The organism is Deinococcus budaensis (genome assembly GCF_014201885.1).
GTDB lineage: Bacteria > Deinococcota > Deinococci > Deinococcales > Deinococcaceae > Deinococcus > Deinococcus budaensis.
The window spans coordinates 1-55,273 of the sequence record NZ_JACHFN010000019.1; the positions used below are offsets into that span (position 1 = coordinate 1).

Consider the following 55,273-nt stretch of genomic DNA (forward strand, 5'->3'; position numbering starts at 1 on the left):
CGTGCGGGAGTAGCTCAGCTGGTAGAGCACTACCTTGCCAAGGTAGATGTCGCGAGTTCGAATCTCGTCTCCCGCTCCATCCCCCCGCCCCCACCCCCCGGTGGGGGCTTTTTTTCATGCCCCGCGCCGTTGAAGTGTTGCCTATGCGGCGGCTGCGGAGATTGGTCCCGGCGCATGTATCTGCCGTCTTTCAAGGGCCTGAAGCGCATCGGGCAAAATACAGAGATGTTTGAATTTGAAATTCAGCGGCGTGACGGCCGTGCGCGAACCGCCACCTTTCTGACGCCGCGTGGTGAGGTGAAGACCCCCATGTTCATGCCAGTCGGAACCCAGGGGTCGGTTAAAGGCATCAGTCCGCAGGAGCTGAGCGACATCGGCTCCCAGATGATTCTGGGCAACACCTACCACCTGATGCTGAGGCCTGGTGAAGCCCTGGTCGCGGCCCACGGTGGACTGCCCGGGTTCACCGCCTACCCAGGTCCCTTTTTGACGGACTCCGGCGGCTTCCAGGTGATGAGCCTGGGTCATATGCGGAAGATCACCGAGGAGGGGGTGACATTCAAAAGCCATCTGGACGGCAGCTTGGTGACATTGACGCCGGAGCGCAGCATTGAGGTTCAAGAGGCGCTGGGCGCGGACGTGATCATGGCCTTCGACGAGTGCCCGCCTTATCCGGCCGAGCGCGACTACATCGGGCGCAGCCTGGAAAGGACCATCCGCTGGCTGGAGCGGTGCCAGACGGTCAAGACCCGCCCAGATCAGGCTCTCTTTGCCATCGTGCAGGGCGGGGTTCATCAGGATCTGCGGCAGCGCAGCTTGGACCTGACCTTGCCTGTCGGCACGCCGGGCTTTGCCATCGGTGGTCTGGCGGTCGGGGAGCCGAAAGACCAGATGTTTCCGGCGGTAGCCTTTACGGCGGAGCGGCTTCCGGAGCACAAACCGCGTTACCTGATGGGCGTGGGCCATCCAGAGGATCTGGTGGCGGGCATTGCCCTGGGCATCGACATGTTCGATTGCGTGTACCCCACCCGGACAGGCCGCTTCGGCTACGCGCTCACGGATGACGGGCGGCTGAACATGAATTCCAGCGCTCCGCGTCGCCAGTTGCAGCCCCTTGACGCCGACTGCGACTGCTACGCCTGCCGCCACTACACCCGGGCCTACCTGGCGCATCTGGTGCGGGCCGAGGAGATGCTGGCGCCGCGAATGCTCTCGCTGCACAACCTGCGCTACCTGCACCGCTTGGTCGAGCGCGCCCGGGCCGCCATAGCGGAGGGGACCTTCCAGAGTTGGGCCGCAACCTGGTCCCAACGCTACTTCAAGGCGGGAACGCCACTCTGGTTTGAGCAGGCCCTGTCTCTTGGTGCCCAGGTGCAACGGACAACTGATTAATCTCAGGTGATGAAGTTCGGCCCGCCATGCACTATCAAAAGGGCGCGCTGTCTTCATTCTGCGTTCCTGACGTAAGTTCATTGCCCTCGCTTCTTGAAAGTCGGAGAGGTGGCCTGCTATGGCTCTCTCCTTCACAGATTGATCAGAAAGCAGGCGATCTGGCCTAATCGGGCCGTTTATGCCTGTCTCAGGGTTGACCCATACTTCTTCACGCTTGTATCATCTGCCTGATCTGACTGTTCCAAAGCCACAGGCGGCGGGGGGTCAGGTTGCGCGGAAGAACGCGGAAGGTGAACTGCTCCGGGAGAGGAAACTCGGCAACTCGCCCCACCGTCTACTCCAGTACCGGAAGTGCTTCGGACGCGCGACGCTTTGGGGGTTTTATGAAGAAGAGCATGTTCGTTCTGACGGCCGCACTGTCGTTCGGCGTCGCCATGGCCCAGACGGCGCCTGTCGCCCCGGCCACGCCCACGACGGCTCCGGCAGCGGCGCCCCAGGTGCCCGCGCTGACCGACGTTCCCGCCGGTCACTGGGCCAAGGACGCCATCGACCGCCTGGTGAGCCAGGGCATCATCCTGGGCTACCCGGACGGCACCTACCGCGGCACGCAGAACCTCACCCGCTACGAGGCCGCCGTGATCATCGCGCGCCTCCTCGACCAGGTCCGCCAGGGCCAGGTCAACCCCGGCGCCATCGACGCCGAGACCCTGACGGCGCTTCAGAACGCCATTCAGGAACTCGCCGCCGACCTGACCGCCCTGGGCGTCCGTGTCAGCGACCTGGAGGAGAACGCCGTCAACCGTGACGACTTCACCCGCCTGGAAGCCCGCGTGGAGGAACTGGCCGCCGCCAGCGGTGACGCCGCCGCCATCGCCGCCATCCAGACCCAGATCGCCGAGCTGACCGCCCGCGCCGACGAGTACGACACCCTGCGTGCCGACATTGACGACAACGCCAGCTCCATCGCGGCCCTGAACGACCTCACCGTGCTGCTGAACCAGGACATCCTGAACCTGCAAGACCGCGTGAGCGCCGTCGAGAGCGCCCAGGCCGACTTCGTGCAGCGCAGCGACTTCGACAACCTCGCGGGCCGCGTGAACACCATCGACACTCGCGTGACCACCCTGGAGAACGCGCCCAAGTTCAGCGTCGGCGGGACCATCGGCGCCAACTACGGCCGTCTGGCCCTGACCAGCCCAACAACTGGTGGCCAGAACTTCGACGTGGACCGCCTGACCGACGGCACCTTCGCAGCGGGCGTCTTCAGCAACCCCGACTACGGCGCGGATGTCTCTGTTGAGGACACGAACAGCAACTTCACCACCGGCAGCCTGACCTTCGGCGTGCGCGCCAGCAACCTGCGCACCACCAACGGCCAGATCGTGGTCAACAACGCCGCGCTCAACTTCGGCGTGGGCAGCGCGACGGGCGGCAACAACTTCCGTAACGTCAACGGCGGCCCCGGCTTGGTCAACCTGCGTAACGCGACCGCCGACGGGACCATCAACGGCCAGAAGTTCGATGTGACCTACCAGTCCTACGACAGCCTGTTCAAGTTCAGCGACTACCTGTTTAACAACAGCGCTGCCACCAGCAACAAGCGCCGCGGCGTGGTCATCAACCTGGAAGCGACCCAGCTCCCTCTCCAGCCCAAGCTTACCGTGGTCACCGGCAACGCCAACGGCGCTGGCGTCACGGGCATTGCTGGCAACGCAGGCGGCACCACGGCGACGGGCGCGACGGCCAACTACTTCGGCATTCGTGCAGCCGTCAAGCCTGCGGGCCTGGGTGATGTGGGCGTGTCCTTTGCCCAGGTCAACGGCAACCGTTCGGCCTTCGGCGTGGACTACAACGTCAATGTCGGCATCGTGAACGTCAAGGGTGAGGGCGTGGCGAGCATCCCGAGCACGGCGGGCAACTTCCTGACGGGCGGGGGCAACTTCCAGAACGTCTACCAGACGGCCGACGGCGCGTTCTACACCAACGTCACGGGTGACCTGGGCGTCGTCAAGTTCGGGGCGAACTTCCGCTCGATCAACCCCCTGTTCGACGTGCTCGACGGTGACGACAACATCATCCCCAACGCGGGGATGTCCACCGTCAGCAGCCTGCCTTACGAGGCTGGCTACACGGGCTTCGGCGCCGCGTTCGGCACGAACCTCGGCCCCATCGCCCTGGGCGTCTACGGCGACACCTACGTTCCGTTTGCCACGACCACCCCCCGCACCACCGCTTTCGGTGCCAAGGCGGGCGGCAAGCTCGGCGCGCTGGAGCTGGTGGGCTTTGCCAACCGCACCACGGTGAACAACAACCCTGTGCGCAGCGCGGATGACCGCGGCAACGCCGGAATGGGCATCGCCAACGTTCCCTACGACTACACCAGCACGGTCGGCGCTCAGCTGAAGCACGACGGCGCGGCGACGAACGCTCTGGTGAAAAACCTCAACTTCACCATCTCCAACGCCTACTACTACGTCGAGCCGCTGAACGAGTTCACCGCGTACGCTGACTACTCGGCGACCGTGGCGGGTGTCACGCTCCAGCCGCTGGTGCGCTACAACCTGCGCAGTGACCGCGACACCGCTGACCGCGCGGGCACCGACGAGACCACCAACACCTTCAAGTACGGGATCAAGGCCAGCACCGCGACCCTGACGGGCGTGCCGCTCCAGCCCAACCTGTACTTCAACTTCGCCAACCGCATCACCAACCCCGGCACCGCCCTGACGGTCGGCAACGGCACCACCACCGAGCTGCTCGGTCAGGTCGGCGTGGGCTTCAACCAGTTCCTGGTGCCCACCGGCACGGCCAAGATCGGGTACTCCTACTACCAGGGCTTTGGTGTGGAGCAGGTCGGGGCTTCGGTGGGTGCAGAGAACCAGGCGTTCAACGCTGCCGACAACCGCATCTACAGCGGGGTGGGCAACCAGAGCGGCAAGGTGGACGGCGTGTACGCCCAGGTGGGCTTCAGCGGCCTGAGCGCCAACTACGGCATCTTCCGCTACAACAACCTGACCCCCGGTGCCAACGCCGCCACCAACGTGGCGCAGGGCTTCCGCGTCAACTACACCTTCAACTTCTAAACCTTCCCTCTCAGGAGGCCCTTCGGGGCCTCTTTTTCGTTGTGCTGTGCGGGGCGGTACAGATGCCGGGCGCTACAATCGCGTCATGCTGGCTGTTTTTGGACACACCAACCCCGACACCGACGCGATCACCTCGGCCCTGGTTTACGCCCACCTGCTCGCCCGGCAGGGGGTAGAGGCGCGGGCCTACCGTCTGGGGGAGCTGAACTTCGAGACGCCCTTCGTGCTGCGGGAGGCCGGGCTGGAGGCGCCCGAGCTGCTGCCTGAGCTTCCGGCGGGAACGGCGGTCGCGTTGGTGGACCACAACGAGAGCGCCCAGTCGGTGTCCAACCTGAACGAGCTGACGGTCGTGCGGGTGGTGGACCACCACAAGCTGGGGGACCTGACCACCGCGCAACCGGCCTTTCTGCGCTTCGAGCCGGTAGGCTGCACGGCCACCATCCTGCTGAAGCTGCACCGCGAGGCGGGGCTGGCGGTCGAAAGGCCAGACGCCCGGCTGATGCTGAGCGCCATCCTGAGCGATACCCTGCACTTCCGCAGCCCCACGACCACGCCCGAAGACCGCGAGGCGGTGGCCTTTCTGGCGCCAATCGCGGAGGTGGAGGACGTGGAAGCCTACGCCCTGGCCATGTTCGCCGCCAAGAGCGACCTGGGGAACACGCCCGCCGAGACCCTGCTGAGGATGGACTACAAGGTTTTTCCCTTCGGGGATCCGGCGCAGCCCCAGACCGTGCAGAACTGGGGCCTGGGCGTGATCGAGACGACCAATCCGGGGTACGTGCTGGGCCGCCAGGCGGAGCTGCTGACCGCGATGGATCACGCCCGGGCAGAGGACGGCCTGAACGGGGTGCTGCTGTCGGTGGTGGACATCCTCAACGAGACGAACGTGACGCTGGTGCTGTCGGCCACCGAGGAGAAGGTGCTGCGCGAGGCCTTTGGCGTGGCGGTGGAGGACCGGCGCGCACACCTGGGCGGGCGCATCAGCCGCAAGAAGCAGATTGTGCCCGCGCTGGAGGCGTACTTCGCGCCGGAGAGCTGAGGGCGTGGCTGTGGAAGCACCTCTTGGTTTGACCTGCTCGGCGGTCGGGAGCTGCGCGCCTCCGCTGCGGCCATGACTGATCTGGACTGGCTGTTTGCGCGGCAACGCTTTGGCGTGCATCCTGGCCTGACGCGGGTCGCGGCGCTGCTGGGGCGCCTGGGCGAACCGCAGACGGCCTTCCGAACGGTTCTGGTGGGCGGCACCAACGGCAAGGGCAGCACGGCCGCCACGCTGGCGGGCATCCTGACGGCGGGCGGAGAGCGCAGCGGCCTCTTTACCAGTCCGCACCTGACGCGCTTTGCCGAGCGCTTCGTGGTGGCGGGCCAGGAGGTGCCGGAGGAAACGGTGCTGGAGGCCCTGGGACGGCTCCGGCCCCATGCCGAGGCGGTCGAGGCCTCCTTTTTCGAGATCGTGACGGCGCTGGGGTGCCTGCTGTTTGCGGGATCGGGCGTGACCACCGCCGTGATGGAGGTGGGGCTGGGCGGGCGGCTGGACGCCACCAACGTGCTTGACCCCGCTTTGAGCGTGATTACCGGCGTCGCCCTCGACCACACCGAGGTGCTGGGCGGGACGCTGGAGGCCATCGCCGGGGAGAAGGCGGGCATCCTGCGGGCTGGACGCCCGGCGGTGACTGGGGTGAGCGCCTCTGTACTGCCCAGGCTGGACGCGCAGGGCGCCGACCTGTGGGCGCTGGGGCGCGAGCTGACCCTGGAGGCCCAGTCCCTGGGCTGGGAGGGCTGGGAGGTGCAGCTGGCGCTGCCGCACACGCGCCTGCACTTCTGCACGCCGCTGCTGGGCGAGCACGGGGCGCGAAACGCGGCGCTGGCGGCGGCGGCGGCCTGGCGCCTGGGCGTGGGCGAACAGGCCATCCAGGCAGGCGCGGCGGGGGTGCGCTGGCCGGGGCGGCTGGAGGTGCTGCCCTGGCGCGGCGGGCGGGTCCTGCTCGACGGGGCGCACAATCCCGACGGGGCGCGGGCACTCGCCGCCGCGCTGCGCGGTCTGGGGGTGGAGCGCCTCCCCGTGGTCTTCGGCGCGGCGGGCGACAAGGACGTGGCGGGTGTGGCGGCGGCGCTACGGGAGGTGGCCTCCGAGGTGATCCTGACGCGGGCGGTCCTCAGCCCCCGTGCGGCTGACCCGGCCGATCTGGCGGCCCATTTCCAGGGACTGCCGCTGCGCCTGAGCGCGTCGCCCGCCGAGGCCCTGGCCCTGCTGCCGCCTGGGCTGGCGGCCGTGTGCGGAAGCCTCTACCTGATCGGAGAGGTCCGCCCACGGCTGCTGGGCGAGGGGGGAGAGGCGCGGGAGCGCTGGCAGTAACGGGCGGGCGGCGGCGGGGGCGCTACCCTAGACCCCATGAGCATGGACGAACTGAAACGCCGTCTGGCGCAGGTGAGCGACCTGCGCGCCGCCGCCGGACTGCTGTCCTGGGATCAGGAAACCCAGATGCCCCCGGAAGCCGCCCGGGTGCGGGGTTTGCAGCTGGCCACACTGGAGGGCCTGGCACACGAGCTGTTCACGGGGGCGCGAACCGGAGAGCTGCTGGTAGCCGCAGAGGGAATGGAGGCCGACGAGACGGAGGCCGCCCTGCTGCGCGTGACGCGGCGCGACCACGCGCGGGCCACCCGGCTGCCGACCGAGTTCGTCGAGGAAAGCGCCCGCGCCCGCAACGAGGCCCACCACGCCTGGATGGACGCCCGGCAGCACAGCCGCTTTGCCACCTTCGCGCCGCACCTGGAGCGGATGATCGAGCTGGCGCGGCGGCAGGCCGACTTGCTGGGCTACGACGAGCACCCTTACGACGCCCTGCTCGACGAGTACGAGCCGGGCATGCGGGCGTCTCAGGTGCAGCCGGTGTTCGCGGACCTGCGGGGCCGGACACTGCCGCTGCTGCGCCGCATCGTGGCGGCGGGGGACGCGGTCGACTACGGCGTGCTGACCCGGCCCTTTGCCCCGGAAGCGCAGAAGGCCTTCGCGTGGCGGGTGGCGGGGGAAGCCTTTGGCCTGCACGCCGGATTCGCGCGGCAGGACGAGAGCGCCCACCCCTTCCAGACCAACTTCAGCCGCTCGGACCTGCGCATCACCACCCGGGTCGAGGCGTACTGGCCCGCCTGCCTCTTCGGGACCTGGCACGAGACCGGGCACGCCATGTACGAGCGCGGCGTCTCGGAGCGCTGGGAGCGCACGCCGGTGTCACGCGGCGCCAGCCTGGGCGTCCACGAGAGCCAGTCGCGGATGTTCGAGAACCTGCTGGGCCGCTCGCTGCCCTTCTGGGAGCGCTACTTTCCGCTGCTCGCGGGGGCCGCGCCCGAGGTCACGGCAGGACTGGACGCGGCGGCCCTCTACCGCGCCGTGAACCGGGTGCGCCCCAGCCTGATCCGAGTCGAGGCCGACGAGGTCACCTACAACTTCCACGTGATGCTGCGCTTCGAACTTGAACTCGCCCTGCTGGAGGGCAGCCTGAGCGTGCGCGACCTGCCGGAAGCCTGGAACGCCCGGATGCAGGAGTACCTCGGCCTCACGCCGCCCGACGACGCGCAGGGCGTGTTGCAGGACATCCACTGGTCGGCCGGGCTGATCGGCTACTTTCCCACCTACACACTGGGCAACCTGCTGAGCGTGCAGCTGCTGGAGGCGGCCCGGCAGGACCCCGCCGTTGCCGCGGGTCTTCAACAGGCCGAGTATGGTCCGCTGCTCGGCTGGCTGGTCGAGCACGTCCACCAGCATGGCCGCAGCCGGACGCCCGGCGAGATCATCGAGAGCGCGACCGGCCAGGGCCTCAGCGCCGACCCCTACGTGGCCTACCTGCACGCCAAATACGGAGATATCTACAGCCTGAAGTGACCCCGGGGAGGCAGGCCGCGTCAGCGCGACGGACGCGGCCTGCTGGGACAAAGGCGGTGAAGGAGCAGCCTGCTCAGACGGCGTGCTTGCGCTCGGCCTGTGTGATCAGGTAGGCGCGGGCGGCGCCCAGCCAGGTCTGGGCCAGCGGGGAGTGGGGGTGCTGGCGGTCTTGCAGCGCCCGCAGGCCGATGCTGAGGTGGCGTTCGATGCGGCGCACGGCGCCCAGCCCGCCCTCGTTCTCGGCCTCGATCAGGGTGTTGAGGACGGTGGTGGAATGCACCTGACCGCTGCGGATACTTTCGGCGATGATGTCCAGTGCGCGCATGGAAATTCTCCTGGGACAGGGGGAGCCGCACTCGGCGGCCAGAAAGGAAAAAAGCGTCTGACGTTGACCCTGATGCTAGCAGGCGCTCTCGGCGTGAGCAAGAAGAGACTCCCTTTATTCTGTATTGACCGTACCGGAGGCCGGTGTTACACTCCGACTAGGAGTGCTCTTTTCTGCCCACAGGCAAACTCCACCGGACGTGGAGACGCACCGGGCAGGAGCGGGCAGCTCCAGGCGGCACGTACCCCCCGTCCTTCGCGCCTTTGCCGGGCGCCGGGCGGGTCTGGCGGGGCGCTGACGCCGCAGCCGAGGAGGTGAATATGAAACTGCACGAAAGACTCCGCGAACTGCGCAGCGAACGCGGGCTGCGGCTCAAGGACGTGGCCGAGACCGCCGGAATCAGCGTTCCTTATCTCAGCGATCTCGAACGCGGGCGCACCAATCCCAGCCTGGAGACCCTCCAGACGCTGGCGGGGTCGTACGCCATCACCGTTCACGATCTGCTGGAGGGCGTCGAGTTCTACGGCGACTCCACCGAGGGCGCGCTGCCCAAGGGCCTGGCGGACCTGGTGGCCGACCCGGCGCTGGGGGGCCAACTCACGCCCGACTGGGTCCGCACCCTGTCGCGCATCGAGCTGCGCGGCAAGCGCCCGCGCGACAAGGGCGACTGGTACGAGATCTACCTGCACCTCAAGCGCATCCTGGGCTGAGCGCCCTGCCACAATCCACAGCTGCCTGCATGGCGGGGCCGGAGCCGAGGGGTGTCCGGCCCCCGCTGTTTTTCTTTTCCGTGGCAGGCGGGCCGGAGTCAGGCGGCCCGTTGCCCGCTGCGGGTGAGCAGCAGGGTCCCCGCGCCCCAGGCTCCGCCCACCAGGGCAAACGTCAGCGCCAGCGGCGGCACGCTGAGGCTGGCGGCCACGACGCTCAGGCCGATCAAGGCGCCGACCGCGTCGGGGAGGGGCAGATGCAGGCGGCAGGCCAGGGTGCGGCCCGCGTCGTAAGCGCTGACGCTCAGGCCGGTCGCGACCAGCAGCAGCGCGAACGCGGTGGCAAACAGGGCGGGCACCAGCAGCCCGGTGAGCGCCAGCCCCAGCGCCGGGCCGACCAGGAGGGCCAGGGCCAGCACCCCCAGCGCCAGCGTCCGCACCGGCGCGTGCCGCTGGCGCCGCGCCAGCAGCGGCGCCGCGCCGGTCACGAACAGCAGGCCCAGCATGCCGCCGGTGAGCAGCACAAAAATCCGGCTCCAGGCGGCTCCGCCCAGCCAGCCCAGCAGCGGCCGGAACGCCGAGGCGGTGGCCAGGCCCAGCCCCGGCAGGCCGGAGGGGGGCGCGGTCTGGAGGGCGCCTGCGTCTCCGGGCGCGCGGCCCAGCAGGGCGTTGACCCGGCCCTCCACCTGCGCGGCGGGGTCGCGCTGCACGTCGCCGAACAGGGTGATCACCTCGCCCCCCACCCGAGCGCCCGGCTCCAGCCGCACGTCCCCGCCGATGGCGATCACGTTGCCCGCCACCGGACCGCGCACGCTCACGTCCTGCCCCACCGTCACCCCGCTGCGCCCAAAGGCCCCGTACAGCGGCGGCAAGGTCAGCACGGCGGCCAGCACGAAGGCCCCGGCCCCCAGCCGCTGCACGGCGGGGGTGGGCCGCCACGCGACCAGAGCGCTGACCAGCAGCAGCAGCACCAGCCCCACTCCGGCCAGCGGCGAAACCTGCGCCACCAGCGTTTGCAGCACGGTCGCGCCCGCCGCCAGGTTGGGCCAGGCCTGGGTGACCCCCAGCAGCGTCAGCCCGGCCAGCAGCCCGCCCACCAGCAGCAGCGGCGCGGGATTGTGAACAGGCCGGGGCGGGACCACGGCGGCGTCCGGGGGCGCGGCCTCGGCCTGACCCTCCCGGGCGATGCGCGAGGCGACGGCCCCCGCGACGGAGCGGGGCAACGCGGGCGCGGGCGCCTGCAACCGGGCCGCCCATCCGATCTCGGCGGGCAGGGCCGCCGTGAGGCTGTGGGGCAGGGCTGGGGCGGGCGCCTGCCCCAGAACCGCTGCCACCTGCACCCGTGCCGCCACCGCCGCCGCGACGCTGCGCGGCAGCGTGGGCGCCGGGAGCCGCGCGAGTTCACGGTCCAGCCTGACCTCGGCCACCACCCACGCGGCCACTCCGGCGCCGGGCCGTGGGGGGCCGGCAGGCGGCGCGGCCTGCATGCGGGCGCTCCAGGCGATCTCCGAGGCGACCTCGGCAGCCTGGCTCTGCGGCAGTGGAGGACGCGGCAGGGCCGTGAGGGCCGCCGTGGCCCGCGCCAGCTCCCGGCGCACCTGGGTCAGGGCCGCGTCGCTGTCCAGGGCCAGGAGCTGCGCCCGCTCGGCCGGGGTCACCTCTCCCTCGGCCTCGCGGTGCAGCAGGTCCAGCCAGACGGCACGCTCCACACCCATACGGTTTCTCTACGCTCGGCAGGCCCGCGAAGTTCCCGCCGCCTGCCTAGCCGGCCTGCCCGGGCGCGGCGTAGGTCCCGCTCTTGCCCCCGCTTTTGGCGAGCAGCCGCACGCCCGTGATCTCGATGGCCTTGCTGGCCGCCTTGAGCATGTCGTAGACGTTCAGCGCCGCGACCGTCACGGCGGTCAGCGCCTCCATCTCGACCCCCGTGGGGGCGGTCGTCCGCACGGTCGCCTCGATCCGCACGCCCGCCGCCTCGAGGGTGACGTAGACCTCCGCGCCGGTGACCGGAACCGGGTGGCACAGCGTGACGAGGTCGGCGGTGCGTTTGCTGCCCGCCAGCCCGGCCAGCCGCGCGACCGTCAGCGGATCGCCCTTGGGGTTGGTGCCCGCTTCCAGCGCGGCGCGGGCCTCGGGCGGCAGCCGCACCCAGGCCTCGGCAGTCGCCGTGCGCGCGGTGGCCGCCTTGCCGGTCACGTCCACCATGCGCGGCAGCCCGTCCCGGAAGTGGGTAAGTTCGGGCGTCTGCGCCGTCCCCACGGCCGTCTCCACGCCGTCCGCGCTCACCCTCAATCCTCGGGCAGCTTCAGGTCGCGCAGGGCGGCGAACGGCGTCTGCCGGGCATGGACCGTCCCCTCCGGGGTGCCCAGCAGGTCGTCAATCTCCTCGACCGGCACCTGAGCCATATGCTCGCAGGGTCCCTCGTTGAGGTCGTGACCGCACACCTGGCACAGGCCCAGGCAGTCCGGCGCGTGCAGCACGCTCAGCGGCGCGGCCAGCAGGGTCGTTTCGGCCAGGTAGGCGCTGAGGTCGAGGTCGGGGTCGCCGAAGACCAGGATCTCCTCGCCGGTGTCGGCCTCCTCCAAGTACGGCGCCTCGGCGGCAGGGTCGTAGCGCAGCAGGGTGCCCAGCTTGATCTCCAGCGGCACCTCCACCTCCCGCAGGCAGCGGGCGCACTCCATCACCAGGGTCGGCTCGAAGTGGCCCTGAAGGTACATCTCCTCGCCCCCCAGCGAGTTGACATCGGCCTCGAAAGGAGCGAGGCGCGCAAAGCGCAGCGTCTGTTCGGCGCCGCCCTGCTCGTAGCTGAGGTGGTCGAGGTTGCCTTCCGCGTGCGCGTCCGAGGACGTCCGCAGCAGCGAACCCAGGTGAATGCGGGGCGTGTCGCTCATCCGGCCATGATAGGACGCCCGGCGCACAGCGACCGGGGAAAGGACACGGTCGGCCGGGCAACCACAGAACCGCAACGTTCGCCCAGCCCCGTCCGGCGCCTCTCCTTCTGGGTTTCGCAAGTCTCCTTGAAGGGGGGCGAAAGAATCAGGCATCCAGAAGGCCAATTCCGCACCTCACCCGTAGAGCTGCTCGCAAAGGGGGTAAGGGGGACCAGCCCTTCTAAAACCGGACTTTGCGGTAGCTCTGACGCGGTCGGCTTGTCACGGTCAGCCCGGCGCGCAGGCGGGGGAGAAGGGTCAGGCCGGGTGCGCCACCAGCCACGCCAGCACGTCCGCCGCGTTGCGGTCCGGTGGAAAGACCGGGAAGAAGACGTGCTCGACCGCCCCGTCCCGCAACACCAGCGTCACCCGCCGCAGCAACGTCTGCCCGTCCACCTCGAAGGTGGGGAGACGCAGCGCCGCCGTGAAGCGCCCCTGGGCGTCGGACAACAACGGGAAGGGGAGATGCAGCCGCCGGGCGGCCTCCTGCTGAAAGGCTGTGGCCTGCGTGCTCAGCCCGAAGACCCGCGCGCCCGCCCCCCGCAGTTCGGCGTGATGGTCCCGGAAAGCACACGACTGCGGCGTGCAGCCCCGTGCCCCCGGGATCAGGTCCCAGTCGGTCGGGAGGGCTTCATCCGGCCTTCCGGTTCGCGGGTAGATATAAAGGGCCGTCCGTCCAGGCAGGCTTGCCAGATCGACCTGGGAACCGTCGGTCGCGGGCAGCGGCAGGGGCGGCACCTCCAGCCCGGGCAGATGGGCACAGCTGCCGTCGTCCAGCGGGGCGGGAAGGCTGCCGGGCAGCCTCGTGAGGTCACTCACGCCAGTTCGACCACGCTCGCGTCCGAGAGGGTGAGCTTGTGGGTGCGCGGCACCCGGCGCCCGCCCCGGACCTGCGCGCGCACGCCGATCAGGCAGTCTTGCAGGCGGGTGCTGAGGCCCTCGATATGCGCCTCGGCGTCCACCACGCTGTGTTCGACCTCGGCCTGCCGCACCACGCTGCCCGGCCCGATGCTGGTGAAGGGGCCGATATAGGCGTCCTCGATCACCACGCCCTCGCCCAGCAGCACCGGCCCGACGATCTTGCTGCGGACGACCCGCGCCGAGGCGGGCACGACCACCCGGCCGGTCAGGCGCGACTCCAGAATCTCGCCCTGCACGTCTTCCGTGACCTGTTCCAGCAGCAGCCGGTTGGCGTCGAGCAGGTCGGTGGGGCGCCCGGTGTCTTTCCACCAGCCCTCGACCCGCTGCCCCAGCACCGTGCGGCCGCGCTCGATCAGGCCCTGAATCGCGTCGGTGATCTCGTACTCGCCGCGCGCCGAGGGCGGCATCCCGTCGAGCACGCCGAACACTTCGGGGGTAAAGCAGTACAGCCCCGCCACCGCCATGTTGCTGGGCGGCACCTTGGGTTTCTCCACCAGCCGGGTGATGCGGTCGCCGTCAAGCTGCGCCACCCCGAAGGCGGTGGGGTCGGCGACCTCGATCAACGCGATCACGGCCGCCGGGCGGGCCTCCTCGAAGCGGGTGATGAAGGGCACGACCCCGTGTTCGAAGAGGTTGTCGCCCAGATAGACGCAAAAGTCGTCCTGCCCCACCCAGGCGCGGGCGGTGAGGACCGCGTGGCCCAGGCCAAGCTGCTCGTGCTGGTCGATCAGGGTGACCGCGACCTCGGGCACCTGCTCCAGCGTCTGCGCGATCTCGGTGCGGGTGGCGTCCGACACGATGATGGCCACCTCACGGATGCCCGCCGCCACCAGCGTCCGCAGCGCGTGCACGATGATGGGGGCGCCCGCCACCGGGAGGACCGGCTTGGGACGGGTGTAGGTCAGGGGACGCAATCGGGTGCCCAGGCCAGCCGCAGGAATGATCGCTTTCATTGCAGGGCATCATTCCACGTGGGCGCCCGGCTACACGCTGGTTTCCCCTGGCCATTTCTTTGTCTGCCGCCGTGGGCGGCTTCCCAAAGGGGCCACCCCTCCGGCCCCGGGAGGGAGCAACAAAAAACCTCCGCCGAGGCGGAGGCTCCAGGTGGTGACCCCAACGGGATTCGAACCCGTATCGCTACCTTGAAAGGGTAGTGTCCTAACCGTTAGACGATGGGGCCACACCACTTCAGTTGGGCGGTTGCCTAGGCTTCCGCTGACTGCCTTTCAAGGGGCGCCGTTTCCGGCACGCACGGAAGAATAGCGCGGGGCCTGGGGAGCGTCAAGAGCGCGCAGGCCCCGCGCTCCCGCGCTCACATATGCAGGGCGCGTTTGTCGGTCGCCAGCGCCGCTTCCTTCACCACTTCCGAGAGGGTGGGGTGGGCGTGCACGGTGCGGGCGAGGTCCTCGGCGCTGCCGCCGAACTCCATGATGGCGACCGTCTCGCCGATCAGTTCGGAGACGTTGGGGCCGACCATATGCACGCCCAGAATCTTGTCGGTGTTGGCGTCGGCCACGACCTTCACGAAGCCGCGCGTGTCGTTGTGGCCCAGGGCGCGGCCGTTGGCGCTGAAGGGAAACTGGCCAGTCTTGACGTTGAGGCCCTGCTCCTTGGCGCCTTTCTCGGTCAGGCCCGCCCAGGCGATCTCGGGGCTGGTGTAGATCACCCAGGGCACCACGTCGTAGTTGACGTGCCCGGCCTGCCCGGCGAGGGTCTCGGCCAGCGCCACGCCCTCCTCCTCGGCCTTGTGGGCCAGCATGGCGCCGCCGATCACGTCCCCGATGGCGTAGACGCCCGGCAGGTTGGTGCGGTAGTGCCCGTCCACCTTGACGAAGCCGCGCTCGTCGAGTTCCAGGCCGACCGCCTCGGCGCCCAGGCCCGCCGTGTGGGGCACGCGCCCGATGGAGACGATCAGCTTGTCGAAGCGGGCGCTCACCTCCTGCTCCTTTTCGGTGTAGGTGACGCTCACGCCCGACTCGTCCTGGGTGACGGCGCTGATCTGGACGCCGAAGTGGAAGTCCAGGCCCTGCTTCTGGAACTGCTTGAGGGCTTCTTTGCTCACGGCGTCGTCGGCGGCCATCAGGAAGCTGGGGAGGGCCTCCAGGATGGTGACCTGCGCGCCCAGACGGCGCCACACGCTGCCGAGTTCCACGCCGATCACGCCCGCGCCGATCACGCCGAGCTTCTGCGGCACCTGCGTGAAGGCCAGCGCGCCGCTGTTCTCCACGATGTGCCCGCCGAAAGGCGCCAGCGGCAGCTCGCGCGGGCTGCTGCCGGTCGCCACGATGACGTGGCGGGCGACGACCTCGGTTCCGGCCGCGTCCACCACCCAGCCGCCCTCGTCCTGGCGCACCAGACGGCCCAGGCCGTGGAAGCTCTTGACCTTGTTCTTCTTGAAGAGGTAGGCGACGCCCCCCGTGAGCTTGTCCACCACGCTGTCCTTGCGGCCTAGCATCTTGCCGAGGTCCACCCGGGCGCCGTCCACCTCGATGCCGTGTTCCCCGGCCTCGTGCTGAATCATCTCGAAGCGTTCGCTGGAGTCGAGCATCGCCTTGCTGGGGATGCAGCCCACGTTGAGGCAGGTGCCGCCCAGCGAGGCCTTGCCGCCGCGCTCGAAGGCGTCCACGCAGGCCACCTGGAAGCCCAGCTGCGCGGCGCGAATCGCGGCCACATACCCGGCGGGACCGCCGCCAATCACCAACACGTCGTAAGAGTCCATACCACCGCCGAGCGTACCACCCGCCTCCCGGGCCAACTGCGGCGTGTTCCCGTTGGGGAGACGGCCCGCCGCTCCCAGCCGCCACGGCCCGCGGGGGACCCCCCCCCTCCCTTGTCCGGGCGCTCCTGGCGGGCCTCAGCCGACCCCGCCCTGGGTGGCCTCCCACAGGCCGAGCAGTTCCTGCGCCTCGTCGGCGTGCATCTGTTCGATCAGGGCGCCCTGGTGGGCCACCACGCTCTTGCCCTGGGCGCGGGCCTGCTGCCACGCGTCGAGCAGGGCGCGGGCGTCCTCGGCCTGGGGGCCAGTCACGCCGAAAGCCAGGTTGGCGGGGCCGATCTGGTCCGGGTGAATCACGGTCTTTCCGGCAAAGCCCAGGCTGCGGCCCTGCTCGCATTCGCGCGTGAAGCCCGCCGGGTCACGCACGTCATTGTAGACGGCGTCGAGGGGCAGCTTGCCGTGGGCGCGGGCGGCCAGGACCACCGCCGAGAGGGCCGCGAGCAGCGGCGCCCTTTCCGGGTGGGGGCGGGTCCGCAGGGCGCGGGCGAGGTCGTTGGCGCCTACCAGCAGCCCGGCCACGCCCGGCACCGCCGCGATCTCGGGGGCGCGCAGCACGCCGAGGGGCGTCTCGATCATGGCCCACAGCGGCACACGCAGGTGCAGGTCGCGCACCGTGCGGGGGTCCTCGACCTTGGGCAGCACCAGGCCGTCCACGCCCGCCCGCAGCGCCGTCTCGCGGTCGGCGTGTTCCCACTCGCTGCCCAGCCCGTTGACGCGCACCAGCACTGGCCCCGGCCAGCGGGCGCCCAGCGCCGAGCGCACGTTCTCCCGGGCGGCCTCCTTGTGTTCGGGCGCCACCGCGTCTTCCAGGTCGAGAATCACTGCGTCGGCGCCCAGCGTGCGGGCCTTTTCGAGGGCGCGGGGCTTGTCGCCCGGCACATACAGGACGCTGCGCCAGGGCCTAGCGTTCACGCTCGGCGTCCTTCCGACGTTTCGCCGCGCTCGACGCCAGCAGGAAGGGGAGGAGGGCCAGCAGGAACTTGAGGGGGCGCTTCATGGCGTCAGGGTAGCGGCGCGGCATGAAAGGTCCGCGCCAGAACCAGAGACTCATCACCCGGGCGTCCCAAGCAGGCTGGGCGGATGGCCCAGGTGCCGCCCAGGGTCACAGCCCCCAAATGCTCGCGGGCGCCAGTTCCAGCACATTCCCGGCGGGGTCGTGGAAATACAGGCTCTCGCCCCGGCTGCCCCAGGCGTAGCGCGTCACGCTCAGGCCGCGTTCCTCCAGCCGAGCCTGCCAGGCGTCCGTCTCCTCCCGCGCGATGCCCAGACAGGCGTGCCCGCCGGGTCTTCCTGCGTGCGGCGGCACGTCTCCCGGCTGGGCGCTGGCCGCCGGGTCGAAAAGCAGCAGCATGGACCCCTCCAGCCGGTAAAAGAGGTGCCGCCCGGCCACCTTGCCGTGCAGGCTCAGGCCGAGCACCCCCGAATAGAAGGTCTCGGCCCGGTCCAGGTCGTCCACATAGAGGCAGGTTTCGAGGGCGCGCATATCAAGTTCCCAGAGTCCGCCGGAACGGGTCAGGCGTCAACCACCGGGCCGCCCCGGTGGGCGGAGTCAAGTTCCCAGAGTCCGCCGGAACGGGTCGGGCGTCAACCACCGGGCCGCCCCGGTGGGCGCAGACAAGTCCCCAGAGTCCGCCTGACCCCGGACCGCGCTCAAGGCAGCTGCACCCGGGGTGCGGGTCCGGGTCCCAGTGCCCGGCGCTGCACCTCGCGCAGGGTGGCCTCGCCGCTCTGGCTCAGGCCGTGCCTGCGGAAGCTGGTGCTCAAACTCTCGGCGTCGCGGCGCAGCAGGTCGGCGAAGTTGGGGTTGTGCCGGGTCGTCAGTTGTGGAACATCGATGATCGTCACGCGGTTCTCCCACCACAAGAGGTTGTAGGTGCTGTAGTCGCCGTGCGCGTAGCCCAGCCGCAGCAGGTCGGCCATCCCCTGCACTGCCTGCCCCCAGGCGTCCCGGGCCTGGTCCGGGGCCAGCGCGGCCTCGCTGAGGCGGGGGGCGGGGTGGTCCTCGCTGCCGATCAGGCGCATCAGCACGGCGGGGGTGGTCTGCGCGTAGTCGTAGGGGCTGGGGCCGACCAGCGGTTCGGGCACGCTCAGCCCGGCCTGCCACAGCCGCCAGAGGTGCGCGTACTCGGCCTGCACCCATCCGGCTTGCAGCATCTCCAGGCCCCGCCGGGTGCGGCCCGCCATCGCCCGGGCGGCCCGCTCGTCCAAAATCACCTGGCCCTCGCGGTACACGCCGTCCCGCTTGAACGAGCGGGCCTCAAGGTCGCGGTAGAGTTTCAGGAGGACGCTGCCGCGTGGGCCGCGCGCCACGTAGGCGGTGGCTTCCTTGCCGCTCTTGAGTTCCGCGACGACCTCGTGGATATGTCCCAGGTCGGTCAGGCGGCAGATGGTGTCGTCGGCTTCCCCGTCGTCCGGGTCGGCGGTCAGGGTGGCGAGGCGGCGGCCCAGCGGCTTCCGGGTCTTGGAGGTGCGGCGGCGCTCGGGCCGTGGGTCCTCGTTGTCCAGCTCGTCGTCGAGCCAGCGGGCGCTCAAGGGCGCCCCGGGGGTGGGTCAGGCAGGCAGGGCCTCGGAAGGGGCTGGAACATGTGCACTCCTGGGGACGGGGGCGAGAAGGCCTCGTTCGGTCGCGGTCAGGCAGACAATGGGGTTGTCGGTCATGTGCAGCACCTCCTTCCGGTGTTGTGGGCAGCGTAGCAGGTGAGGTCCGGGTGAGGGAATGGGGTGTCCGCCCGCTAGGCCATCACGCCTAGCCCATCCTGAAGGGTGGCGGCGACGCAGCCCGCCCGTCCAGCGCCCCTCCTTCTCCGGAGGACCGTACCCGCAGCGACAGTGTTCGGCCGCGTCCCCCCCGGACTACAGGCACGCTCAGGGTTGGCTAAACCCGTCTTGTTCCTCCGGAAACTTGCGGCCCGGCCCCGGTTGCCAGACTGCCCCTCTGCCGCACCCTTCGGCTCCGGGTGCAGGGCTTGCCCCTGAAGCCTGCCGAAACGTCGCCGCAGAGCAGCCCATCTCCCCCCGTGGACGCCAGCGACGCGGCCCTTCTGAAAGGACTCTTCATGCCCACACGCCTCCGGGTCAGACGGTCCCGGCCCGACACCACAGAAGCCGCCCCTGCGCCCTCTCGTTTTCCCGAACCCGAGCGAGCGGCCGCCGGGCAAGCCCCGCCCCGGCGAACCCGGGTCCGGGTCACCCCTCCCGACCCGGTGCAGGCCGGGCCAGCCCAGACGGGGCCAGCCCAGACCGGGCCAGCCCAGACCGGAGCAGTGCCTGCGGCGCCCGCCGCGCCTCCCTCTCCCAGCAAGCTGCGCCGCGCCAAGGCGCCGCCGCCCGCCCCCGCCGCCGTGCCCAGCGAGCCGCCTGCTCCCGCCACGCTCCCCGCGCCGCCCGCCGAACCCCCCGTCCGGCCGACCCGGGGAATCCGGCGCGCGCAGCGCATCGCCAGCGAGGTGTTCGGCTACGACCGGCTGCACCCGGCCCAGCAGGAGGCCATCGGCTCGGTGCTGGCGGGCCACGACACCCTCGCCATCATGCCGACGGGCAGCGGCAAGTCGGCGATCTATCAGGTCGCGGCGCTGGCGCTGGGCGGCCCGGCGGTGGTGGTCTCGCCCCTGATCGCGCTGCAACGTGACCAGGTGCAGAGCCTGGAGGAAAATGCCCCGGGTCAGGCGGCCCTGATCAACTCGACCCTGCGCCCCGCCGAGCGCGAGGCGACCTTCGAGGCCTTTGCCCAGGGCGAGGTCGAGTTTCTCTTTCTGGCGCCCGAGCAACTGACCAACGAGGAGACGCTGGCCCGGCTGCGCGCCGCCGAACCCGCCCTGTTCGTGGTGGACGAGGCCCACTGCGTGAGCGAGTGGGGGCACGACTTCCGGCCCGAGTACCTGCGGCTGGGGGCCGTGGTGGAGGCCCTGGGGCACCCCACCGTGCTGGCCCTGACCGCCACCGCCGCGCCCCCCGTGCGCGCCGAGATCGTCGAGCGGCTGGGGATGCGGGAGGCCCGGGTGCTGGTACGCGGCTTCGACCGCCCGAACATCGTGCTGGGCGTGCGGCAGTTCGAGGACGCGGGCAGCAAACGCGCGGCGCTGCTGGAGCACGTCGTGGCCGCCGAGAAACCGGGCATCGTCTATGCGGCGACCCGCCGGGCGGCCGAGGCGTGCGCGGCCGAGCTGCTCGAGCGCGGGGTGCGGGCGGCGGCCTACCACGCCGGGCTGGCCGTGGCGCAGCGAGGCGCCGTGCAGGGCGCCTTGATGGCCGACGAGCTGGAGGTCATCGTGGCGACGACCGCCTTTGGCATGGGCATCGACAAGCCGAATGTGCGCTTCGTGCACCACCTCGACATCTCGGGGTCGGTGGACGCCTACTACCAGGAGATCGGCCGGGCCGGACGCGACGGTGCCCCGGCCGAGGCGACCTCTTTTACACGCCGGGCGACCTGAACCTGCGCCGTTTCTTTGCCGGGGGCACGCTGGTGGACGCCGATCAGGTCGGGCAGGTGCTGCGCGCGGTCGAGGACCAGGACGGTCCCCTCGACCTGGCCGAGCTGCAAGACGAGACCGGCCTGACCCGCACCCGGATTCTGACGGCCGTGAGCCGTCTGGAGGAGGTCGGCGCCCTGGAGGTCGCGCCCGACGGCGAGGTCACGGTGACCCCGGGACCCCAGGACCCCGAGGTGGTCGCCCAGGCCGCGCTGGCCCAGGAGCACCGCCGCTCCTTCGAGCGCTCGCGGCTGGAGATGATGCGCGGCTACGCCGAGACCGGGGCCTGCCGCCGCGAGTACCTGCTCAACTACTTCGGCGAGGCGTACGCCGCGCCCTGCGGGGCCTGCGAGAATTGCCTCTCGGGCCGTGTCCGCGAGGCCGTCCCCGAGAACCTGCCTTTCCCGATGGGCAGTCGGGTCGCCCACGCCACCTTCGGTGAGGGCCTGGTCGTGCGCTACGAGGGTGAGAAAATCACCGTGCTGTTCGACGGGCAGGGCTACCAGACGCTGGCGCTGGGGGTCGTGCTGGACGGCGGCCTGCTGGAGCCGCTGGGGGCCTGAACCCGGCCGCGCGCAGGCGGCGAGACCTGGAGGGGGGAGCGGGAAGGCGCTGCGCTGAGGCGTGCTTCCCTGCTCCCTCCGGTTCTCAGCGCACCGTCTTGCTGATCAGGCTGTTGGTGTAGAAGGTGCTGGCCTTGGCCCCGGCAGGCAGGCTGCCCTGCTTGACGAGCGCGGCGACGGCCTTGGTCCAGGCGGCGGGGTCGCTGGCGCCCAGGCCGCCCGCACGGGTGGCGGCGCCGGTCATCAGCGGGGTGCTGGCCTTCAGGATCTCCAGCGTGCCGCCGCCCGTGCCGAAGACCGGTTGTGCCAGCCGGAAGGCGCGGGCGGGGTCGGCCACCGTGAACTTCAGGCCGCGCTGCGAGGCGCGCACGACCGAGCGGGCCACGCCCTGCGTGAGCGTCTTGTCGAGGGTGATCAGGCCCACCCCGACCATCGGGTAGGCCGCCGAGAGGTCGAGGGTAGAGACCCGCTCTCCGGCGGCGCGCAGGCCCACGACCTCGTTGTTGAGGTAGCCCACGGCGGCGTCCACCCGCCCGGCACGCACCGCGTCGAGCTGGGTAAAGCCGATGGAGGCCAGGCGCACGTCGCGCCCCTCACGCAGCCCGGCCGCGTCGAGCAGGGCGCGGGTGGCCGCGTAGCTGCTGCCGAAGGTGCCGGGAATGCCCAGCGTCTTGCCCCTGAGGTCGGCGGCGCTCCTGAGCGGCCCGGTGCTGAAGACCGTCACGGGCGACTTCTGGTACATCGCCATCACGTACTTCACCGGGGCGCCCTGGTTGCGCGCGAAGATCGCGTCCTCGGGGTCGCCCACGATGAAGTCGAGCTTGCCCTGAAGCAGCAGCGGCATCAGCTCGGAGACGTAGCCGTGCTGAAACGTCACGTTCACGCCCTCGGCGCGGTAGTACCCCAGGCGGTCGGCCACGTAAAAGGGGGTGAACTGCACGTTGGGGATGTAACCCAGCCCAATGGTGACGGTGCGGGCGGGGGCCGGGCGGGGCGTGCCCTGGGCCTGGGCCGGGGAGGCCAGCAGCAGGGGCAGCAGCAGGAGGGCGCGCTTCATGGGGGCGAGTATAGGAGCGCCGGGGCGGGGCGAATTGCGGCGCCGGAGAGACTTGCGGGGCCGCCTGCGGGACACGTGCGCGCAGCGGGAGGGCGCAAACTGGACCCATGGACCTGAATTCCTGGCGTCCCGAGGACACCGCCCGGCGCTTTTCGCTGATGGTGGCGAGCAGCCTGGGGACCTTCACCTTTGTCGCGCTGTGGCTGGCGGCAGGCTGGCACCCGTTGCTGTCGCTGCTGGGCGCCGCGCTGGCCGGACTGCTCGTCCACCTGATCGCCTGCCGCGTTCTGCTGCTGGTCTTCCGCCGCTGACGGGGGGCCGCCGACCGGCCTGCCCCGCCGCTGGGGTGGACCTGCGTGCGGGTGGTAGACTCCGGGGTACGCCTGCGCGCCCCGGGCCGGACCAGAGGGGTCCGGGTGAGCGGCGCGGGGAAAGGACAACCATGACCGACGACACCAGGCAGCACACCCCGGACGACCACGAGACGCCCGAGGAACTGCGCGACATCCTGCCCGAGCTTCAGGGCGAACCCGACGAGGACCCTGTGCTCGACGCCCAGGAGGCCCAGCACGAGGGGCTGGCCGCCTCGGCCGACAGCGACGAGGAAGGCGAGGGCGAAGAGGGCGAGGACGAGTACATCGACGCCGACGACCTGCTCGAACTGCTCGCCGAGATGAAGGAGATGCTCGAGGCCCAGACCAAGGAAATCCGTGGCCTGCGCCGCGAGATGCGCGAACTGCGCGAGGGCCAGGGCGCCCAGGCCCAGGCCACCCAGAGCGGCGGCTTCCGTCCCCGCGAGGACCGTGGCGGCGCTCAGGGCGGCGGCTTCCGCCCCCGTGAAGAGCGCGGCGGCTACCAGGGCGGCGGAGACCGGGGCGGCTTCCGCGGCGGCGACCGCGACGGCGGCTTCCGTCCGCGCGACGACCGTGGCGGCCAGGGGGGCGGCTTCCGTCCCCGCGAGGACCGCGGTGGGTACCAGGGCGGCAGCGACCGGGGCGGCCAGGGCGGCTTCCGTCCGCGCGACGACCGGGGCGGTCAGGGCGGCGGTTTCCGTCCCCGCGAGGACCGCGGCGGGTACCAGGGCGGCGGCGACCGGGGCGGCCAGGGCAGCTTCCGTCCGCGCGACGACCGTGGCAGCCAGGGTGGGGGCTTCCGTCCGCGCGAGGACCGCGGCGGTTTCCAGGGTCAGGGCGGCGGCGACCGCGAGTTCCGTCCCCGTGACGGCGGCGCGGCGGGCGGCGACGCGGGCTTCCGGCCCCGCGCCCGGCCCGATCGGGGCTGGGGCAACAAGCGCAGCGACGAGGAATAAACCGCGCAGGCAGGGCTAAGGGGCCGGGGAGGTGATCCCCCGGCCCTTTCCGTTGCCCTGCCGCGCGGGTGGTGGGGCGCCCTAGGCCTAAGCCCTCGCCGCCCCGCGCTGCGGCGTGCCCGCCTGCTTCCCACCCGGCACCCACTCCTCCAGCCACCCCAGGTACTCTTCGAGCCGCTTCAGCCTGCGGTCGGGGCGGCCCGAGCGCGAGAGTTCGTGGTCCTCGCCGGGAAAGCGCACGAAGCGCACCGGGACCCCGTGCAGGTGCAGCGCCGCGTACCACTGCTCGGCCTGCTCGACCGGGCAGCGGTGGTCGAGAACCGAGTGGACGATCAAGGTGGGCGTCCGCACCCGTTCCACGTACTTCAGCGGGCTGAGGTCCCACAGCCGGGCGGCGTCGGCGCTGCGGTGGAAGTTCAGGCCCAGCTCGTCGTCCCAGAAACGCATCCCGATGTCCGAGGTGCCGCCGAAGCTCAGCAGGTTGCAGATGGAGCGGTCGGTGATCGCGGCCTGAAAGCGGTCCGTGTACCCGGTGATGAAGTTGGTCATGTACCCGCCGTAGCTGCCGCCCATGACGGCGCTGCGCCCCGGGTCGAGCGGCGGGTGCGCGGCCAGACAGGCGTCGAAAAAGGCCAGCAGGTCGGCCATGTCCACCGTGCCCCAGCGCCCGTGGATGTCCGACGACCACGCCTGCCCGTAGCCCACGCTGCCGCGCGGGTTGCCGTAGCACACGCCGTAGCCGCGCGCGGCGAGCAGCTGGAACTCGTGGGAAAAAGCGTGCCCGTAGGCGGTGTGCGGCCCGCCGTGGATGCTCAGCACCGCCGGGGCGGAGCGGTCCGCGTCTCCGTCCGGCAGCAGCACCCAGCCTTCGCCCTCGCCCAGTTCGCTGGCGAACGTCACGCGTGCGGGCGTGCGGGCCGCGAAGGGCAGCCGCTCGTGCAGCCGGGTCACGGCCTGCCCGTTCAGCTCCACCTCCGGAAAGCGGTCGGCGCGTTCGCGGATCAGGGCCACGCCGCCGCCCCGGGCGGTGAAAGCGGGAATCGCCGCCTCCGGGTCGTGGTCGTGGGGGGTCACCGTGCCGTCCAGCCCCACCCGGAAGAGGCCGCAGGAGCCGCCCACCGTGCTGGAGATCAGCAGCGTCTCGTCGTCGAGCCAGACCGGGCGCTCGGGAAAGGCCCCCACATGGCAGTCGCCGCCGACCAGATTGCCCACGGGCCGGTCCCACCCGGCGTCCAGCCGCCGCCACCCGCCGCCCGGTTCGGTCAGGAACAGGTGAGCGTCTTCCGGGCTGCCCTTGCCTTCCGGGCGACCCACCAGCAGGAGCCGCTCGCCGTCCGGGTGCGGGACCACCGCGCCGATGGCCGAGTTCCAGCGGGTAAGCTGCTCGCGCTCTCCGTCCAGCCCCAGGCGGTAAACCTCCTGGCGCCACTGGGCGGCGTCCAGCTCGCTGGGCGAGGACACCAGCAGCACGCCCCGGCTGCCCGGCTGCCAGACGTAGGCGGCGATTTCCACCTCCGGCGCGTGCCACGCCTCCAGCCGCCCGGCCGCCACGTCGTAGCGCCACAGCCGGGCGGGGGTCTCGGGCAGCCAGTCGCGGCCGTTGAAGCGGTAGCGCGGGCGGGTGATGACCCTCGCCTCGCCGCGCTCGTCGCGCCGGTCCTCGTCGTCGGCGGTGCTCAGGAACGACAGATAGCGCCCGTCGGGACTCCACTGCACGTCCTGCACGGGGTTGCGAAAGCGGGTGACCCGCCGGGCCTCGCCGCCCGCCAGCGGCAGCAAGAACAGCTGGCCTTTCTCGCCCCCCTGCTCGCGCACGAACGCCAGCGTCTCCCCGTCCGGCGACCAGCGCGGCGAGGTGTCGCGGCCCTCGCCCCCGGTCAGCGGTCTGGCCTCGCCGCCGTCCGAGAGCCAGAGCTGGGAGCGGTAGCGCGGCTTCGGGAAGTCCGGGTCGGGCTCGTGCGGGTCTTCCTCCTCCACCCGCGACAGCACGAAAGCGGCCCGCGTCCCGCCCGGGCTGACCTGCGGGTCAGAGGGAAACTGGAGGGCGAGCAGACTCTGGGGGCCGGGAAGCTGCGGGGCGGGGAGGTCGGACATGCCGCAGTCAATCACACGGCCCGGCGCCCCGGCGACGGGTCCCCGGCCGCCCCAGCCCTTCCGGACAGGCTCATGATCGTTCGCTCAAGCGTCTGAGCGCGTCTTCTTGCCGCCGCCCGGCTGCCGAATCTTATGCTGAACTGACCGGAAGGCTCCCCGCGCGCCCACAGTCTCGCCTTCGCGGGCGGGCGCCCTTCCGTCTCCTCCTCCCTGTCTTTTCCCAGTCTTGTTCAGGAGGTCACCCCATGCAGGAACTGTCTTGTACCTGGGTCCCGGGCACCCTCAACATCGTGCGGCTGCGCTTTTCCGGGCGCACCGTCGAGATGACCAGCGCCCGCTTGGCGCGCATTTTCGGGCCGCAGGCGCTCAACGACCTGTACCTCAAGGGCCGCGCCGTGCTGCGGGCCAACTCGCAGCAGCTCGCCCTGTTGACGTAGGGCGGGCCGGGGCACGGCGGGGGGCAGGTAGCATGCGGCATGGCTGACCTGCCCCCCGATCCTGCGGCCCTGATCGCTGACCTGCGGCTTCTCGTGGAGATCGAGTCGCCGTCCACCGACCCCGTGGGCGTGGCGCACGTGATGGACGTGGTGGAGCGCTGGGCGCGCGACCTGGGCGCCCTGTGCCACGCGCTGCCCGGCGGCACCCGCCAGTTCGATTTCGGGGTGGACGGCACCCGGCCCCCTCTGCTGATCCTGACCCACGCCGACACCGTCTGGCCGCACGGCACGCTGGAGAAGATGCCCTTCCGGGTCGAGGGGGAGCGCGTGTCCGGCCCCGGCACCTACGACATGAAGGGCGGCATCGTGGGCGCCTTTCACGCCCTGCGCGCGCTTGGAGGCGACTGGCCGCGCGGCGGCGTGAGGCTGCTGCTCACCCCCGACGAGGAGACGGGCAGTTCCTCCAGCCGCGCCGCCATCGAGGCCGCCGCTCGCCATGCCCGCGCCGTGCTGGTGGTCGAGCCGCCGGTCGCGGACTCGCACGCGCTCAAGGTGGGGCGCAAGGGGGTGGGCGACTTTACCCTGCGGTTTCAGGGGGTGGCCTCGCACGCAGGGAACAAGCCCGAGGAAGGGGCGAGCGCCGTGACCGAGGCCGCCCGCGCCGTGCTGGCGGTGCAGGCGCTGGCCCGCCCCGAGCTGGGCACGACCGTCAGCGTGGGCCGCATCGCCGGGGGCGGCGCCGTGAACGTGATTCCCGCCGAGTGCGTGCTGGACGTGGACGTGCGCGTCTCGACCCTGGCCGAGAGCGGGCGCGTGACGCGCGGCATCCAGGCGCTGGAGACGGCCGACCCGCGCGTGCGCCTGACAGTCACGGGCGGGCTGAACCGGCCCCCCTTCGAGCGCGGGCCGGAAACCCAGCGCCTCTTCGCGCAGGCGCAGGCGCTCGCCCGCGAGCTGGGCTTCGAGCTGACGGGCGAGGTGGTCGGCGGCGGCAGCGACGGCAACTTCACCGCGCCGCTCGCGCCGACCCTCGACGGGCTGGGGGCGCCCGGCGACGGGGCGCACGCCGCCCACGAGCACATCCGCCTCGACCGCTGGCCGGACCACGTGCGGCTGCTGACCCGGCTGCTGAGGGAAGCCTGATGTTCGGGCTGTTCGGGCGCCGCAAGACGGGAGGCGGCAATCCCCACGTCAAGGAGGAGTCGCCGGGCGTCTACCGGGTGCGCGTCCGCACCCGCGCGCACGGCGAGGTCGTCGAGTTCCGCTTTACCAGATCGGCCCACATCGGCGCCGACGACGGGGGCGGCTACCTCTTTCGCAAGCCGGTGGTCAGCCCGCAGCATTTCGACCGCGGCGAACTCGTTGTGCGCTTCGACGCCCGCTACAACGTGACCGGCACCGAGGGCGAGGGCGTGGAGTTTATCCCGGTGGCTGCCTGGGAAGACTGAGCGCGTAAGACCCACAGCGAGGCCGCACCGTAGTCCCCCTGACGGTTGGCGGGGGTGGGGGGGCAAGCCCCAATGCTCGCTTCACCTGCCCGTAAGCCCGGGTGAAGGGAGGGCGCTGTCACGCCGCTCCCGGCCCTGCCAAGCTGCGTGGGACAGTCCCCTCACGGAGGTATTCCATGCGTAAACATTTTCTGGTTCCGGCCCTGGCCCTCAGCCTGCTTCCTTCTGCTCTCGCCGGAGGCGCGGCGGGCGCCCCGATGGGTCCCGTCAGCACCGCCCAGGTCTCCAACGACAGCGACGTGCTGTTTATGGAAGTCATGACCATGAGCAACCTCACCGAGATCCTGACCTCGCAGCTCGCCCTGCAAAAGAGCAGCAACGCCGCCGTGCGCGCCTTTGCCCAGCAGATGATCACCGAGCACACCCGCGCGCAAAACGAGCTGAACGCCATCGCGGCGGCCAAGGGCGTGCGCCTGGCCGACAAGCCCGGCGCCGACCAGCGCCTGCTGTACAACCGCCTGACCACCCTGTCGGGCGCGGCCTTTGACGCCGCCTACAAGAACGTGCAGGTGAACGGCCACGCGATGACCCTGGACCTGATCCAGACCTACCGCAGCATCGGCAAGGACCAGCAGGCCCTGGCGTACGCCGCCAAGACCCAGCCTGCCGTCGCCAACCACCTCGAAGAGGCGAGGGCGCTGCCCGGCAACTGAGTCTCCAGCCTTCGTCACGAACAAGCCCAGGAGAATATCCTGGGCTTGTCCCTTTGTTACGCCTCCACCTCGTAGAAAGTCTCCTCGGTCACCCGCTCCGGGAACTTGCGGATAAAGTCCACCGTGCTCAGCGCCTGGGTGCGGTGGCAGGCGATGGCCTGGAGTTTGCGGGTGACGTGCCGGGTCACGTCGCGGCGCAGGGTGGGGGGGAGCCATTCGGCGCGCAGGTCCTCGCGCTCGGGGGGGGTGTCGCTGGCGTAGTACCACAGCCGGGGGCGCTCCTGCGGCGGCAGGCTCTCCCAGGCCGCCCGCACCGCGTGGTGGGTGGTCACGTGGTCGGGGTGGCCGTTGCTGCCGTTGGGCGGAAAGGTCAGCACCGTCTGGGGGCGCAGGCGCACCATTGCCTCACGGGCGACCTCGGCCAGCGCCTCCAGCGGCTGCTCCCGCAGAAACTTGTCGGGAAAGGCGTGCTGCTCGTGGACGCTGCCGGGGTGCCCGGTCAGGCCGATCACGTCCAGGCAGGCCCGCAGCTCGGCGCCGCGCATCCGGGCAAGTTCCTCGGGATTCTCCGCCAGGCCCAGCGTGCGCCCCGCCTCGCCGCGCGTGAGGGTCACCAGGCCGCAGCGGTGGCCTTCTGCGAGCAGGTCCATCAGCGTTCCGGCGGCGCCGTAGACCTCGTCGTCGGGGTGGGGCACGATCAGCAGCAGTTTCAGCCCTTCGGTCATGCGGCCCAGGATAGGGCGCGGGCCAGGGCCGATACGGGAGGTAAGCGCGCTGGCCGATGCGCCCGCCCCCCGCCGCGCTTCAGGATGGAGGCGTGACCGACCCTCTGACGGCCCCTTTTGCGCTGCGTGACCTGCGCGCGCCCGGCGACTATCCGGACGCGGCGGCGCTGCTCTCTGCCTCCGACCCCGAGTGGCCCGTCACGCCCGAGCTGCTGCGGGCCTGGGACGAGGCCGCCGACCCGGACCTCTTCCGGACCGACGTGGCGGCCGAGCAGGATGGGCGGGTGGTGGCCGTGGGCCGCGTCGGGCACGACGACTTCGCCTTCGAGGAGTGGCGCTACTGGGGCAACCTCACCGTTCACCCGGACGCGCGGGGCCGGGGCGTCGGCTCGGCGCTGTATGCCGAGCTGCTGGAGCGGGTGCGCTCGCGCGGCGCCCGCGAGGTGCGGACCATGCTGACCGACCAGCCGCACCACGCGCCGGGCCGCGCCTTTCTGGAACGCCGGGGCTTCCGGGTGACCTGGGAGCGCTACGAGTCGCGGCTGAACACGGCTGAGGTGGACCTGGGCCGCTTCGACGCGCTGCTGGCGGGCGTGGCGGCCCAGGGCACCGAACTGCGCAGCGTGGCGGAGCTGGCGGCTGATCCCCAGCGCGACCGCCGCCTGTGGGAACTCGACTGGCTGCTCTTTCAGGACGTGCCCATGGGCAACGCGCTCACCAAGCGGCCGCTGGACGCCTGGGTGCGGCAGGAGCTGGAGGACCCGACCTTCTCGCAGGCGCTCTCCTTCGTGGCCGTGCAGCCCGGGCTGGACGACCCCCTTACCGGCCCCTACCTGGGCTACACCACGCTGATGCGCCATCCGGGCGGCTTTTACGTGATCGGCATGACCGGCGTGCGGCGCGAAGCGAGGGGCCGGGGCGTGGCCAAGGCGCTCAAGGTGGCCGCGATGCGGGCGCTGGCCGCCTCAGGCGGCGGCTCCATTCGCACCTTCAACGACAAGCCCAACGCCGCGATGCTGGGCATGAACGAGGGGCTGGGCTTTGTGCGCGGGCCGACGCACCTGCGCTACGAACTGGCTCTGGAGGCCGGGGCATGAGGGTCCGCGAGGCGGGCGCCGCCGACTATCCGGCGCTGGCGCAGGTGCTGGGCGCCGTGTGGCCCGAGCACGCCACCACCGCCGACACCCTGGCCCACGAGGACGCCGAGCTTCGGAGCCATCCCCGGAAACCGCGCCTGTGGCGGGTGCTGGCCGAGGACCCAGCGGGCCGGGTGCTGGGCGCGGGATCGCTGATGCAGTGGCCCGGCATGTTCCACCCTGGGCGCTACCACGCCGAGGTGCTGGTCCCTCCCGCGCACGAGGGCCGGGGCGTGGGCCGGGCGCTGGCGGCGGCGCTGGAGACGCAGCTGCGGGGCCGGGGCGCCCGCGAGGTGCTGGGCACGTCCCGCGAGGACCGCCCGCGCGGCCTGGCCTTTCTGGAGCAGCAGGGCTTTGCCGAAGCCATGCGCTACTTCGCCAGCGCCCTGAGCCTGCCGGACTTCGACCCGGCGCCCTGGGCCTCGGCCGCCCGGCTCCCGGCAGGCTACCGCCGCGCGACCCTGGCCGATCTGGTGGCCGAGCGCGGCGAGGACGCGGCGTGGCAGGCCTACTTCGGCATCTGCGCGGCGGTGCGCGCCGACGTGCCCCGCACGGGCCAGGCCACGCCGCTGGACTTCGCGCACTTTCGGGCGCAGGCGGACGATCCACGGTTCCTGCCCGGGGGAGTCCTCTTCGCGCTCACGGCGCAGGGCGAGGTGGCCGCGCTGACCGAGGTCTACCCCGACGCCGCCGACCCCCTCAAGATGCAGACCGGCCTGACCGGCACCCGCCGCGAGCACCGCCGCCGGGGCCTGGGGTTGGCCCTCAAGCTCGCCGCGCTGGAGCTGGCCCGCACGCGCGGCGCCGCGAGCGTCTGGACCGACAACGCCAGCACCAACGCCCCGATGCTGGCCCTGAACGGGCGCCTGGGCTTCGTGCGCCAGCCCGCCTGGGTCGAGATGCGCCGGGGCCGGGTGGAGGAGGGACCCCTCTGACCGCTCAGGTGCGGACGTTCGCCGCCCGCCCGGTGGGGGAGGCCGAGCGGGGCGCCGCCGCGCGGGTGTGGGCCTGCTGACCGGGCTGACGGGCGCCACGCGGGGGGGGGCGCAGGGACCGGGCAGCCTTTTCGATTCGCACCGGCAATGCCAGCGACGACGCGCCCATTCCCGCCCTCAAGGGCCGCCTGAGGCTCCGTGCGCGACCCCCCGAGCCTGAGCGGGGTAGCCTGGCTGTAGCTTGAACGTGTCCCGGCCCCCACCCCTGCTGCTGTCCATCGACTGGGACGCCTTTTCCGGCACCCGCGAGCTGGTGTTCGACGCCCCCATCTGGGGCACCCGCGACCGCGAGGAAGACCGCCTGCAAGCCTGGCGCGACCGTGCCCGCAGGCGCGGCGGGCCGGGCTGGGAGGGGCTGGCCGCCGACTTCCCCCTCTACCCCGGCGGCGAGGCGCTGGAGCGCTACGCGGGCGTCCCGGCGCACGTCACCCTGACGCACGCGGACGCCTGGACGTGGCTGGAGGCCTACCCCGGTGCCCACGTGCTGAACGTGGACAGCCACCACGACCTCGCCAGCCTCAGCGGCGATCCCGCGCGGGTGCGGCCCGGCAACTGGGCGGGGCTGGCCCTGGCCTCGGGGCGGGCGCGGCAGTACACCTGCTTCTACCCGGGCTGGCACGCGGCCTTGCCCGTCGCGGAGGGCCACGATCTGGAGCGCACCTGGGGCGAGGTCGCGCCGCTGCTCGCGCCCGGCGTGCTGGACCGGGTGACCCTGCGCCGGATGGACGGCCCCAGCGCTGTCCTCCCCGGCCCCGCCGAGGTCACGGCCCTGCTGCTGGTGCAGTCGCCCGCCTGGACCAGCCCCGCGCACGACCCGGCCTTTTTGCGGCTGGCGCGGGTGCTGGACGCCTCGCCGCTGACGCCTCCGCTGGACCGCTCGGACGCCTGTTGACGGGTGGACGAACCTGCTACCCTCAGCGCTGGCCCGTGACCTGTCCTGTCGCTGCGGCTGGAGGAATGACGCCATGACCTATTCCGTCGTCGGCCGCCCGGTCGCCCTGCTGACCGCGCTGTACGCCCTGAGCATCCTGCTTGCCAACCTCACCCTGAACCAGTTCATCCCGCTGCCCGTCTTCGGACTGCTCAGCGTGGGCACCATCTTCTTCGCGGCGGTCTTTACCCTGCGCGACCGGATTCACCGGGCCGGGGGCCTGAAGGCCGTTTACCTCGCCATTGCGCTGGCGCTGCTGGTCAACACCGTGGCGGCGGTGCTCACGGACACGCCGTGGCGCTTTGTCGGCGCGTCCTTTCTCGCCATTCTGGTGGGCGAGCTGGCCGACACCGCCGTCTACCAGCGCCTGATTCAGAAGAGCTGGTGGACCCGCGTGCTGGCGAGCAACGCGGTCAGCGTGCCGCTGGATTCCGTCCTCTTCACGCTGCTGGCCTTCTGGGGCGACATGAGCAGCCGCGACATCACCCAGATCATCTTTGCGGACATCCTCGCCAAGTACGCCATCGCGGCCCTCTTTGCCCTGCGGGTGCGCCGCCTGGCCGGGACCGCCACCCCATGAGTGCGCCCACCGCCCTGCTGAAGACCATCGCCAATGCGCGGCCGGGCCTCCAGACGGTGGTCGAACACGTCCTGCACCTGCCCGAGCTGTGTCCGGCGAGCCGCAACCCCGCGCCCGGCAGCACCCTGACCCTGCGTTACGCGGCGGGCGAGCGGCTGCTGGAGCTGTTCAGCCTGGACACCTACATCGACGCCTTCGTCGGGCACCCGGTCGTGCGCGACATGGAGCTGTTCGTGCAGACGGTCGCGCAGGACGCCGCGAACGCCGCCGGGGTGGAGGTGACCGCCACGGCCGACGTGCGCCTCAACCGGGTGCGGCAGGGCCAGCGGGTGACGGTGGTGGCGGAGCCGGAGACGGGGGAGGCGGGGTAACGCCAGGGGGCGAGTCGTTAAGACCTCGCCCCCTTCCCGTTCCAGCCCGCTACAGCCCCAGCAGTCCCCGGTAGCTCGCCACGATCTGGCCGCCCCAGATCAGGGCGACGACGGCGCCCAGCGCCAGGTACGGCCCGAACTTCACCCGGTTCTCGCGCCGCAGGGCGAGTTGCCCCAGGCCCAGCAGCGCCCCGGCGAACACCGCCACCACCACCGCGACGAGCAGCCGCTCCCAGCCCAGAAAGGCGCCGATCATGGCGGCGAGCTTCACGTCCCCGAAGCCCATCGCGGAGGGGTCGAAGGGGGCGTCCTCCTCCGACTCCGGTTCGCGCCGCCGCCACCAGTACACGCCCGCCAGCAGCGCGGCCCCGCCCGCCGCCGCCAGGGCGCCCTGCACCATCAGGATCAGGCCGGGGCCGGAGCCTGCGCTGCCCACCAGCAGGCTGCCCAGAAACCCGCCGAGGGTCAGGAGTTCGGGCACCCGCACCGCCCGCCGCGCCCCCAGGTTGACAAGGGCCGAGACGAGTGCGGCGCCCAGCCCCCACCCCGGCCCCCCCCACGCACCCACCAGCAGCGCCAGGCTGATCTGCTGGTAGCCGATGGGCGCTTCCGGGTAGCGGCGCTCGCGCCCGCGCCGCAGCACCCACGACCCCAGCAGGTCGATGGTGACGAGCAGTCCCGCGCCCAGCAGCGCGCCCTGCACCGCCTCTACGAGGCTGGGCAACTCCCCCCCGGCCCCCGCGCGGGTGTTCCAGGCGGCGAAGGCCAGCCCCAGCGCCACGCCCGGCAGCGTCAGCGCGTCGGGAATGGTGTAGGTGTCCAGATCGATGGCGCTGGCGACCAGCAGCAGGGTGAACAGCACCATCAGGCCCAGCGGGGCCGCGCCGTACAGGCTCAGGGGGTAGAGCGCCGCGATGACCGCGTAGCCCAGCCCGGTCAGCAGTTCGACCAGCGGGTAGCGCGCCTTGATCGGCGCCCGGCAGTAGCGGCACTTGCCGCCCAGGCTCAGCCACGACCCCAGCGGCACCAGGTCGCGCGGGGCGAGGCGGTGGTCGCAGCGGGGGCAGTGGCTGGGCGGAAAGGCGACATTCTCGCCGCGCGGCAGCCGCCAGATCAGCACGTTGGAAAAGGACCCCACCAGCAGGCCCAGCACACCTGCGAACAGGGCGAGAAGAAGGTCGGGACTCACCCCGGAAGTCTAGGGGCCACGGTCTTACACGGACCTGCCCGGGCTTTTGACCGCGTTCAGAACGGAGCGGCCCCCGGGGGGGTGGGGTGCAGACTGGAAGGTAACCTCGCGCCCCACCTTTCCTTGCCCTGGAGGCTTTGACCCATGACCACCCTGCCTGTGAACGCTGCCCTGTCCTCGCCGCCCGCCCCCTCCCCGCCCCTTCCCCGCATCATCCAGGGCGGCATGGGGGTCGCCATCTCGGGCTGGGAACTCGCGCAGGCCGTCTCGCGCCAGGGGCAGCTCGGGGTGGTGTCGGGCACCGGCATCGACAACCTGATCGTCCGCAGGCTGCAAGACGGCGACCCCGGCGGGCACGTCCGGCGGGCGCTGGGGTACTTTCCCGATCAGGACTGGGCGGGGCAGGCGGTCACCGACTACTACCTGGAGGGGGGCCGCGCGCCCGGCCAGCCCTACAAGCGGGTGCCGCTGCCCACCCTGACCACCCACCGGGTCGCGTGGCGGCTCGCCATCCTGGGCAGTTTCGTGGAGGTCTTTCTGGCGCGCGAGGGGCACCCCAACCCGGTCGGCCTGAACCTCCTGACCAAGCTGCAACTGCACACCATGCCCGCCATGTACGGGGCGATGCTCGCCGGGGTGGACACCGTGATCATGGGCGCCGGGATTCCGCGCGAGGTGCCCGGGGCGCTGGACGCCTTCGCGCAGGGCCAGCCCTACACCTTCCGGGTGGACGTGAAGGGCGACGGCCCGGCCACCGCGCCGCTCACGCTCGACCCCGCCGACTACGGCTTCGGGGGCGTCGAATTGCCGCGTCCGAAGTTCTACCCGATCATCTCCTCGCACGTGCTCGCGGGCGTGCTGACCCGCAAGGCGACGGGCAGCGTCCAGGGCTTCGTGATCGAGGGGCCGACCGCCGGGGGCCACAACGCCCCGCCGCGCGGCCAGACCACCTACGACGAGTCCGGGCAGCCGATCTACGGCGAGCGCGACGTCGCGGACCTCTCCGAGATGCGCAAGATCGGCCTGCCCTTCTGGCTGGCGGGCGGCAGCGGCAGCCCCGAAGCGCTGCAACGGGCGCTCGACGAGGGCGCCGCCGGAATCCAGGTCGGCACCCTCTTCGCCTACTGCGCCGAGAGCGGCCTGCGCCCCGAGACGCGCGAGCACACCCTCGCCGCCGTGCGCGCGGGGCAGGCCAGCGTCTACACCGACCCGCTGGCCTCGCCCACCGGGTTTCCCTTCAAGGTCGTGCAGTTAGAAGGCACCCTCTCCGAACCCGAGGTGTACGCCGCCCGCACCCGCGTGTGCGACATCGGCTACCTGCGCGAGTTCTACTGGCAATCGGAAGGCAAGACCGGGTTGCGCTGCGCCGCCGAACCCGTCGCCGACTATGTCCGCAAGGGCGGCAAGCCGGAAGACACCGTGGGCCGCAAGTGCCTGTGCAACGCCCTGATGGCCGACGCGGGCCAGGCCCAGATTCAGCGGGGCGGCGAGGTCGAGCAGCCTCTGGTCACCAGCGGCGACGATCTGGTCAAGCTGGCAGGCTGGAAGTCGGGGTATACGGCCGGGGACGTGATCTCGTACCTGCTGGGGGAGAGCACGCCGCAGGGCTGACCCGGACAGCAAGAGAGGGCGGCGCAGAGACCCAGTGCGCCGCCCTCTCTGTCAGATGGTCCTCAATGCTTCCCGAAATGCCCGAGCTGCGGCACGTTGGGCCGCCACTCGGGCCGCGCCACGACCTCGCCGTAGAGGTCGTACTCGTCGCTGTCCTCGATGCGGGCCTGCACGATGTCCCCGATCTTGACCGCGCCCGCGAAATCGCCCGCGTACAGGTAGACCTGCCCGTCGATGCCGGGGGCGTCGCCCTTCGTGCGGCCGATCAGGCGGGTGCCGGGAAGGTCCCCCTCGTCGTCGTTGAACTCGTCCACGATGACGTCCATCACCCGGCCCACCTTCTCGGCCAGTTTCTTGGCGCTGATGCGCTGGGCGACCTCCATGAAGCGGGCCAGCCGCTCTTGCTTGACCTCCTCCGGCACCGGGTTCGGCAACGCGTTCGCGTCCGCCTCCTCCACGTCCGAGTAGGCGAAGGCGCCCACCCGGTCCAGCCGCGCGTCTTCGAGGAAGGTCAGCAACTCCTGAAACTCCTCCTCCGTCTCGCCGGGAAAGCCCACGATGAAGGTCGAGCGGATCACCAGTTCCGGGCAGATCTCGCGCCAGCGGCGGATGGTGTCGAGCTGTTTCCCCGCGCCGGGCCGCCGCATCAGCCGCAGGATGCGCGGCGAGGCGTGCTGGAGGGGGATGTCGAGGTACGGCAGGATCTTGCCCTGGCCCATCAGCTCCACGATGCGGTCCACATGCGGGTACGGGTAGACGTAGTGCATCCGCACCCACGCGCCCATCTCGCCCAGCTTCTCCGCGAGGTCGCTGAGGTGCGCCCGCACCATCCCGCCCTGAAACTCGGACTCGCGGTAGCGCACGTCCACCCCGTAGGCGGAGGTGTCCTGCGAGATCACCATCAGTTCCTTGGTGCCGCCCGCGATCAACCGGTAGGCCTCGTACAGCACGGCGCCCGCGTCCCGGCTGACCTGCCGCCCGCGCAGCTTGGGGATGATGCAAAAGGCGCAGGTGTGGTTGCAGCCCTCCGCGATCTTCACGTAGGCGTAGTGCCGGGGCGTGAGCCTCACCGAGGGGGCGAACACGTCGCCGTGACGGGTCGCCTCCCGTTCAGGTCCGGCGCGCTCCGGCTGCTGCACGCCCGGCCGCATCCCGGGCGCGGCCACCGGCAGCAGGCCCGTGAAGGCGCCCTGCTCCAGGGGCAGCAGCTCACGCACATGCCCCATCACGTCGTCCACCGCTTCGGAGCCGGTGATCGCGGCGACCTTGGGGTGGCGCTCCAGAATCTTCTCGGGGCGCTCGCCCAGGCAGCCCGTCACGATCACCTTGCCGGTGGCGTCCAGCGCCTCCCCGATGGCGCTGAGGGACTCTTCCACGGCGGGCGTGATAAAGCCGCAGGTGTTCACGATCACCGCGTGGGCGTCCTCGTAGCTGGGCGCGACCTCGTAGCCCTCGGCGCGCAGCTGGGTCAGGATGCGCTCGGAGTCCACCAGGGCTTTCGGGCAGCCCAGGCTGATAAAGCCCACCTTTTTCAGGGGCGCGGTTCCGGTCGCCGCCTGGGGCAGCGGTTCATTCAGGGTCGTCATCGGTGCATTCCTCCACGCGCCGCCGCCGCGCAGGGACACGCAGGGCAACAAACTCGGCCGGGCAGTCTACAGGGCCGCGCCGGGGGCAGCTAGGGCAGAGGTCACAGGTGGGCGCCCTCCTGGCCCGGCCCCGCACGCTAGACTGCCGGGCGTTATGCAAGCCAAGGTTATCGTCGTCACATCCGGCAAGGGAGGCGTGGGCAAGACCACGACCACCGCCAACATCGGCGCGGGCCTCGCCAAACTCGGCGAGAAGGTCGTCGTCATCGACGTGGACGTGGGTCTCCGGAACCTCGACGTGGTGATGGGCTTGGAAAGCCGGGTGGTGTTCGACCTCGTGGACGTGCTGGAAGGCAAGTGCCGCCTGTCGCAGGCCGTGATCCGCGACAAGCGGGTGGACTCGCTCTACCTGCTCCCCGCCTCCCAGACCCGCGACAAGGACGCCCTGGACCCCGAGGTCTTCAAGGGCGTGGTCCGGCAACTGATCGAGGAGGAAGGCTTTACCCGCGTCCTGATCGACTCGCCCGCCGGGATCGAGTCGGGCTTCAAGACCGCCGCCGCTCCGGCTGAGGGGGCGCTGGTCGTGGTGAACCCGGAGGTGTCCAGCGTGCGCGACGCCGACCGCATCATCGGGCTGCTGGAAGCCCAGCAGGTGCGCGAGATTCGCCTCGTGATCAACCGCCTGCGTCCCAAGATGGTCGCCAGCGGCAACATGCTCTCGGAGGGGGACGTGCTGGAGATCCTGGGGGTCAAGCCCATCGGGATCATCCCCGAAGACGACGGCATCCTGGTCAGCACCAACGTGGGCGAACCCGCCGTGCTGGGCAAGTCGGTGGCGGGGCAGGCCTTTATGGATACCGCCCGGCGCATCAAGGGCGAGGACGTGGCCTACCCCAAGCTGGAGCAGGACAAGGGCTTCTGGTCGATCTGGCGCCGCCTGTTCGGGGGGGCCTGAGATGTTTTCCTGGCTGAACAAACGGCGGTCCAAGGAGACCCTCAAAGACCGCCTGGAACTCGTCCTCGCCTACGACCGCGCGCAGATTCCCCCCGGCAAGGTGGACGCGCTGCGCAACGACCTGCTGGAGGTCGTCAAGCGCTATTTTCCGGCCGGGAACAGCAGCGTCGAGGTCGAGCAGCACGGTGACAAGGTGGTCCTGATGGCCTCCATCGCCATCGACGAGAACGTGGAGAACGCCGGGCGCCGCCGGGAGTAGGCGCCCGCGCGAGGAGGGGTCGGGGGCGAGCCAGGCTTCCCGGCCCTATGCCTTGCCCGCCCGGAAGGTGTGAACTGGAGGCAGCTTTGGGGGTCCGAGACCCTTTACCGAAGCCGCAGAGCAAGTCGCCAGGAGGTGTCTCATGACGGGTGATCTGTTGCCAGCCGCTCCAGCTCTCGCCGGAAAGGTGGCCGTCGTCGCCGGGGCCACGCGCGGCGCCGGGCGCGGCATCGCGACCGAACTGGGGGCGCTGGGCGCGACGGTGGTCTGCACGGGCCGCTCCACCCGCGCAGGCCCCAGCGACCTGGGCCGCGAGCGCAACCGCCCCGAGACCATCGAGGAGACGGCGGAGATTGTGACGGCGGCGGGCGGCCGGGGAGTGCCCCTGCGCTGTGACTACCTCGACGAGGCCGACGTGGGGCGGTTGGCGGAACGGCTCGGGGCCGAGTTCGGCGGGCTGGACGTGCTCGTCAACGACGTGTGGGGCGGCGAGCGCCACAGCGAATGGGGCAAAAAGGCCTGGGAGCTGGACCTGGGCAAGGCCCGCGCCCTGATCGAGGGCGGGCTGTGGACCCACCTCGTCACCGGGCGGTATCTGCTGCCGCTGCTGCGCCCCGGCGGCCTGATCGTGGAGGTCACCGACGGCGACGGCTGGGCCTACCGCGGCAACCTGATCTACGACCTCGCCAAGACCGGCGTGATGCGCCTGGCGCAGGGCTGGGCGCACGAGCTGGAGGGGGACGGGCGCGGCATCACCAGCGTCTCGGTCACGCCCGGCTTTCTGCGCTCCGAGGAGATGCTGGCCCATTTCGGGGTGCAGGAGGCCAGCTGGCGCGACGCCACCGCCCGCGACCCCAACTTCGCCGAGTCGGAGACGCCCCGCCTGGTGGGCCGGGGAATCGCCGCCCTCGCCGCCGATCCGCAGAAGCGCCGGTTTGACGGCCGGGCCCTGGCCTCCTGGACCCTGATGGACGAGTACGGCTTCAGTGACGTGGACGGGCGCAAACCGCACTGGGGCCGCTGGTTCCGGGAGGTGCTGGGGAGGCAGGTCATCACACCGGATCAGGTCTGACGTTCTCCCGCCGCCCTTTTCAGTAACGTGAGCCATGCGCCCAAGCGGCCCGGACACGCCCACCCGACGGCGGGACCCGGCCCCATGACCCTGCCGCCCGGCGCCTTCGAGCCGGACTCCCGCGCCGGGTGGCGCGCGTGGCTGGAGGCGCACCACGAGACCGACAAGGGCGTGTGGCTGGTGCTGCGGAAAAAGGCGGCCGGTCCGGTGAACCTGACGGGGGGCGAGGCCGTGGAGGAGGCCCTGTGCTTCGGCTGGATCGACTCCAAACCGCGCAAGCTCGACGAAACGCGCTCCATGCTGTATTTCGCGCCGCGCCGGGCGGGCAGCGGCTGGAGCGCCGTGAACAAGGCCCGGATCGAGAGGATGCAGGCGGCGGGCCGCATGACCCCGGCGGGGCAGGCGAAGATCGACGCGGCTATCCGGGACGGCTCGTGGACCCGGCTCGACGCGGTGGACGCCCTGGAGGTGCCGCCTGACCTGGCAGGAGCGCTCGCCGCCGAAGCGGGCGCGCGGGCGCAGTGGGACGCTTTTCCCCGCAGCGCGCGGCGCGGCATCCTCGACTGGATTGCGGGGGCGAAGACGGCCGCCACCCGCGAGAAACGGGTGCGCGAGACGGCCACGCTCGCCGCGCGGGGGGAGCGGGCCAACGCCTGGCCGCCGCCGGGAAAGCGCCGGGCTTAACCGCGTCTCAATCTGATGGGGGCTTCCCGCTTGAATCGGTAAAGTACCCGGCATGGAATACCGCAACCTCGGCAAGAGCGGCCTCAAGGTCTCGGAAGTCTCCCTGGGCGGCTGGGTCACCTTCGGGCACTCGGTCCACGACGAGACGATGGTCCGCGACATCGTGATGAAAGCCTACGAGGAGGGCGTGAACTTCTTCGACCAGGCCGACGTGTATGCGCGTGGCCGCTCCGAAGAACTGATGGGCGCCGTGCTGCGCGAGCTGCCCCGGCACACGCTGGTGATTTCCAGCAAGGTCTTCTGGCCGATGAGCGACGACGTGAACGACCGCGGGCTGTCGCGCAAGCACATCCTGCATTCCATCGACGGGTCGCTGAGGCGCCTGGGCACCGACCACCTCGACATCTACTTCGCTCACCGCTACGACGACAGCGTGCCGATGGAGGAGATCGTGATGGCTTTCGATCAGGTCATCCGCGACGGCAAGGCCCTGTACTGGGGCACCTCGATGTGGCCCGCCGCGCGCATCGCCCAGGCCGTGGAATTTGCCAAGGCCCACGGCCTGCACGCGCCCGTCACCGAGCAGCCCGAGTACTCCATGCTGCGCCGCGAGCGCGTCGAGGGCGAGATTCTGCCCTACACCGAGCAGGCGGGCGTCGGGCTGGTGGTGTGGAGTCCGCTGGCGATGGGCTTACTCACCGGCAAGTACGACGAGGGCCGCCCCGAGGGTTCCCGCCTGACCGACAACGAGAACTGGGGCAAGAACTTCCTGACCGATGAGAACATCCAGAAGGTGCGCGATCTCAAGCCGGTCGCCGACGACCTGGGCATCACCCGCGCCCAGCTCGCGCTGGCGTGGATTCTGCGCCAGCCGGGCGTGAGCAGCGTCATCACCGGGGCCACCAAGGTCGGGCAGATCGAGGACACCGTCCGGGCGGCGGGCGTGCGGCTCAGCGAGGACGTGACCCGCCGCATCGAGGACATCCTGACCTGCTGAGCGGGGGGAGGGGCGGCAGCCCGGGGGCGGTGGGGAGAGCGGTGTTCCTCAGCGCCCCCGCTTCCGGGCGGCCCGGCCCGTTCCCCCGGCCTGAGGGTCCGCCTGCACGGGCGTGGGGAGGGGGGGCCAGACCCGGTTGCGTCCCGCCCGCTTGGCGCGGTAGAGCTGCTCGTCGGCCTGCTCCAGGGCGGTCCGGAAGGCCTGGTCCCCGGCCCCCGGCGCCGGAGCGTAGCCCGCGCTGACCGTGAGGTGCAGGCCCGGGGGCAGCCCGCTCCAGCCCTGCGCCCCGACCGCCCGGCGCAGCTCCTCGACCAGGGCGGGCGCGCCGGCCGGGGGCAGACCAGGCACGACCAGCAGGAATTCCTCGCCGCCGTAGCGGACCAGCAGGCTGCCGGCCGGGGCCTGGGCGCGCAGGCGCAGGGCCACGGCGCGCAGGGCCGCGTCCCCGACCGCGTGCGAGTGGCGGTCGTTGACGCTCTTGAAGTCGTCGATGTCGAACAGGGCGAGCAGCAGGGGAGCGCCGCCCGCGCCGGCCAGCTCGGTCAGGGCGTCGTGCAGGCCCCGGCGGTTGAGCAGCCCGGTGAGGGGGTCCTGGCGGGCCTGGTCCTCGGCGCGGCGCACGCTGTCTTGCCAGCCCTGGGCCAGGGCGCGGGCCTGGCGCAACTCGCGCGCCAGATCGTCGTGGCGGCCCTCGATCTGGGCCAGGCGGCCCAGGGCCAGCTGCGCGCCGCTCAGCGCCTCCCGCAAGGTCTCCAGCGCCGCCGCCAGGTCGCCCTGGCGCTCGTACAGCCCCGCCACCGCCCGCAGGATGTCCTGGGTCTCGCGGTGACGCTGCTGCGCGCGGGCGCTTGCCAGCGCGGCGGCGTAGTGCTGCTGGGCTTCGCCGAACTGGCCCTGGGCCGCCCGCACCTCGGCCAGCGCCAGCCAGGCGTCGAGGTAGGACTGCTGGCCCAGCTGGGTGTGGTGGTCCAGTGCGGCCAGCGCGTGGTCCTCGGCGCAGCTCAGGCGGCCTTCGAGCAGGCACAGCCGGGCCGCGTGGGCCTCGGTCAGCAGCGCGAGCAGGCGGTCGGGCCGCTCCGCCAGCCCCGCGCGGGTGGCCGCGATGGCCGCGCGGGTGCGGGCGCGGGCCTCGGCCTCGGCTTCGGGCCGGCCCCGCTCGCGGGCCTCGCGGGCCAGGTTGAGCAGGGTGTGGGCGCGGTTTTCGTGCAGGTAGAGGCCCAGACTCCCCCGGTCGGGGTCGGGAAGCGACGCCAGCAGTTCTTCCAGCACGTTGAGCTGGTGCAGCGCCTGGGCGTGGTCCCCGGCCAGGTTTTCCAGGTACGCCAGGTTCACCGAGGCGTGCCCGAGGTCCACGGGGTCGGCGGCCCGGCGCGCCAGCGCCTGCGCGCCTTCCAGGTCGCGCCGCGCGCCCACCAGGTCCCCGGTCGACATCCGGACGATGGCGCGGTTGTTGAAAACCCGCGACTCCAGGTCACGCAGGCCATGCTCCTGGGCGAGGTCGAGCGCCAGCGCCAGGTGCTCGAAGGCGCGCTCGTGCCTTCCCTGGGTCGCCTCGATGCCGCCCAGCACCGAGAGGATTTCCACCGTGAGGCCGGGGCGGCGGGCGAGGGCCGCCCCGGCCTCCAGCGCCCGCGCCAGCGCCGTCTGGGCCAGCGCCAGGGCCAGGGCCAGCGCGCGCCCGCGAAAGTGCCGCGCCAGCGCCAGAAACGCCGCCGCGCGCTCCGGGCCGCTCGCCGCGCGGTCCAGGGCCGCGAGCAGGGCAGGCGGAGTGTCGGGCGGCAGGCTCGGCGGCTCCAGAAAGAGGGCTGGCATGGCGGTCATTCTCGCGCGCCGACTCTTGCAGGGTCCTGACCTGTCTGGGGCCCCTTCGCCCCCTCCCCCCGCTGCCCCGTCCAGGGCCGCGCCGCCGGGCGCCGGGGGGCGCTCTTTGCAACTTTGGGCGCACGCGCCGGTCACCTCGCGCCCCTATGCTGACGGGGTGGCAGCCATCGAAACGCGGGAATTGCGCAAAGTGTACCGGGGCCGGGCGGTGGTCGACGGCCTGTCGTTGAGGGTGGAGGAGGGCGAGGTCTTCGGCTTCCTGGGTCCCAACGGGGCGGGCAAGAGCACCACGGTCAAGATGCTGCTGGGGCTGGTGCAGCCCTCGGGGGGCGAGGCGCTGGTCCTGGGCGGGCGGCCGTCGGACCCGGCGGTGCGCGCCCGCCTGGGCTTCTTGCCCGAGCAGTTCCGCTTTCAGACCTGGATGACCGGCCAGGAATTCCTGCACTTTCACGGCCGCCTCGCGGGCCTGGGGGCGGCCGAGCTGCGGACCCGGGTGCCCGAGGTGCTGGAGGAAGTCGGGCTGGGCGGGCGCGGCGGCGAGACGCTGGGCGGCTATTCCAAGGGCATGCTTCAGCGCGCCGGGCTGGCAGGAGCGATTCTGGCGCGGCCCCGGCTGGTCTTTCTCGACGAGCCGACCTCGGCGCTCGACCCCATCGGGCGGGTGGAGGTGCGCGAGATCATCGAGCGGCTGCGCGCTTCCGGCGTGGCGGTCTTTCTCAACTCGCACCTGCTCTCGGAAGTCGAACAGGTCTGCGACCGGGTGGCCTTTGTCAAGGCGGGGCGGGTGCTGCGGCAGGGGTCGATGCGCGAGCTGATGGGCGGCGTGCTGCCGGTGGACCTGCGGGTGGACACGCTCTCGCCCGAGCTGCTCGCGGCGCTGGGCCGCGTCGGCGAGGTGCGCCACACCGACGCGCACACGCCGGGCCGGGTGGACGTGACCCTCTGGCTGGAGCGCGAGGACGCCCTTCCGGCCCTGGCCGACGCCGTTCACGGGCACGGCGCCCGGCTCTACGCGCTCTCGCCCCGGCGCCCCGATCTGGAAACGATGTTCCTCGAACTGATCGAGGGGGGCGCGCCGCAAGGGCAGCCCTCCCGGAGCGCCGTTCATGCGTAACGCCCTCCTGATCGCCGAACTCTCCCTGCGCGAGGCGGTGCGCAAGCGGCTGGTCGTCGTGCTGCTGCTGCTCACCGCCGCGTTCGTGGGCTTTTACCTCTACGGGGTCTTCCGGCTGGAGGGAACGCTCGACCAGCGCGCCATCGACGCGGGGCTGGAGGGCCGCAGCGCGAGCGGCGCGGCCAACCTGCCCGTCATGTACGCCACCCTGTTCGGCATGTACCTGGTGTTCTTCCTGGGGTCGCTGATGGCGGTGCTCTCCAGCGTGGGGGCCGTCAGCGCCGACATCGAGAGCGGCGTGATGCAGTCGGTGCTGGCCCGCCCGGTGCGCCGCGCCGAACTTGTCGCGGGGCGCTGGCTGGGGTTCACGCTGGTGAACGTGGTGTACGTGGCGCTGGTCAGCGCGGCGCTTCTGACCGGTATCTACCTGATCAGCGGTTTCGTGCCCCCGGCGCCGCTCCCGGCCGTGGGGCTGGTGCTGCTCGCCATCACCCTGATCACGGCGCTGACCGTGCTGGGCAGCACGCTCTTTACCACCCTCGCCAACGGCATCGGCGTGTTCGTGCTGTACGGGGCGGGCTTCGCGGGCGGCATCCTGGGCGCCATCGGCAGCCTGTCGGACAGCCCGACGCTGGTCACGCTGGGCCGGGTCGCCAACACGCTGATGCCCACCAACGCCCTGTGGCTGGGCGCGACCTACCACCTTCAGCCGGAGGTGCTGCTGCAAGTCGGCGAGGCCACGCGCGGCGCCAACCCGCTGTTCAGCACCGTGCCCATCGCCTCCGGGATGGTCGCGTGGGCCGCCGCCTACGCCGCGCTCGCCGTGCTGCTCGCCATGTGGCGCTTCAGCCGCCGCGACCTGTAGCGGCGAGGCAATCAGCGGGGGACCTCCGGGCGGGTGACGGAGGTCCCGGCCGTTTGCGGGCAGGAAGCCTTCTCAGGACCCCGGCTGGACCAGGCGGCAGGCCGTCAAGGCAGCAAGAAGCCGGAAGCGCGCGGCTCCCGGCGGGTGGCAAGGGCGCCCACGTGCCCTGCCTGGTGCTTCAGCGGCGCTCCTCGCCTCCGGGAGCCTCGCCCCTGGGGGCAGGGTCGCTGCCCGGACGCGGCGCCGGGGTGTCCGCTGCGTGGGGCCGGGGCATGGCGTCGGGCACGGTGGGTTCGGTGCCGGGCGGGAGGTCGGCCTCGGGGCCGGAGGTAAAGCGCGGCCGGTTCTCCAGGCGGTCAGGCGCCTCTACCGGGGGGGCGGGCGAGGCGACGAGGGTGGCGGGCATGTGTGGCGGCGGGGTGGCCCCGGCTCCCGCGCCCGCCCCGTGCGGGTCCGCGCCATAGGCTCCAGCCTCGTGCGACAGCTCGCGGATCAGGCGCTCGCGGGCGCTGATCTCCTCGTCTACCCGGCGGATGTCTTCCTGCACGCCCTGCAAGACCTCCAGATCGGCGCCCGCGTGGTACGAGCGGCCCAGCCGGGCGTAGAGGGCGTCGAGTTCGCGCGTGAGCTGGAAGACCTCCAGCCGCAGGCGCGTCGTCTGCGCGACCTCCTCGCCCCGGCGCTGCACCCGCCCGGCGCCCCGGCGCACACTGTTCAGAAGGTTGTCCAGCATGGCCGCATTGTCCCTCCGCGTCCCTGAGGGCGGGTGAGGGGCGGTTCACCCCCGCTTGGCGCTCGGCGGCTCCCCGGAAGGGCAGCGCGCCTGGGCGCCCGGGAGGTTCAGGCGGGCGTGACCGCGCGCTCGGGCGCCGGGGCGGGGTCGGGGGCCGCCGGGCCGAGCAGGTGCGCCAGCGCCAGCGGGATCGCCGCGTCCCAGCCTTGCGGGTGGCAGGCGGCGGGGTAGGGGACCGGGGGACCGTCCTCGCGCGGAAAGCCCGCCAGCAGCTCGCTGAGGCGGAAGTCGGGTGCCCAGCGGGCCACGTCGAACAGCGCGCGGGCGACCTGCCTGGCCCCGGCGTGCAGGCCGTAGCGTTCCATGCCCAGGGCGGCGGCGGCGGTGTCGTGGGGCCACACGCTGCCGTTGTGGTAGGAGACCGGGTTGTAGCGAATCTCGTTTACCCCCAGGGTGCGGATGCCCCAGCCGCTCCACAGTTCCTCGCCCAGCGCCGTGCGCGCGACCTGCGGGGCGTACTCGGGCGGAATGATCCCGGTCCAGAGGGTGTGGGCCGGGTTGCTCACCAGCACCCGCAGCGGCCGCTTGTCGCCGTTCAGGCCGTGGGCGTAGTAGCCGCGCTCGGGCCACCAGAAGGCGCGCTGGAAGGTCTCGCGCAGCTGCTGGGCGCGGGCCTCCCACTCGGGCGCCCGGTCCGGTTCCCCGAGGTCGCGGTACATCCGCGCGGCGGCGAGGTAGGCGGCGTAGGCGTAGCCCTGCACCTCGATCACCGCGACGTGGCCCTGGACGTCCACGCCGTCCTCGGTGAAGGTCGAGTCGCCGCTGTCTTTCCACACCGCGTTGGTGATGCCGCCGGGGTCGGGGGTGTACTCGATCAGGCCGTCGCCGTCGGGGTCGCCGTAGGTCGTCAGCCATTCCAGCGCCGCTTCCCAGTGGGGGCGCAACTCGCGCGCCAGTTCGGGGGTCTGGCGGCTGATCTCGCCCACCAGCCACACGAACAGGGGCGTGGCGTCGGCGGTCGCGTAGTAGGGGCGGTGGGGCGTGCGGCCCAGCCGGGTGAGTTCGCCCACCCGCTCCTCGTGGAGGATCTTGCCGGGTTGCTCCAGCGTGACCGGGTCGAGCCTTTGCCCCTGCCGCGCGGCGAGGTAGCGCGCCACCGTCACCGCGAGGCCAGGGCGGTGCTCACGCACCAGCAGCGCGATAATCAGGCTGTCGCGGCCGAAGGGCGCCACGAACCAGGGCAGCCCCGCCGCCGGAAAGGCTCCCGCCTCGGTCTGAAAGCTCAGGCTGCGCAGGTCTTGCACGCTGCGCTCCAGCACGCGCTGGTCGAGGGGATCGGGCAGGGTCAGCCCCGCGTGCAGCCCGGCGTACTCGCGCGCCAACGCCTCCGGGTCGCCGGGCGTGGGGGTCTCGTCTCCCTGGAGGGGAAAGACGCTGACCCGCAGCTCGGTGTCGCCGCTGATCTCCCAGGCCAGTGCCGCGCCGTCCCAGACGGGTTCGGGGGTCGCCTGCACCAGGGTGCGGCAGCGCAGGCCGTCTCCGGCCAGGTAGCTGAACTCTACGCCGCCGGGCACGGCGCGGGTCTCGACCGCGCGCGGGCCGAGGCCGCCCGGCCAGCCGCGCACCTCGAACATGTCCACGAAGTCGGCGCCCAGCTCCAGCCGCAACTGGTGGGTGCCGGGCTGGTACAGGGTCACGCGCAGGGTGTCGCGCAGCTCGGTCGCCGTGACCGTGAGGTCGCGGCGGTAGCCCAGGCGCATGGTGTAGCCCACGTTGGGATTGGCCCCCTCCTCGCGCAGCCAGAAGGGCCAGCGCTCGTGCAGCGCCAGATGCTGGGGCGGCTGGCCGTCCACGCGCCAGGCGTAGCGGGAGAGGTAGCGGGTGTCGCGGCGGTACAGCCCTCCCTCCTCGCCGACCGCCTGATAGTGGCGGTTCCCGACAAGGTAGAGGTCGTTTTCTTTCAGGACGGTGCGGGTACTCAGCATGGGACTCTCTCGGAAGGCAGCGGCCGCCGGGCGGGGCGGGGCACGCGCGCCGCCGCCCGGACAGGGGAGAAGGAAAGGGGGGCAAGGCGGACGCGCCGCAACACCGGGGCCTCAGCCCTTGACGGCGCTGTCGGCCCCGGTGTCCACGAAGTAGCGCTGGAAGATCACGAAGATGATGATGACCGGAATCGCGCTGAGCACGGCGCCCGCCAGGATCAGGCCGTAGTCGCCCTGCCCGCCGTACAGCGCGCGGAAGTTCGACAGCCCCACCGTCAGCGTGAAGTCGGTGTTCTCGCGCAAGATCACCAGCGGCCAGAAAAAGTCGTTCCAGGCCCCCTGAAACTGGGTGATCGCCAGCGCGATCAATGCCGGACCCGCCTGCGGCAGCATCACCCGCCAGAAGGTCGTGAAGGGGCCGGCGCCGTCGATGGCGGCCGATTCTTCCAGCTCGCGCGGCATCCCCTCGAAAAACTGCTTCATCAGAAAGACGCCGCCCGCCGCGACCAGCCCGTTGAACCACAGGCCCCAGATGTTCAGCAGGCCCAGGTCATTGAGCAGCACGTAGTTGCTGACCAGGTTGACCTGGCTGGGTACCATCTGCGCAAACAGCACGAACGCCAGGAAGATCAGCGTCTGGCCGGGAAAGTTCAGCCGCGCCAGGGCGTACCCCGCCAGCGAGCAGAACACCACGGCGGCAGCCACCCGCAAGAAGGCGTACAGGAACGAGTTGAGCATCCACGAGAAAAACAGGCTGGTGCCGGTAGCGGGGTTGGTCGTCTCGTTAAAGGCCCGGCGGTAGTTGTTGAAGGTGTAGCCCAGGATGCCCGGCGTCACGTTGCGGTAGGCCAGCGAGCGCCCGAAGTTCTGGCGGTCACTGGGCGGCAGGGTGCTGCTCACCAGCGTCTGCCCGCGCTGCACATCTACCTGGAGGGGGGTGCGCTCGAACACCGGCCCCGCGAGGTAATAGCGGCCGCCGCGTTCGACCAGCTCGACCGGCTGGTACTGCGACAGGCTGAACTGCACCGCCTGGGCCTCGGGCGTGTCGAGGATGAGCGGGACCACCCGGCCGCTTTCCAGCCGGGCGCTGAGGCGGTCGCCCTCGGGAGCCGTGAGTTCGCCGGTCACCCGCTGCCCGTTCTGGCGGGTCAGGGCCGGGTAGCGCACCGTGACGCGGTAGGCCTGCACGTCCCCCACCGTGCCCGTGGGCGTGAGCTGTACCTGCGCGAAATCGCGGGCCTGGGCGTAGCGCGTCAGGCTGACCAGGCTGACCGGCTGGTACGGAAACAGCGCCACGCTGGGGGGCGCCGCCGGCGTGCCCTGCGGCGAGCGCACCTGCACGTCGAACGTAACGGTGCGGCCCGGGTACAGCCCGCCGTTCCAGCCCCCACCCCCGCCCTGCACGCCCAGGTCGTAGGCCGCGCCGATGTACTGGGCGCTGAGCTGCGGAATCAGCAGCCGGGGCGGGTACTCGTTGGGGTCGTCTTTCAGGCTGCTCAGCAGGCCCATCAAGAACGGTCCCAGAAAAAAGAAGCTCATCAGCAGCATAAAGGCGTAGAGCCAGCCGGCCCGTGCCCAGCGCCGCCGGGCCAGCCAGCGGTCCCTGGCGGCGGCGCTGGGCGCCGGGTGGTGGGGGGTTTGCAAGACCGTCATGGCCGCCTCCTGAAGCTGTAGACCGGGCCTGCGCGGCCGCGTCGGGAGCGCATCAGCGGGCCTCCGACGGGAAGAAGCGCCGCTGCACGAAGACCATCACCAGGATGATCAGCGCCAGGATGATCGCCGCCGCCGAGGCCATGTTCACCGGCGCGGCCCCGGCCTTGAAGGTGTTGGTGTACACGTAGTACGCCAGCGTCACGATGGTCTGCTGCGGCGCGGCCGAGCCGATCACCGCCACCTGGTCGAACATCTGCATGGTGCCGATCAATCCCACGGTGATCACGTAAAAGGTCACCGGGCGCAGGTTGGGCACCGTCACGTTCGTCAGCTTCTGAAAGGGCGTGGCGCCGTCGATGTCGGCGGCCTCGTACAGCGACCCCGGAATGTTCTGGAGACCCGCCAGGAAAAACAGCATCAGCGTGGGCACGGTCGTGAAGGTGTTCTGGATGATGATCACCAGCAAAGGAATGCTCAGCACCTGCACCCCGCCCAGCGTGATCCACTTGTCGGCGAAATACTGGTAGTCGAAAGGCGGCACCTCGCGCACGCCCGTGACCCCCAGAAACACCAGCGCCGCCGTCACCGCCGCCGCGCCCAGCGCGCTGGTGGCCGCCAGCGCCGGGTCGAACCACCCGGCAGGCTGCCCGGCGCGGCGCTCGAGCAGCACCTGAATGATCTGCGCGACCACCAGCCCGATCAAAAAGGTCAGGATCAGGGGCTGGTAGGTCTGCCACTGGGTCACCAGGTAGTTGGCGACCCCCCGGCGCTGAAAGAGCCACAGGAAGATCAGGGTGATCACCACGCTGCTGGTGATGGACGGCATGTACCACGCCGAACGGAAAAAAGCCATGCCGCGCAGGCGGTTGTTCAGCGCCACCGCCATCAGCAGCGCGAAGACCGTCTGGAGCGTGGTGGTGACCAGCGCGAACACCAGGCTGTTGGCGAGCGCCCGCCGGAACGACGGGTCCGAAAGCACCTGGGCGTAAGGCTGGGCGCCGATCAGCTGCGGATCGTTGAACAGGTTGAAGTCGGTAAAGGAGTAGTAGATCGCCCGCCCGAAGGCGTAAAAGAAAAAGATCGCGCTGCTGATCAGAAAAGGCGCGAGAAACAGCAGGGCGGTCGCGGTGGACTGGCCTCGTCGGAACATGGGGAGCCTCCCTCCCGGGTCAGGGGGCCAGGAATGCGGGGGGGAAGGGGAAGGGGCCGCTCGGGCTTTTCCCCCCCCTCTTGCCCCCGGGTCCCGCCTCTCAGCGGCGCTGGAAGGTGGTCATGTCCGCCTGCGCCTTTTTCAGGGCGTCGGCGGCGCTGCGCTGCCCGCTGAGGACGGCGGCCAGCGCTTCGTTGATGGGCTTGGCCCAGTCCGGCCCCTGCGCGCCGAAGGTAAAGGCCCGGACGTTGCCGTCGTCGGCGCCCTGGAAGACCAGCCGGGCATTTTGCGCGCCCGCCTCGGTCTTCTTGAAGTAGGCGCTGTTTTGCAGCGAGGTGCGGCTGGGAATGGCGAGGCCCTGCTCCAGCACGTACTGCTGCGCCTGCGGGCTGGTGAGCAGGTTGAGCACCTTGACGGCCGCCGCGCGGTTCTTGGTGCCGCTGTTGATGGCCCAGCCCACCGTGTACAGGAAATTGCCGCGCTGCCCGGTCTTGTTGTTCTTGGGCATCAGCGCGGTGCCGAATTTCAGGTTGGGCGCGTTGTCGCGCAGGAAGTTCACGATCCAGCCGCCCTCGAAGACGACCGCGACCTTGCCGCCCTTGAGGCAGTCGCCGCCCCAGCCGGCGGACAGTTCGCTGGGGGTCACGCCCACCTTGTCCTTGGCCAGCCCGGTGTACCAGTTAAAGGCCTCGGCAAAGCGCGGGTCGGCCAGGTTGGTGCGGCCGTTCGCGCCGAACTGCTGCCAGCCGGTCGCGTAGGCAAAGGCCCCGAAGCGGTCGAAGTTGGGCGTCAGGCAGGTGCCGTAGTAGTCGCTCCCCAGTTTCTGCTTGACCTGCCGCAGCTTGGTCGCCAGGCTGGTCCAGGTCTCGTTGTTGGTGGGGTAGGCCACGCCCGCCTCGTCGAACAGGTCGCGGTTGTAGACCATCGTGAGGGTGTTGAAATCCTTGGCGACGGCGTAGGTCCGGCCGCCCCGGGTAAAGGCGCTGTTCAGGGTCTTGATAAAGGGGCTGGTGTTCACCACGCCGTTGAGCGGCAGGATCTTCTTGGTCGCCACGAAGCCGTCGAGCGTCTCGGCCGGGAGGTACATCACGTCCCCGGCGGTGCCGGCCGCGAGCAGCGTGGTCAGCGCCTGGTTGTAGTCGCCCTGAAGCGGGCGGTACACGACCGTCACGCCCTCCTTGCTCATGGTGGGCTTCACGAAGCGGTTGATCAGGTCGTTGACCAGCGTCTGGTCGGTGCCGCCGTACCCGTTGATGGTGAGGGTCTTGGCGGTCTGGGCGGCGGCGCTGGACGCGAGCAGGGTCAGGCCGAGGGTCAGGCACAGGGCGTTTTTCATGGGGTTCCTCCGGGAGGGGGCGCGGCCGGCGGGGAAGCGACGGTCGCGCCGGGGACGAGGTGAACGGGAATGAACTCGCCGCGCGGCGCCTGGCCGAGGCTGGCTTCCTGCATCAGCGTCAGCGCGGTGCGGGCGATGCGGGGGATGTCCTGGGCGACGGTGGTCAGGCGCACAGGCAGCGGCAACTCGGGCAGGCCGTCGAAGCCCACCACCGACACGTCGGCGGGCACCCGCAGGCCCAGGTCCTGCAAGGCGGCGACGGCGCCGGCGGCGCTCTCGTCACTCTGGGCAAAGAGGCCAGTCCAGCGCTGCCCGCCTTCCCAGGCCCGCCGCACGGCGCGGTAGCCGCCCAGCACGGTGAAGTCCGACTCGATGGACGTGACCCGGGCGCCCGCCGCCTGGGCCGCGTGCAGAAAGCCGCGTTCGCGGTCTTGCGCCACCTGGCTGGGACCCCGGCCCAGGTAGGCCAGCTCGCGGTGCCCGGCGGCGAGCAGGTGCCGGGTGGCCAGCCCCGCCCCGCCCTGGTCGTCGGGCGCGACCCAGAAGGCGCCGGGCTGGTGCCCGATCAGCACCGCAGGAACCCCGCGCCCACGCAGCAGCGTCAGCCGCGCGTCGTCCTCATCGGCGTGCATGACCAGCACCGCGCTGGGCAGCCGGGACAGCCGGGTCAGGTCGGCGCGCAGGTTGAGCAGTTGCAGCCCCAGCGCTCCGGTGTGCTCCTCCAGCGCCGCCCGGAACAGCACGTGGTAGGGGCTGAGCAGCGGGTCACCCTGGGCAAAGGACAGCCCCAGCGTGCGGCCGGTGCGCCAGCTGAGCTGCTGCGCGGCGGGGTCGGGCACGTAGTCCAGCCGGGTCATCACCGCCTGAACCCGCTCGCGCGTCTGGGCCGCCACCGCCGCGTGGCCGTTGATCACCCGGCTCACGGTGCCCTTGCTCACCCCCGCCGCCCGCGCGATGTCGTCAATGGTGGGCCGCGCCGAGGCCAGCCGCCCGCCCTGGGGCGAAGCGGCCTTCGAAACTGCGGCTTTCGGGACAACAGGATTCATCGTCGGAAACACCACCCGCCTTTGTAACCGGTTACAGCGCAGCCCGGCGAATGTGGGTGTCGGCAGCCCCGAACCTTCACAGCGCAGTTGTAAGCGGTTACAGCCCCATTGTGAACTTTTCGGCGCGGCTGTCAAGGGGCCTGGGCCAGCCTTGACTCGCGGGTTCAAGGGGCGCCCAGGGCCGGTGTGCCCGGCGCAAGTGATGCGTGCGGAGGAGCGCGGGGCGCGGCAGGGGCCTTGCCGCGCTGGCCTCCCAGGCGCCAGACTCGGGGCACCGTGAACGCTGCCGAGACCCGGGCGCTGCTGAGCGCGCTGAAAACCGCCCTCTCGCGTGGGCAGGGGGCGGCCCTCGCCACGGTGGTCGGCGTGCGGGGCAGCGCCTACCGCCGCGAGGGCACCCGGATGCTGGTGCTGGAGGGCGGCGCGCAGGTCTGCATGCTCTCGGGCGGCTGTCTGGAAGCCGAGGTCGTCGAGGTCGCGCTGGAGGTCCTCCGCTCCGGCCAGCCCGCCCTGGCGCACTACGACCTCTCCGAGGACGCGACCTGGGGCCTGGGCATCGGCTGCGGGGGCAGCGTGGACGTGCGGGTCGAAGCGGTAGACCCCGGCGACCCCGTGACCGCCGGGTGGCTCGCGGCGCTGGAGGGGGGCCGGGCGGCGGCGCTCGCCGTGCCGCTGGTGGGGGAGGGCCGGGTGCTGGTGGGGCCGGACGGGACCGTGACCGGGCGGCTGCCGGACCCCGCGCTGCACGCGTTCGCGGTGCAGGCCGCCCGGGAGCGCCTGGCGCTGCGGGAACCGCGCGCCGCGACCCTCGGCGCTCCTGGCGGCACCCCCGTCTTTGTCGACGTGAACGTGCCCCCGCCGGAACTGGTGCTGTACGGGGCGGGCCACGACGCCCTGCCGCTGGCGGCGCAGGCGCGGGCGCTGGGCTACGCCGTCCACGTGGTCGACCCCCGCCCCGCGTACCTCACGCCGGAGCGCTTTCCGGGCGCGGCGCTGCATCCCCTCGCCCCCGAGGACCTGGCGCACCTCACCCCCGGCGAGCGCGCCCACCTGATCGTGATGAACCACCACCTCGACCGCGACCGGCTGTGTCTGGCCCACGCCCTGCGTTCGGCGGCCGGGTATGTGGGCGTGCTCGGCCCCCGCTCGCGCGCCGAGGACCTGCTGCGGGCGCTGGCGGCGGCGGGAGAGGCCTTCACGCCGGGGCAGCTGGCCCGCCTGCGCTCGCCGGTCGGGTTGCGCCTGGGCGCCGAGGCTCCCGAGGAGGTCGCCCTGAGCATCCTGGCTGAGCTGATGGCCTGGCGCCGGGGCTACGGCGGTGGCTTTCTCAGCGGCCACGCGGGCCGCATCCACGACGCGCCGACCCACGCGGCGGCGCCCCGTCTGCCCGCAGCGCCCTGAGCCGGACGGGGAACAACACCGGGCCGCCCGCACGCCGTAGGCTGGGGCGCATGACTCCGTCTCCGCCGCCCCCTCCCGTGATTCGCCCGCTGTGGGTGGCGCTGGGCTTCGTGCTGACCGGGCTGGGGTTCGTGGGGCTGATCCTGCCGGGGTTGCCGGGCACGGTGTGGTTCGTGCTGGCGGCGGGCGCTTTTGCGCGTGGCAACCCGAAGTGGGAGGCCTGGCTGCTCTCGCGCCCGGTGGTGGGCGGGCTGGTGCGCGACTTCCGCGAGGGCCGGGGGATGCCGCTGCGGGCCAAGTGGCTCGCCTGCACCTGCATCGCGCTGGCGGTGGCCTGGAGCCTCACGCGCATTCCGGTGCTGGCCGGACAGGTCGCCTGGGTGCTGGTGGCGCTGGCGGGTATCCTCTACATCACGCTGTGGATTCCGACACGCCGCCCCTGACCCCTGAGATGCCCATCCCCCAGACGCCCACCCCCGAGCCGCGCAGGCCGCTGCTGCTGGTGTTCCTCGCCCTGGGCCTGGGGGCAGTGGTGACCCGGGTCCGTATCCGCCGCAGCGAGGGGCGCTACCCGCCGCACGGGCGGGTGCTCGACCTCGCCGACGGGCCGACCCACGTCATCGAGGGCGGCACCCCGGGCGCCCCCCCGGCCGTGCTGATTCACGGCAGCGACGGGGTGGCGCTGGACTGGCCGGTCTCGCCGCTGTGGGACGAGCTGGCCCCCGAGGCCCGGTTGATCGCGCCCGACCGCCCCGGCCACGGCCACACGCCCGCGCGCCCCGGCTCGCCCGTCACGGTCGAGGTCAACGTGCGGCGGCTGCGGCAACTGCTCGACGCGCTGGACCTGCCCGGCCCGGTCACGTTGCTGGGGCATTCCTACGGGGCGGCGGTCGCGCTGGCTTTTGCCGCCGCGTATCCGGAGCGGGTCCGGGCGCTGGTGCTGGTGTCGCCCACCGCCTTTCCGGCGCGCGGCCTGACCC

52 protein-coding genes and 2 tRNA genes (1 of these 54 cut by a window edge) are annotated in these 55,273 nt (G+C 71.5%); 31 read left to right on the plus strand and 23 right to left on the minus strand.

Annotated elements, in window-relative coordinates:
• Window positions 1–3 precede the first annotated feature (3 nt).
• The 6 genes from HNQ09_RS17035 (at window position 4) to HNQ09_RS17060 (ending at window position 8,352) form a co-directional block, all read left to right on the plus strand.
• Window positions 4–79: transfer RNA gene (locus HNQ09_RS17035), tRNA-Gly, on the plus strand.
• Window positions 80–225: 146 nt separating this feature from the next.
• The gene (gene tgt, locus HNQ09_RS17040; protein ID WP_184031687.1) at window positions 226–1,392 is read left to right on the plus strand and encodes a tRNA guanosine(34) transglycosylase Tgt; all 1,167 of its coding nucleotides are present in this window, start codon (window positions 226–228) and stop codon (window positions 1,390–1,392) included.
• A 395-nt stretch (window positions 1,393–1,787) separates the two neighbouring features.
• On the plus strand, window positions 1,788–4,475 hold the full coding sequence (locus tag HNQ09_RS17045; RefSeq protein WP_343057912.1) for an S-layer homology domain-containing protein: 2,688 nt from the start codon (window positions 1,788–1,790) through the stop codon (window positions 4,473–4,475).
• Between the two features lie 85 nt (window positions 4,476–4,560).
• Window positions 4,561–5,514: a manganese-dependent inorganic pyrophosphatase gene (locus HNQ09_RS17050; protein ID WP_184031629.1), complete on the plus strand. Its 954-nt coding sequence runs from the start codon at window positions 4,561–4,563 to the stop codon at window positions 5,512–5,514.
• Between the two features lie 72 nt (window positions 5,515–5,586).
• On the plus strand, window positions 5,587–6,828 hold the full coding sequence (locus HNQ09_RS17055) for a bifunctional folylpolyglutamate synthase/dihydrofolate synthase (protein WP_184031631.1): 1,242 nt from the start codon (window positions 5,587–5,589) through the stop codon (window positions 6,826–6,828).
• 36 nt (window positions 6,829–6,864) lie between these two features.
• A complete protein-coding gene (locus HNQ09_RS17060) occupies window positions 6,865–8,352 on the plus strand; it encodes a carboxypeptidase M32 (RefSeq protein WP_184031633.1) in 1,488 nt (495 codons plus the stop codon).
• A 73-nt stretch (window positions 8,353–8,425) separates the two neighbouring features.
• On the opposite strand, the gene HNQ09_RS17065 is transcribed toward HNQ09_RS17060, so the two are convergent.
• Entirely contained in the window at window positions 8,426–8,677 is a 252-nt protein-coding gene (locus tag HNQ09_RS17065) for a hypothetical protein (protein ID WP_184031635.1), read from the minus strand.
• Window positions 8,678–8,997: 320 nt separating this feature from the next.
• Here HNQ09_RS17065 and HNQ09_RS17070 point away from each other — a divergent pair, with 320 nt between their 5' ends.
• Window positions 8,998–9,387: a helix-turn-helix domain-containing protein gene (locus HNQ09_RS17070; protein ID WP_184031636.1), complete on the plus strand. Its 390-nt coding sequence runs from the start codon at window positions 8,998–9,000 to the stop codon at window positions 9,385–9,387.
• Between the two features lie 98 nt (window positions 9,388–9,485).
• Here the strand turns inward: HNQ09_RS17070 and HNQ09_RS17075 are convergent, their stop codons facing one another.
• From HNQ09_RS17075 to HNQ09_RS17120, 10 genes are all read right to left on the minus strand, one after another.
• Window positions 9,486–11,099: a bactofilin family protein gene (locus HNQ09_RS17075; protein WP_184031638.1), complete on the minus strand. Its 1,614-nt coding sequence runs from the start codon at window positions 11,097–11,099 to the stop codon at window positions 9,486–9,488.
• 46 nt (window positions 11,100–11,145) lie between these two features.
• A complete protein-coding gene (gene moaC, locus HNQ09_RS17080) occupies window positions 11,146–11,667 on the minus strand; it encodes a cyclic pyranopterin monophosphate synthase MoaC (protein WP_343057915.1) in 522 nt (173 codons plus the stop codon).
• Between the two features lie 2 nt (window positions 11,668–11,669).
• Window positions 11,670–12,272, minus strand: coding sequence for a YceD family protein (locus HNQ09_RS17085; RefSeq protein ID WP_184031640.1), 603 nt, complete (start codon window positions 12,270–12,272; stop codon window positions 11,670–11,672).
• A gap of 297 nt (window positions 12,273–12,569) precedes the next feature.
• Entirely contained in the window at window positions 12,570–13,130 is a 561-nt protein-coding gene (locus HNQ09_RS17090; protein WP_184031641.1) for a redoxin family protein, read from the minus strand.
• Entirely contained in the window at window positions 13,127–14,185 is a 1,059-nt protein-coding gene (locus tag HNQ09_RS17095) for a glucose-1-phosphate thymidylyltransferase (protein WP_184031642.1), read from the minus strand. The genes HNQ09_RS17090 and HNQ09_RS17095 overlap by 4 nt, the downstream gene beginning before the upstream one ends.
• A 152-nt stretch (window positions 14,186–14,337) precedes the next feature.
• A tRNA-Glu gene (locus tag HNQ09_RS17100) sits at window positions 14,338–14,412 on the minus strand.
• Window positions 14,413–14,544: 132 nt separating this feature from the next.
• Window positions 14,545–15,951, minus strand: coding sequence for a dihydrolipoyl dehydrogenase (gene lpdA, locus HNQ09_RS17105; RefSeq protein ID WP_184031643.1), 1,407 nt, complete (start codon window positions 15,949–15,951; stop codon window positions 14,545–14,547).
• 135 nt (window positions 15,952–16,086) lie between these two features.
• Window positions 16,087–16,920: an aldolase/citrate lyase family protein gene (locus tag HNQ09_RS17110; RefSeq protein WP_184031644.1), complete on the minus strand. Its 834-nt coding sequence runs from the start codon at window positions 16,918–16,920 to the stop codon at window positions 16,087–16,089.
• 190 nt (window positions 16,921–17,110) lie between these two features.
• Window positions 17,111–17,491, minus strand: a complete 381-nt coding sequence (locus tag HNQ09_RS17115) for a VOC family protein (RefSeq protein WP_184031645.1) — start codon at window positions 17,489–17,491, stop codon at window positions 17,111–17,113.
• Window positions 17,492–17,658: 167 nt separating this feature from the next.
• Window positions 17,659–18,540, minus strand: coding sequence for an RIO1 family regulatory kinase/ATPase domain-containing protein (locus tag HNQ09_RS17120; protein WP_184031647.1), 882 nt, complete (start codon window positions 18,538–18,540; stop codon window positions 17,659–17,661).
• 731 nt (window positions 18,541–19,271) lie between these two features.
• Here HNQ09_RS17120 and HNQ09_RS17125 point away from each other — a divergent pair.
• Together HNQ09_RS17125 and HNQ09_RS19295 are read left to right on the plus strand one after the other, a co-directional pair.
• Entirely contained in the window at window positions 19,272–20,441 is a 1,170-nt protein-coding gene (locus tag HNQ09_RS17125) for a RecQ family ATP-dependent DNA helicase (protein ID WP_343057917.1), read from the plus strand.
• A 32-nt stretch (window positions 20,442–20,473) separates the two neighbouring features.
• Window positions 20,474–21,043, plus strand: coding sequence for a RecQ family zinc-binding domain-containing protein (locus HNQ09_RS19295; RefSeq protein ID WP_343057919.1), 570 nt, complete (start codon window positions 20,474–20,476; stop codon window positions 21,041–21,043).
• An 85-nt stretch (window positions 21,044–21,128) separates the two neighbouring features.
• On the opposite strand, the gene HNQ09_RS17130 is transcribed toward HNQ09_RS19295, so the two are convergent.
• Window positions 21,129–22,100, minus strand: coding sequence for an ABC transporter substrate-binding protein (locus HNQ09_RS17130; protein ID WP_184031648.1), 972 nt, complete (start codon window positions 22,098–22,100; stop codon window positions 21,129–21,131).
• A gap of 107 nt (window positions 22,101–22,207) precedes the next feature.
• Between HNQ09_RS17130 and HNQ09_RS17135 the strand changes: the two genes are divergently transcribed.
• Both HNQ09_RS17135 and HNQ09_RS17140 read left to right on the plus strand, forming a co-directional pair.
• Complete coding sequence (locus HNQ09_RS17135) at window positions 22,208–22,411, plus strand: hypothetical protein (protein WP_184031649.1); 204 nt, start codon at window positions 22,208–22,210, stop codon at window positions 22,409–22,411.
• A 131-nt stretch (window positions 22,412–22,542) separates the two neighbouring features.
• Window positions 22,543–23,409: a hypothetical protein gene (locus HNQ09_RS17140; protein WP_184031650.1), complete on the plus strand. Its 867-nt coding sequence runs from the start codon at window positions 22,543–22,545 to the stop codon at window positions 23,407–23,409.
• Window positions 23,410–23,496: 87 nt separating this feature from the next.
• On the opposite strand, the gene HNQ09_RS17145 is transcribed toward HNQ09_RS17140, so the two are convergent.
• On the minus strand, window positions 23,497–25,503 hold the full coding sequence (locus tag HNQ09_RS17145) for a S9 family peptidase (RefSeq protein WP_184031651.1): 2,007 nt from the start codon (window positions 25,501–25,503) through the stop codon (window positions 23,497–23,499).
• 245 nt (window positions 25,504–25,748) lie between these two features.
• On the opposite strand from HNQ09_RS17145, the gene HNQ09_RS17150 reads away from it, so the two are divergent.
• The 4 genes from HNQ09_RS17150 (at window position 25,749) to HNQ09_RS17165 (ending at window position 28,101) form a co-directional block, all read left to right on the plus strand.
• Window positions 25,749–25,940, plus strand: a complete 192-nt coding sequence (locus tag HNQ09_RS17150) for a hypothetical protein (RefSeq protein ID WP_184031652.1) — start codon at window positions 25,749–25,751, stop codon at window positions 25,938–25,940.
• A gap of 39 nt (window positions 25,941–25,979) precedes the next feature.
• Window positions 25,980–27,083 carry a M20 family metallopeptidase gene (locus HNQ09_RS17155; protein ID WP_184031654.1) on the plus strand — a complete coding sequence of 368 codons (1,104 nt, stop codon included), beginning with the start codon at window positions 25,980–25,982 and terminating at the stop codon, window positions 27,081–27,083.
• Complete coding sequence (locus tag HNQ09_RS17160) at window positions 27,083–27,388, plus strand: hypothetical protein (protein ID WP_184031655.1); 306 nt, start codon at window positions 27,083–27,085, stop codon at window positions 27,386–27,388. Before HNQ09_RS17155 ends, HNQ09_RS17160 begins: the two co-directional genes overlap by 1 nt.
• 176 nt (window positions 27,389–27,564) lie before the next feature.
• Window positions 27,565–28,101 carry a DUF4142 domain-containing protein gene (locus tag HNQ09_RS17165; RefSeq protein WP_246363457.1) on the plus strand — a complete coding sequence of 179 codons (537 nt, stop codon included), beginning with the start codon at window positions 27,565–27,567 and terminating at the stop codon, window positions 28,099–28,101.
• Window positions 28,102–28,157: 56 nt separating this feature from the next.
• Here the strand turns inward: HNQ09_RS17165 and HNQ09_RS17170 are convergent, their stop codons facing one another.
• Complete coding sequence (locus tag HNQ09_RS17170) at window positions 28,158–28,826, minus strand: PIG-L deacetylase family protein (protein ID WP_184031656.1); 669 nt, start codon at window positions 28,824–28,826, stop codon at window positions 28,158–28,160.
• A 92-nt stretch (window positions 28,827–28,918) separates the two neighbouring features.
• On the opposite strand from HNQ09_RS17170, the gene HNQ09_RS17175 reads away from it, so the two are divergent.
• The 5 genes from HNQ09_RS17175 (at window position 28,919) to HNQ09_RS17195 (ending at window position 32,839) form a co-directional block, all read left to right on the plus strand.
• Entirely contained in the window at window positions 28,919–29,923 is a 1,005-nt protein-coding gene (locus HNQ09_RS17175; protein ID WP_343057922.1) for a GNAT family N-acetyltransferase, read from the plus strand.
• Complete coding sequence (locus HNQ09_RS17180; protein WP_184031658.1) at window positions 29,920–30,897, plus strand: GNAT family N-acetyltransferase; 978 nt, start codon at window positions 29,920–29,922, stop codon at window positions 30,895–30,897. The genes HNQ09_RS17175 and HNQ09_RS17180 overlap by 4 nt, the downstream gene beginning before the upstream one ends.
• A gap of 265 nt (window positions 30,898–31,162) precedes the next feature.
• A complete protein-coding gene (locus HNQ09_RS17185; protein WP_184031690.1) occupies window positions 31,163–31,849 on the plus strand; it encodes an arginase in 687 nt (228 codons plus the stop codon).
• A gap of 73 nt (window positions 31,850–31,922) precedes the next feature.
• Window positions 31,923–32,468 (plus strand): VUT family protein, encoded by a 546-nt coding sequence (locus tag HNQ09_RS17190; RefSeq protein WP_184031660.1) that lies wholly within the window; start codon window positions 31,923–31,925, stop codon window positions 32,466–32,468.
• Complete coding sequence (locus HNQ09_RS17195) at window positions 32,465–32,839, plus strand: hypothetical protein (RefSeq protein WP_184031661.1); 375 nt, start codon at window positions 32,465–32,467, stop codon at window positions 32,837–32,839. Before HNQ09_RS17190 ends, HNQ09_RS17195 begins: the two co-directional genes overlap by 4 nt.
• 49 nt (window positions 32,840–32,888) lie before the next feature.
• Here HNQ09_RS17195 and HNQ09_RS17200 read toward each other — a convergent pair whose 3' ends face one another.
• Window positions 32,889–34,028, minus strand: coding sequence for a prepilin peptidase (locus HNQ09_RS17200; protein WP_184031662.1), 1,140 nt, complete (start codon window positions 34,026–34,028; stop codon window positions 32,889–32,891).
• 144 nt (window positions 34,029–34,172) lie between these two features.
• On the opposite strand from HNQ09_RS17200, the gene HNQ09_RS17205 reads away from it, so the two are divergent.
• A complete protein-coding gene (locus tag HNQ09_RS17205) occupies window positions 34,173–35,639 on the plus strand; it encodes a nitronate monooxygenase (protein ID WP_246363458.1) in 1,467 nt (488 codons plus the stop codon).
• A gap of 62 nt (window positions 35,640–35,701) precedes the next feature.
• Here HNQ09_RS17205 and rimO read toward each other — a convergent pair whose 3' ends face one another.
• Complete coding sequence (rimO, locus tag HNQ09_RS17210; protein WP_184031663.1) at window positions 35,702–37,225, minus strand: 30S ribosomal protein S12 methylthiotransferase RimO; 1,524 nt, start codon at window positions 37,223–37,225, stop codon at window positions 35,702–35,704.
• A 154-nt stretch (window positions 37,226–37,379) separates the two neighbouring features.
• On the opposite strand from rimO, the gene minD reads away from it, so the two are divergent.
• The 5 genes from minD (at window position 37,380) to HNQ09_RS17235 (ending at window position 41,192) form a co-directional block, all read left to right on the plus strand.
• A complete protein-coding gene (gene minD / locus HNQ09_RS17215) occupies window positions 37,380–38,180 on the plus strand; it encodes a septum site-determining protein MinD (RefSeq protein ID WP_184031665.1) in 801 nt (266 codons plus the stop codon).
• Between the two features lies 1 nt (window position 38,181).
• Window positions 38,182–38,439 (plus strand): cell division topological specificity factor MinE, encoded by a 258-nt coding sequence (minE, locus tag HNQ09_RS17220; protein ID WP_184031666.1) that lies wholly within the window; start codon window positions 38,182–38,184, stop codon window positions 38,437–38,439.
• Window positions 38,440–38,581: 142 nt separating this feature from the next.
• Window positions 38,582–39,511 carry an SDR family oxidoreductase gene (locus HNQ09_RS17225; RefSeq protein ID WP_184031667.1) on the plus strand — a complete coding sequence of 310 codons (930 nt, stop codon included), beginning with the start codon at window positions 38,582–38,584 and terminating at the stop codon, window positions 39,509–39,511.
• Window positions 39,512–39,595: 84 nt separating this feature from the next.
• Window positions 39,596–40,195, plus strand: coding sequence for a YdeI/OmpD-associated family protein (locus HNQ09_RS17230; protein WP_184031668.1), 600 nt, complete (start codon window positions 39,596–39,598; stop codon window positions 40,193–40,195).
• Window positions 40,196–40,247: 52 nt separating this feature from the next.
• Entirely contained in the window at window positions 40,248–41,192 is a 945-nt protein-coding gene (locus tag HNQ09_RS17235) for an aldo/keto reductase family protein (RefSeq protein ID WP_184031669.1), read from the plus strand.
• Between the two features lie 48 nt (window positions 41,193–41,240).
• On the opposite strand, the gene HNQ09_RS17240 is transcribed toward HNQ09_RS17235, so the two are convergent.
• Window positions 41,241–43,013 carry a GGDEF domain-containing protein gene (locus tag HNQ09_RS17240; protein ID WP_246363459.1) on the minus strand — a complete coding sequence of 591 codons (1,773 nt, stop codon included), beginning with the start codon at window positions 43,011–43,013 and terminating at the stop codon, window positions 41,241–41,243.
• A gap of 157 nt (window positions 43,014–43,170) precedes the next feature.
• On the opposite strand from HNQ09_RS17240, the gene HNQ09_RS17245 reads away from it, so the two are divergent.
• Window positions 43,171–44,127: an ABC transporter ATP-binding protein gene (locus tag HNQ09_RS17245; RefSeq protein ID WP_343057925.1), complete on the plus strand. Its 957-nt coding sequence runs from the start codon at window positions 43,171–43,173 to the stop codon at window positions 44,125–44,127.
• Window positions 44,120–44,992 carry an ABC transporter permease subunit gene (locus tag HNQ09_RS17250; RefSeq protein ID WP_184031671.1) on the plus strand — a complete coding sequence of 291 codons (873 nt, stop codon included), beginning with the start codon at window positions 44,120–44,122 and terminating at the stop codon, window positions 44,990–44,992. Before HNQ09_RS17245 ends, HNQ09_RS17250 begins: the two co-directional genes overlap by 8 nt.
• Before the next feature lie 178 nt (window positions 44,993–45,170).
• Here HNQ09_RS17250 and HNQ09_RS17255 read toward each other — a convergent pair whose 3' ends face one another.
• From HNQ09_RS17255 to HNQ09_RS17280, 6 genes are all read right to left on the minus strand, one after another.
• Window positions 45,171–45,725: a hypothetical protein gene (locus HNQ09_RS17255; RefSeq protein WP_184031672.1), complete on the minus strand. Its 555-nt coding sequence runs from the start codon at window positions 45,723–45,725 to the stop codon at window positions 45,171–45,173.
• 107 nt (window positions 45,726–45,832) lie between these two features.
• Complete coding sequence (locus HNQ09_RS17260) at window positions 45,833–47,710, minus strand: amylo-alpha-1,6-glucosidase (protein WP_184031674.1); 1,878 nt, start codon at window positions 47,708–47,710, stop codon at window positions 45,833–45,835.
• A gap of 111 nt (window positions 47,711–47,821) precedes the next feature.
• Window positions 47,822–49,360, minus strand: coding sequence for a carbohydrate ABC transporter permease (locus HNQ09_RS17265; RefSeq protein WP_184031675.1), 1,539 nt, complete (start codon window positions 49,358–49,360; stop codon window positions 47,822–47,824).
• A 52-nt stretch (window positions 49,361–49,412) separates the two neighbouring features.
• Window positions 49,413–50,510, minus strand: a complete 1,098-nt coding sequence (locus HNQ09_RS17270) for a carbohydrate ABC transporter permease (protein ID WP_184031676.1) — start codon at window positions 50,508–50,510, stop codon at window positions 49,413–49,415.
• 100 nt (window positions 50,511–50,610) lie between these two features.
• A complete protein-coding gene (locus tag HNQ09_RS17275) occupies window positions 50,611–51,846 on the minus strand; it encodes an extracellular solute-binding protein (RefSeq protein ID WP_184031678.1) in 1,236 nt (411 codons plus the stop codon).
• Complete coding sequence (locus HNQ09_RS17280) at window positions 51,843–52,892, minus strand: LacI family DNA-binding transcriptional regulator (protein WP_184031679.1); 1,050 nt, start codon at window positions 52,890–52,892, stop codon at window positions 51,843–51,845. Before HNQ09_RS17280 ends, HNQ09_RS17275 begins: the two co-directional genes overlap by 4 nt.
• A 276-nt stretch (window positions 52,893–53,168) precedes the next feature.
• Here HNQ09_RS17280 and HNQ09_RS17285 point away from each other — a divergent pair, with 276 nt between their 5' ends.
• The 3 genes in view from HNQ09_RS17285 to HNQ09_RS17295 are tightly spaced (at most 50 nt apart) and all read left to right on the plus strand, a layout consistent with a single transcriptional unit that may run on beyond the window.
• Window positions 53,169–54,293: an XdhC family protein gene (locus tag HNQ09_RS17285; protein WP_184031680.1), complete on the plus strand. Its 1,125-nt coding sequence runs from the start codon at window positions 53,169–53,171 to the stop codon at window positions 54,291–54,293.
• Between the two features lie 50 nt (window positions 54,294–54,343).
• Window positions 54,344–54,736, plus strand: coding sequence for a YbaN family protein (locus HNQ09_RS17290; protein ID WP_184031681.1), 393 nt, complete (start codon window positions 54,344–54,346; stop codon window positions 54,734–54,736).
• Window positions 54,712–55,273: the 5' portion of an alpha/beta fold hydrolase gene (locus HNQ09_RS17295; protein ID WP_343057926.1), read on the plus strand. It continues 482 nt past the right edge of the window; 562 of the gene's 1,044 nt are visible here — the first part of the coding sequence; its start codon is at window positions 54,712–54,714; its stop codon lies beyond the right edge, outside the window. Before HNQ09_RS17290 ends, HNQ09_RS17295 begins: the two co-directional genes overlap by 25 nt.

What these genes read in the sequence shown, in the direction of transcription:
- tgt (WP_184031687.1), top strand. Translation starts at nt 226, where the DNA reads ATGTTTGAATTTGAAATTCAGCGGCGTGACGGCCGTGCGCGAACCGCC.
- HNQ09_RS17045 (WP_343057912.1), top strand. Translation starts at nt 1,788, where the DNA reads ATGTTCGTTCTGACGGCCGCACTGTCGTTCGGCGTCGCCATGGCCCAG.
- HNQ09_RS17050 (WP_184031629.1), top strand. Translation starts at nt 4,561, where the DNA reads ATGCTGGCTGTTTTTGGACACACCAACCCCGACACCGACGCGATCACC.
- HNQ09_RS17055 (WP_184031631.1), top strand. Translation starts at nt 5,587, where the DNA reads ATGACTGATCTGGACTGGCTGTTTGCGCGGCAACGCTTTGGCGTGCAT.
- HNQ09_RS17060 (WP_184031633.1), top strand. Translation starts at nt 6,865, where the DNA reads ATGAGCATGGACGAACTGAAACGCCGTCTGGCGCAGGTGAGCGACCTG.
- HNQ09_RS17065 (WP_184031635.1), bottom strand. Translation starts at nt 8,677, where the DNA reads ATGCGCGCACTGGACATCATCGCCGAAAGTATCCGCAGCGGTCAGGTG.
- HNQ09_RS17070 (WP_184031636.1), top strand. Translation starts at nt 8,998, where the DNA reads ATGAAACTGCACGAAAGACTCCGCGAACTGCGCAGCGAACGCGGGCTG.
- HNQ09_RS17075 (WP_184031638.1), bottom strand. Translation starts at nt 11,099, where the DNA reads ATGGGTGTGGAGCGTGCCGTCTGGCTGGACCTGCTGCACCGCGAGGCC.
- HNQ09_RS17085 (WP_184031640.1), bottom strand. Translation starts at nt 12,272, where the DNA reads ATGAGCGACACGCCCCGCATTCACCTGGGTTCGCTGCTGCGGACGTCC.
- HNQ09_RS17095 (WP_184031642.1), bottom strand. Translation starts at nt 14,185, where the DNA reads ATGAAAGCGATCATTCCTGCGGCTGGCCTGGGCACCCGATTGCGTCCC.
- lpdA (WP_184031643.1), bottom strand. Translation starts at nt 15,951, where the DNA reads ATGGACTCTTACGACGTGTTGGTGATTGGCGGCGGTCCCGCCGGGTAT.
- HNQ09_RS17115 (WP_184031645.1), bottom strand. Translation starts at nt 17,491, where the DNA reads ATGCGCGCCCTCGAAACCTGCCTCTATGTGGACGACCTGGACCGGGCC.
- HNQ09_RS17130 (WP_184031648.1), bottom strand. Translation starts at nt 22,100, where the DNA reads ATGAAGCGCGCCCTCCTGCTGCTGCCCCTGCTGCTGGCCTCCCCGGCC.
- HNQ09_RS17135 (WP_184031649.1), top strand. Translation starts at nt 22,208, where the DNA reads ATGGACCTGAATTCCTGGCGTCCCGAGGACACCGCCCGGCGCTTTTCG.
- HNQ09_RS17140 (WP_184031650.1), top strand. Translation starts at nt 22,543, where the DNA reads ATGACCGACGACACCAGGCAGCACACCCCGGACGACCACGAGACGCCC.
- HNQ09_RS17145 (WP_184031651.1), bottom strand. Translation starts at nt 25,503, where the DNA reads ATGTCCGACCTCCCCGCCCCGCAGCTTCCCGGCCCCCAGAGTCTGCTC.
- HNQ09_RS17150 (WP_184031652.1), top strand. Translation starts at nt 25,749, where the DNA reads ATGCAGGAACTGTCTTGTACCTGGGTCCCGGGCACCCTCAACATCGTG.
- HNQ09_RS17155 (WP_184031654.1), top strand. Translation starts at nt 25,980, where the DNA reads ATGGCTGACCTGCCCCCCGATCCTGCGGCCCTGATCGCTGACCTGCGG.
- HNQ09_RS17160 (WP_184031655.1), top strand. Translation starts at nt 27,083, where the DNA reads ATGTTCGGGCTGTTCGGGCGCCGCAAGACGGGAGGCGGCAATCCCCAC.
- HNQ09_RS17165 (WP_246363457.1), top strand. Translation starts at nt 27,565, where the DNA reads ATGCGTAAACATTTTCTGGTTCCGGCCCTGGCCCTCAGCCTGCTTCCT.
- HNQ09_RS17170 (WP_184031656.1), bottom strand. Translation starts at nt 28,826, where the DNA reads ATGACCGAAGGGCTGAAACTGCTGCTGATCGTGCCCCACCCCGACGAC.
- HNQ09_RS17180 (WP_184031658.1), top strand. Translation starts at nt 29,920, where the DNA reads ATGAGGGTCCGCGAGGCGGGCGCCGCCGACTATCCGGCGCTGGCGCAG.
- HNQ09_RS17190 (WP_184031660.1), top strand. Translation starts at nt 31,923, where the DNA reads ATGACCTATTCCGTCGTCGGCCGCCCGGTCGCCCTGCTGACCGCGCTG.
- HNQ09_RS17195 (WP_184031661.1), top strand. Translation starts at nt 32,465, where the DNA reads ATGAGTGCGCCCACCGCCCTGCTGAAGACCATCGCCAATGCGCGGCCG.
- HNQ09_RS17205 (WP_246363458.1), top strand. Translation starts at nt 34,173, where the DNA reads ATGACCACCCTGCCTGTGAACGCTGCCCTGTCCTCGCCGCCCGCCCCC.
- rimO (WP_184031663.1), bottom strand. Translation starts at nt 37,225, where the DNA reads ATGACGACCCTGAATGAACCGCTGCCCCAGGCGGCGACCGGAACCGCG.
- minD (WP_184031665.1), top strand. Translation starts at nt 37,380, where the DNA reads ATGCAAGCCAAGGTTATCGTCGTCACATCCGGCAAGGGAGGCGTGGGC.
- minE (WP_184031666.1), top strand. Translation starts at nt 38,182, where the DNA reads ATGTTTTCCTGGCTGAACAAACGGCGGTCCAAGGAGACCCTCAAAGAC.
- HNQ09_RS17225 (WP_184031667.1), top strand. Translation starts at nt 38,582, where the DNA reads ATGACGGGTGATCTGTTGCCAGCCGCTCCAGCTCTCGCCGGAAAGGTG.
- HNQ09_RS17230 (WP_184031668.1), top strand. Translation starts at nt 39,596, where the DNA reads ATGACCCTGCCGCCCGGCGCCTTCGAGCCGGACTCCCGCGCCGGGTGG.
- HNQ09_RS17235 (WP_184031669.1), top strand. Translation starts at nt 40,248, where the DNA reads ATGGAATACCGCAACCTCGGCAAGAGCGGCCTCAAGGTCTCGGAAGTC.
- HNQ09_RS17240 (WP_246363459.1), bottom strand. Translation starts at nt 43,013, where the DNA reads ATGACCGCCATGCCAGCCCTCTTTCTGGAGCCGCCGAGCCTGCCGCCC.
- HNQ09_RS17250 (WP_184031671.1), top strand. Translation starts at nt 44,120, where the DNA reads ATGCGTAACGCCCTCCTGATCGCCGAACTCTCCCTGCGCGAGGCGGTG.
- HNQ09_RS17255 (WP_184031672.1), bottom strand. Translation starts at nt 45,725, where the DNA reads ATGCTGGACAACCTTCTGAACAGTGTGCGCCGGGGCGCCGGGCGGGTG.
- HNQ09_RS17260 (WP_184031674.1), bottom strand. Translation starts at nt 47,710, where the DNA reads ATGCTGAGTACCCGCACCGTCCTGAAAGAAAACGACCTCTACCTTGTC.
- HNQ09_RS17265 (WP_184031675.1), bottom strand. Translation starts at nt 49,360, where the DNA reads ATGACGGTCTTGCAAACCCCCCACCACCCGGCGCCCAGCGCCGCCGCC.
- HNQ09_RS17270 (WP_184031676.1), bottom strand. Translation starts at nt 50,510, where the DNA reads ATGTTCCGACGAGGCCAGTCCACCGCGACCGCCCTGCTGTTTCTCGCG.
- HNQ09_RS17275 (WP_184031678.1), bottom strand. Translation starts at nt 51,846, where the DNA reads ATGAAAAACGCCCTGTGCCTGACCCTCGGCCTGACCCTGCTCGCGTCC.
- HNQ09_RS17280 (WP_184031679.1), bottom strand. Translation starts at nt 52,892, where the DNA reads ATGAATCCTGTTGTCCCGAAAGCCGCAGTTTCGAAGGCCGCTTCGCCC.
- HNQ09_RS17290 (WP_184031681.1), top strand. Translation starts at nt 54,344, where the DNA reads ATGACTCCGTCTCCGCCGCCCCCTCCCGTGATTCGCCCGCTGTGGGTG.